This window comes from Nitrincola nitratireducens (assembly GCF_000585235.1).
Taxonomy (GTDB): domain Bacteria; phylum Pseudomonadota; class Gammaproteobacteria; order Pseudomonadales; family Balneatricaceae; genus Nitrincola; species Nitrincola alkalisediminis.
This window is the reverse complement of sequence record NZ_AONB01000007.1, coordinates 1-57671: the sequence shown is the minus strand read 5'-3', so window position 1 is coordinate 57671 and position 57671 is coordinate 1. Positions and strand designations below refer to the sequence as shown.

At 47.4% G+C, this 57671-nt stretch carries 65 protein-coding genes and 4 pseudogenes (1 of these 69 running past the window's edge); 13 read left to right on the top strand and 56 right to left on the bottom strand.

Annotated features, from left to right (window positions below; all coding sequences use genetic code 11):
- Positions 1-458: the 5' portion of a heavy metal translocating P-type ATPase gene (locus D791_RS08120; protein WP_051514344.1), read on the bottom strand. Its footprint begins 1477 nt before the window's first position; the window shows 458 of its 1935 coding nt (coding positions 1-458); its start codon is at positions 456-458; the stop codon falls past the left edge of the window.
- Between the two features lie 75 nt (positions 459-533).
- Here D791_RS08120 and cadR point away from each other — a divergent pair, with 75 nt between their 5' ends.
- Positions 534-1001: a Cd(II)/Pb(II)-responsive transcriptional regulator gene (gene cadR / locus D791_RS08115; RefSeq protein ID WP_036510070.1), complete on the top strand. Its 468-nt coding sequence runs from the start codon at positions 534-536 to the stop codon at positions 999-1001.
- Here the strand turns inward: cadR and D791_RS08110 are convergent.
- The gene (locus D791_RS08110; RefSeq protein WP_089503617.1) at positions 984-1451 is read right to left on the bottom strand and encodes an Lrp/AsnC family transcriptional regulator; all 468 of its coding nucleotides are present in this window, start codon (positions 1449-1451) and stop codon (positions 984-986) included. The genes cadR and D791_RS08110 overlap by 18 nt on opposite strands.
- A 159-nt stretch (positions 1452-1610) precedes the next feature.
- On the opposite strand from D791_RS08110, the gene D791_RS08105 reads away from it, so the two are divergent.
- A complete protein-coding gene (locus D791_RS08105; protein ID WP_051514343.1) occupies positions 1611-2543 on the top strand; it encodes a DMT family transporter in 933 nt (310 codons plus the stop codon).
- A gap of 108 nt (positions 2544-2651) precedes the next feature.
- Here D791_RS08105 and D791_RS08100 read toward each other — a convergent pair whose 3' ends face one another.
- From D791_RS08100 to D791_RS08040, 14 genes are all read right to left on the bottom strand, one after another.
- Positions 2652-3212, bottom strand: a complete 561-nt coding sequence (locus D791_RS08100) for a YbhB/YbcL family Raf kinase inhibitor-like protein (protein ID WP_036510065.1) — start codon at positions 3210-3212, stop codon at positions 2652-2654.
- Between the two features lie 89 nt (positions 3213-3301).
- Positions 3302-4108: a helix-turn-helix transcriptional regulator gene (locus D791_RS08095; protein WP_036510063.1), complete on the bottom strand. Its 807-nt coding sequence runs from the start codon at positions 4106-4108 to the stop codon at positions 3302-3304.
- 177 nt (positions 4109-4285) lie between these two features.
- Positions 4286-4975, bottom strand: a complete 690-nt coding sequence (locus D791_RS08090; protein WP_036510060.1) for an NYN domain-containing protein — start codon at positions 4973-4975, stop codon at positions 4286-4288.
- A gap of 353 nt (positions 4976-5328) precedes the next feature.
- Positions 5329-5955: a LysE family translocator gene (locus tag D791_RS08085; RefSeq protein ID WP_036510058.1), complete on the bottom strand. Its 627-nt coding sequence runs from the start codon at positions 5953-5955 to the stop codon at positions 5329-5331.
- 27 nt (positions 5956-5982) lie between these two features.
- The gene (locus D791_RS21395; protein WP_272944820.1) at positions 5983-6108 is read right to left on the bottom strand and encodes a hypothetical protein; all 126 of its coding nucleotides are present in this window, start codon (positions 6106-6108) and stop codon (positions 5983-5985) included.
- Between the two features lie 83 nt (positions 6109-6191).
- Positions 6192-6659 carry an OsmC family protein gene (locus D791_RS08080; RefSeq protein ID WP_036510057.1) on the bottom strand — a complete coding sequence of 156 codons (468 nt, stop codon included), beginning with the start codon at positions 6657-6659 and terminating at the stop codon, positions 6192-6194.
- A gap of 79 nt (positions 6660-6738) precedes the next feature.
- The gene (locus D791_RS08075) at positions 6739-7470 is read right to left on the bottom strand and encodes an SDR family oxidoreductase (RefSeq protein WP_036510054.1); all 732 of its coding nucleotides are present in this window, start codon (positions 7468-7470) and stop codon (positions 6739-6741) included.
- Positions 7471-7591: 121 nt separating this feature from the next.
- Positions 7592-7963 (bottom strand): VOC family protein, encoded by a 372-nt coding sequence (locus D791_RS08070; RefSeq protein WP_036510051.1) that lies wholly within the window; start codon positions 7961-7963, stop codon positions 7592-7594.
- Positions 7964-8069: 106 nt separating this feature from the next.
- A complete protein-coding gene (bla, locus tag D791_RS08065) occupies positions 8070-8954 on the bottom strand; it encodes a class A beta-lactamase (protein ID WP_036510048.1) in 885 nt (294 codons plus the stop codon).
- Between the two features lie 65 nt (positions 8955-9019).
- Positions 9020-9385 carry an MmcQ/YjbR family DNA-binding protein gene (locus D791_RS08060; RefSeq protein ID WP_036510045.1) on the bottom strand — a complete coding sequence of 122 codons (366 nt, stop codon included), beginning with the start codon at positions 9383-9385 and terminating at the stop codon, positions 9020-9022.
- 57 nt (positions 9386-9442) lie between these two features.
- A complete protein-coding gene (msrB, locus tag D791_RS08055) occupies positions 9443-10621 on the bottom strand; it encodes a peptide-methionine (R)-S-oxide reductase MsrB (RefSeq protein ID WP_036510044.1) in 1179 nt (392 codons plus the stop codon).
- Positions 10622-10809: 188 nt separating this feature from the next.
- Complete coding sequence (arfB, locus tag D791_RS08050; protein WP_036510041.1) at positions 10810-11223, bottom strand: alternative ribosome rescue aminoacyl-tRNA hydrolase ArfB; 414 nt, start codon at positions 11221-11223, stop codon at positions 10810-10812.
- Between the two features lie 128 nt (positions 11224-11351).
- Positions 11352-11879, bottom strand: a complete 528-nt coding sequence (locus tag D791_RS08045) for a M48 metallopeptidase family protein (RefSeq protein ID WP_036510038.1) — start codon at positions 11877-11879, stop codon at positions 11352-11354.
- A 38-nt stretch (positions 11880-11917) separates the two neighbouring features.
- Positions 11918-12892: a GlxA family transcriptional regulator gene (locus tag D791_RS08040; RefSeq protein ID WP_036510035.1), complete on the bottom strand. Its 975-nt coding sequence runs from the start codon at positions 12890-12892 to the stop codon at positions 11918-11920.
- Positions 12893-13005: 113 nt separating this feature from the next.
- Here D791_RS08040 and D791_RS08035 point away from each other — a divergent pair, with 113 nt between their 5' ends.
- Entirely contained in the window at positions 13006-13614 is a 609-nt protein-coding gene (locus D791_RS08035; protein WP_036510033.1) for a LysE family translocator, read from the top strand.
- Positions 13615-13627: 13 nt separating this feature from the next.
- Here D791_RS08035 and D791_RS08030 read toward each other — a convergent pair whose 3' ends face one another.
- A complete protein-coding gene (locus D791_RS08030; protein WP_036510030.1) occupies positions 13628-15112 on the bottom strand; it encodes an avidin/streptavidin family protein in 1485 nt (494 codons plus the stop codon).
- Between the two features lie 31 nt (positions 15113-15143).
- Positions 15144-16694 carry a sensor domain-containing diguanylate cyclase gene (locus tag D791_RS08025; RefSeq protein WP_051514342.1) on the bottom strand — a complete coding sequence of 517 codons (1551 nt, stop codon included), beginning with the start codon at positions 16692-16694 and terminating at the stop codon, positions 15144-15146.
- Positions 16695-16934: 240 nt separating this feature from the next.
- On the opposite strand from D791_RS08025, the pseudogene rlmF reads away from it, so the two are divergent.
- The 5 genes and pseudogenes from rlmF to D791_RS19605 all read left to right on the top strand — a co-directional run bounded on the left by rlmF (position 16935) and on the right by D791_RS19605 (position 20596).
- Positions 16935-17908 (top strand): annotated as a pseudogene (gene rlmF / locus D791_RS08020) (23S rRNA (adenine(1618)-N(6))-methyltransferase RlmF).
- A gap of 41 nt (positions 17909-17949) precedes the next feature.
- Entirely contained in the window at positions 17950-18588 is a 639-nt protein-coding gene (pdxH, locus tag D791_RS08015) for a pyridoxamine 5'-phosphate oxidase (protein ID WP_036510027.1), read from the top strand.
- A 24-nt stretch (positions 18589-18612) separates the two neighbouring features.
- The gene (gene earP / locus D791_RS08010) at positions 18613-19773 is read left to right on the top strand and encodes an elongation factor P maturation arginine rhamnosyltransferase EarP (protein WP_036510267.1); all 1161 of its coding nucleotides are present in this window, start codon (positions 18613-18615) and stop codon (positions 19771-19773) included.
- Positions 19774-19807: 34 nt separating this feature from the next.
- Positions 19808-20374 carry an elongation factor P gene (efp, locus tag D791_RS08005; protein ID WP_036510025.1) on the top strand — a complete coding sequence of 189 codons (567 nt, stop codon included), beginning with the start codon at positions 19808-19810 and terminating at the stop codon, positions 20372-20374.
- Positions 20375-20485: 111 nt separating this feature from the next.
- Positions 20486-20596 (top strand): SHOCT domain-containing protein, encoded by a 111-nt coding sequence (locus D791_RS19605; RefSeq protein WP_081763781.1) that lies wholly within the window; start codon positions 20486-20488, stop codon positions 20594-20596.
- Positions 20597-20755: 159 nt separating this feature from the next.
- Here D791_RS19605 and D791_RS07995 read toward each other — a convergent pair whose 3' ends face one another.
- The 13 genes from D791_RS07995 to D791_RS07935 all read right to left on the bottom strand — a co-directional run bounded on the left by D791_RS07995 (position 20756) and on the right by D791_RS07935 (position 30985).
- Positions 20756-21292, bottom strand: coding sequence for a DUF924 family protein (locus D791_RS07995; protein ID WP_036510020.1), 537 nt, complete (start codon positions 21290-21292; stop codon positions 20756-20758).
- A 49-nt stretch (positions 21293-21341) separates the two neighbouring features.
- A complete protein-coding gene (locus tag D791_RS07990) occupies positions 21342-21824 on the bottom strand; it encodes a GNAT family N-acetyltransferase (RefSeq protein WP_036510018.1) in 483 nt (160 codons plus the stop codon).
- A gap of 21 nt (positions 21825-21845) precedes the next feature.
- Complete coding sequence (locus D791_RS07985) at positions 21846-22439, bottom strand: 3'-5' exonuclease (RefSeq protein WP_036510017.1); 594 nt, start codon at positions 22437-22439, stop codon at positions 21846-21848.
- 180 nt (positions 22440-22619) lie between these two features.
- Positions 22620-23093 (bottom strand): GNAT family N-acetyltransferase, encoded by a 474-nt coding sequence (locus D791_RS07980; RefSeq protein ID WP_202806834.1) that lies wholly within the window; start codon positions 23091-23093, stop codon positions 22620-22622.
- Between the two features lie 117 nt (positions 23094-23210).
- Positions 23211-24077 (bottom strand): alpha/beta fold hydrolase, encoded by an 867-nt coding sequence (locus D791_RS07975; protein WP_036510015.1) that lies wholly within the window; start codon positions 24075-24077, stop codon positions 23211-23213.
- Between the two features lie 118 nt (positions 24078-24195).
- The gene (locus tag D791_RS07970; protein ID WP_157682279.1) at positions 24196-24777 is read right to left on the bottom strand and encodes a hypothetical protein; all 582 of its coding nucleotides are present in this window, start codon (positions 24775-24777) and stop codon (positions 24196-24198) included.
- 160 nt (positions 24778-24937) lie between these two features.
- Positions 24938-25453, bottom strand: coding sequence for a hypothetical protein (locus D791_RS07965; RefSeq protein ID WP_036510013.1), 516 nt, complete (start codon positions 25451-25453; stop codon positions 24938-24940).
- Positions 25454-25701: 248 nt separating this feature from the next.
- Positions 25702-26283, bottom strand: a complete 582-nt coding sequence (locus tag D791_RS07960; protein WP_036510012.1) for a hypothetical protein — start codon at positions 26281-26283, stop codon at positions 25702-25704.
- Positions 26280-27146, bottom strand: coding sequence for a hypothetical protein (locus D791_RS07955; RefSeq protein WP_036510002.1), 867 nt, complete (start codon positions 27144-27146; stop codon positions 26280-26282). The genes D791_RS07960 and D791_RS07955 overlap by 4 nt, the downstream gene beginning before the upstream one ends.
- Positions 27143-28435 (bottom strand): DUF4123 domain-containing protein, encoded by a 1293-nt coding sequence (locus D791_RS07950; RefSeq protein WP_036509999.1) that lies wholly within the window; start codon positions 28433-28435, stop codon positions 27143-27145. Before D791_RS07950 ends, D791_RS07955 begins: the two co-directional genes overlap by 4 nt.
- Positions 28436-28707: 272 nt before the next feature.
- Complete coding sequence (locus tag D791_RS07945; protein ID WP_237748574.1) at positions 28708-29067, bottom strand: DUF2306 domain-containing protein; 360 nt, start codon at positions 29065-29067, stop codon at positions 28708-28710.
- A gap of 63 nt (positions 29068-29130) precedes the next feature.
- Positions 29131-29541, bottom strand: a complete 411-nt coding sequence (locus tag D791_RS07940; protein WP_475095858.1) for a GFA family protein — start codon at positions 29539-29541, stop codon at positions 29131-29133.
- Positions 29542-29674: 133 nt separating this feature from the next.
- Positions 29675-30985, bottom strand: a complete 1311-nt coding sequence (locus D791_RS07935) for a D-serine ammonia-lyase (RefSeq protein WP_036509990.1) — start codon at positions 30983-30985, stop codon at positions 29675-29677.
- A 165-nt stretch (positions 30986-31150) separates the two neighbouring features.
- On the opposite strand from D791_RS07935, the gene D791_RS07930 reads away from it, so the two are divergent.
- Positions 31151-32065 carry a LysR substrate-binding domain-containing protein gene (locus tag D791_RS07930; RefSeq protein ID WP_036509988.1) on the top strand — a complete coding sequence of 305 codons (915 nt, stop codon included), beginning with the start codon at positions 31151-31153 and terminating at the stop codon, positions 32063-32065.
- A gap of 1 nt (position 32066) precedes the next feature.
- Here D791_RS07930 and D791_RS21390 read toward each other — a convergent pair whose 3' ends face one another.
- The 3 genes from D791_RS21390 to D791_RS07915 form a co-directional block, all read right to left on the bottom strand.
- Positions 32067-32333, bottom strand: a complete 267-nt coding sequence (locus tag D791_RS21390; protein WP_272944821.1) for a DUF924 family protein — start codon at positions 32331-32333, stop codon at positions 32067-32069.
- Between the two features lie 613 nt (positions 32334-32946).
- Entirely contained in the window at positions 32947-33312 is a 366-nt protein-coding gene (locus tag D791_RS07920; RefSeq protein ID WP_051514341.1) for a HigA family addiction module antitoxin, read from the bottom strand.
- Between the two features lie 9 nt (positions 33313-33321).
- On the bottom strand, positions 33322-33615 hold the full coding sequence (locus D791_RS07915) for a type II toxin-antitoxin system RelE/ParE family toxin (protein WP_036509984.1): 294 nt from the start codon (positions 33613-33615) through the stop codon (positions 33322-33324).
- Positions 33616-33907: 292 nt separating this feature from the next.
- On the opposite strand from D791_RS07915, the pseudogene D791_RS07905 reads away from it, so the two are divergent.
- Positions 33908-35033 (top strand): annotated as a pseudogene (locus D791_RS07905) (IS3 family transposase).
- A gap of 97 nt (positions 35034-35130) precedes the next feature.
- On the opposite strand, the gene D791_RS22010 reads toward D791_RS07905, so the two are convergent.
- From D791_RS22010 to D791_RS19990, 5 genes and pseudogenes are all read right to left on the bottom strand, one after another.
- On the bottom strand, positions 35131-35469 hold the full coding sequence (locus D791_RS22010; protein ID WP_420329341.1) for an HNH endonuclease: 339 nt from the start codon (positions 35467-35469) through the stop codon (positions 35131-35133).
- Positions 35470-36171: 702 nt separating this feature from the next.
- Positions 36172-36348 carry a group II intron maturase-specific domain-containing protein gene (locus D791_RS22005; RefSeq protein ID WP_420329340.1) on the bottom strand — a complete coding sequence of 59 codons (177 nt, stop codon included), beginning with the start codon at positions 36346-36348 and terminating at the stop codon, positions 36172-36174.
- Positions 36349-36370: 22 nt separating this feature from the next.
- Entirely contained in the window at positions 36371-37411 is a 1041-nt protein-coding gene (locus tag D791_RS19995) for a hypothetical protein (protein WP_051514339.1), read from the bottom strand.
- Positions 37412-37423: 12 nt separating this feature from the next.
- Positions 37424-37676 (bottom strand): annotated as a pseudogene (locus D791_RS22000) (transposase); the annotation flags it as partial.
- A 316-nt stretch (positions 37677-37992) separates the two neighbouring features.
- Positions 37993-38214, bottom strand: a complete 222-nt coding sequence (locus D791_RS19990) for a hypothetical protein (RefSeq protein WP_157682273.1) — start codon at positions 38212-38214, stop codon at positions 37993-37995.
- Between the two features lie 81 nt (positions 38215-38295).
- On the opposite strand from D791_RS19990, the gene trxC reads away from it, so the two are divergent.
- The gene (trxC, locus tag D791_RS07890; protein WP_036509976.1) at positions 38296-38730 is read left to right on the top strand and encodes a thioredoxin TrxC; all 435 of its coding nucleotides are present in this window, start codon (positions 38296-38298) and stop codon (positions 38728-38730) included.
- On the opposite strand, the gene D791_RS07885 is transcribed toward trxC, so the two are convergent.
- The 17 genes and pseudogenes from D791_RS07885 to D791_RS07810 all read right to left on the bottom strand — a co-directional run bounded on the left by D791_RS07885 (position 38723) and on the right by D791_RS07810 (position 55972).
- Positions 38723-39040 carry a hypothetical protein gene (locus D791_RS07885; RefSeq protein WP_051514338.1) on the bottom strand — a complete coding sequence of 106 codons (318 nt, stop codon included), beginning with the start codon at positions 39038-39040 and terminating at the stop codon, positions 38723-38725. The two genes, trxC and D791_RS07885, sit on opposite strands and share 8 nt — an antisense overlap.
- On the bottom strand, positions 39037-39942 hold the full coding sequence (gene ylqF, locus D791_RS07880; protein ID WP_036509973.1) for a ribosome biogenesis GTPase YlqF: 906 nt from the start codon (positions 39940-39942) through the stop codon (positions 39037-39039). Before ylqF ends, D791_RS07885 begins: the two co-directional genes overlap by 4 nt.
- A 133-nt stretch (positions 39943-40075) precedes the next feature.
- On the bottom strand, positions 40076-41317 hold the full coding sequence (locus tag D791_RS07875; RefSeq protein WP_036509971.1) for a saccharopine dehydrogenase family protein: 1242 nt from the start codon (positions 41315-41317) through the stop codon (positions 40076-40078).
- A 56-nt stretch (positions 41318-41373) separates the two neighbouring features.
- Positions 41374-42102 carry a type III PLP-dependent enzyme domain-containing protein gene (locus D791_RS07870; RefSeq protein ID WP_237748563.1) on the bottom strand — a complete coding sequence of 243 codons (729 nt, stop codon included), beginning with the start codon at positions 42100-42102 and terminating at the stop codon, positions 41374-41376.
- Positions 42056-42469, bottom strand: coding sequence for a type III PLP-dependent enzyme domain-containing protein (locus D791_RS20815; RefSeq protein WP_237748562.1), 414 nt, complete (start codon positions 42467-42469; stop codon positions 42056-42058). The genes D791_RS07870 and D791_RS20815 overlap by 47 nt, the downstream gene beginning before the upstream one ends.
- A gap of 175 nt (positions 42470-42644) precedes the next feature.
- Positions 42645-43634: a glycine betaine/L-proline ABC transporter substrate-binding protein ProX gene (proX, locus tag D791_RS07865; RefSeq protein WP_036509968.1), complete on the bottom strand. Its 990-nt coding sequence runs from the start codon at positions 43632-43634 to the stop codon at positions 42645-42647.
- Positions 43635-43662: 28 nt separating this feature from the next.
- Complete coding sequence (proW, locus tag D791_RS07860) at positions 43663-44748, bottom strand: glycine betaine/L-proline ABC transporter permease ProW (RefSeq protein WP_036509965.1); 1086 nt, start codon at positions 44746-44748, stop codon at positions 43663-43665.
- Positions 44745-45947, bottom strand: coding sequence for a glycine betaine/L-proline ABC transporter ATP-binding protein ProV (proV, locus tag D791_RS07855; RefSeq protein ID WP_036509962.1), 1203 nt, complete (start codon positions 45945-45947; stop codon positions 44745-44747). The genes proW and proV overlap by 4 nt, the downstream gene beginning before the upstream one ends.
- A 176-nt stretch (positions 45948-46123) precedes the next feature.
- Entirely contained in the window at positions 46124-46666 is a 543-nt protein-coding gene (locus tag D791_RS07850) for a PH domain-containing protein (protein WP_036509959.1), read from the bottom strand.
- Positions 46667-46824: 158 nt separating this feature from the next.
- Positions 46825-47538, bottom strand: coding sequence for a histidine utilization repressor (hutC, locus tag D791_RS07845; RefSeq protein WP_036509956.1), 714 nt, complete (start codon positions 47536-47538; stop codon positions 46825-46827).
- Positions 47539-47675: 137 nt separating this feature from the next.
- Positions 47676-49208 (bottom strand): histidine ammonia-lyase, encoded by a 1533-nt coding sequence (gene hutH, locus D791_RS07840; RefSeq protein ID WP_036509953.1) that lies wholly within the window; start codon positions 49206-49208, stop codon positions 47676-47678.
- A gap of 59 nt (positions 49209-49267) precedes the next feature.
- Positions 49268-50940, bottom strand: a pseudogene (hutU, locus tag D791_RS07835) (urocanate hydratase).
- Positions 50941-50945: 5 nt separating this feature from the next.
- Complete coding sequence (gene hutG, locus D791_RS07830; protein ID WP_036509951.1) at positions 50946-51911, bottom strand: formimidoylglutamase; 966 nt, start codon at positions 51909-51911, stop codon at positions 50946-50948.
- A complete protein-coding gene (gene hutI / locus D791_RS07825; RefSeq protein WP_036509948.1) occupies positions 51904-53142 on the bottom strand; it encodes an imidazolonepropionase in 1239 nt (412 codons plus the stop codon). Before hutI ends, hutG begins: the two co-directional genes overlap by 8 nt.
- Positions 53143-53335: 193 nt before the next feature.
- Positions 53336-53671 carry a hypothetical protein gene (locus D791_RS07820; RefSeq protein WP_036509945.1) on the bottom strand — a complete coding sequence of 112 codons (336 nt, stop codon included), beginning with the start codon at positions 53669-53671 and terminating at the stop codon, positions 53336-53338.
- A gap of 228 nt (positions 53672-53899) precedes the next feature.
- Positions 53900-55003 carry an FAD-dependent monooxygenase gene (locus D791_RS07815; protein ID WP_036509942.1) on the bottom strand — a complete coding sequence of 368 codons (1104 nt, stop codon included), beginning with the start codon at positions 55001-55003 and terminating at the stop codon, positions 53900-53902.
- Between the two features lie 330 nt (positions 55004-55333).
- On the bottom strand, positions 55334-55972 hold the full coding sequence (locus D791_RS07810) for a pyridoxamine 5'-phosphate oxidase family protein (RefSeq protein WP_036509939.1): 639 nt from the start codon (positions 55970-55972) through the stop codon (positions 55334-55336).
- 112 nt (positions 55973-56084) lie between these two features.
- Between D791_RS07810 and D791_RS07805 the strand changes: the two genes are divergently transcribed.
- Together D791_RS07805 and D791_RS07800 are read left to right on the top strand one after the other, a co-directional pair.
- Entirely contained in the window at positions 56085-56303 is a 219-nt protein-coding gene (locus tag D791_RS07805) for a GntR family transcriptional regulator (protein WP_036509937.1), read from the top strand.
- On the top strand, positions 56300-57535 hold the full coding sequence (locus tag D791_RS07800) for an aminotransferase-like domain-containing protein (RefSeq protein ID WP_036509934.1): 1236 nt from the start codon (positions 56300-56302) through the stop codon (positions 57533-57535). The genes D791_RS07805 and D791_RS07800 overlap by 4 nt, the downstream gene beginning before the upstream one ends.
- Positions 57536-57671: the final 136 nt, after the last annotated feature.

Here is a 57671-nt window from a genome sequence, read left to right as displayed (position 1 = left end):
AGGCTCTGCCAGTGTCCATCCTCCATCAAGACCCGAGCGGTATCCGGTGCCAGAGACAATACGCTCTGAATCGCATGGCGAGCACGTTCAACTGACTTTTCTTCAATCCACTCAGCCAAGGTAAACAGCACTAACACCATTGCGGCTTCCGCCCAATGGCCAATCAACAGTGCGCAAGTGACCGCTAAGCTCATTAAAGCATTAATGGTTAAGTCGAGTTTAAGGAGCGACAGCCAACCTCGCTTGAGTACCTCTGTTCCACACAACGCAATCGCCACCAACGCCAACATAAGACTGATCCAGCCCCATCCCGGCAATGTCCATTCAATCACTTCCGCTAGCAAAGCAGCACCACCCGCGAATGACAGTTTGACATAGGGTATGGGGCTGACTTGCGCAAGCGCATGGCTTGCTGTTTGATTACTAGAACAGGCTGATGAGCCGCAACAGTTCGACATTTCTGGATCTCCTTGGGTTTTATCACTATAGTAAAAACCCTAAAGTTACTTCAGGGTCAAGCCCGAGGAGAAAATATGCTCAGCATTGGTCAACTTGCTAAACGGATTGAGTGCCCAGTAGAAACTCTGCGTTATTGGGAGAAAGAAGGGCTGCTTCCCGCCCCCTATCGAGGTGACAATAATTACCGTTGGTATCAAGACAGTCATCTTGAGCGCGCTTTGTTTATTCGTAACTGTCGTAATCTTGATATGAGTTTAGCGGAAATCCGTCAACTCTTACGTTACAAGGATCAGCCTGACATGCGCTGCGATCAGGTCAACCGATTATTGGATGAACATATTTCGCATGTGACGGAGCGTATCGCCTCACTTACCTTGCTCAAAGACACGCTAGAGAGTTTAAGGCAACGTTGTGTGACCGAAAAAAATATAGATGCATGCGAGATCCTTGCCGGCTTGAGTTCAGACCAAACACAAGGCTCCACAGAGAAGTGCTCATCACACTTACGCGGGGTTCATCCTGGCTCAGGTCGGAGTATTTAAAGGTAAGGGAGACTCACCTTTTACCGCACGTATGACAAAGTTGCTGTGAATGTCTTTCACAAACGGCAGCATTTGTATTTGTCGAAGCAAAAGCTCGTAATGCTGTAGATCTTTAACCACGACCTCAAGCCGATAATCTGCGGTACCGGAGACTAAGTAGCAACTGATCACGTTTGGCATGGCCAGTACAGACGCTTCAAACTGGCTACTGGCTTGATCACCATGATGGCCTAAACGTAGGTCAACAAACACGGTCATGCCTAAATCCAGCGCAACGCGATTAAGTGATGCGCGATACCCTAGAATAACGCCCTCTTCTTCCAATTGCTTAACACGACGCAAACACGGCGAGGGGGATAAATTCACCTTGTCGGACAGCTCTACATTCGTTAGACGCCCATTCGCTTGTAACTGATCCAGAATTCGATAATCCAGCCCATCCAGTTTCATCAAAAAAGCCTCAGTTTTCAAAAATGGCATTTATCATTAAAAATAGAAAAATAATTGGCATTTTATGCCATAAAACTGAATTTCGATAGATCAATTCGCAAGGACATGCGCTGCATGTTAGCATCATAATACAGGCTCATTTTAGTAAGGTGTTATTCAATGAGCGCATCAACTCCATCCAAACCTTCCGCTGATTATCGCGTCCTGACACAAGGAAAAGACTTTTACATGGGCGTATTGGCTGCCCTGGTCACGGTGTCTATCTGGTCAGGCTGGTTGATTTCGGTGCGTTTATCCGCGTCGGGACAACTCACCTCGTTTGACTTAGCCGTGATGCGTTATTTAGTGCCAGCCTTGGTCTTGTTGCCCTTTGTTTGGCGTCATCGTGAAAAGATTCGCAATACGCGTTTCAGGTATCTGCTTGGCATGCTGGTTGGTGCTGGTGTACCTTTCTTTTACCTAAGTTCAACGGGGCTTCAATACGCACCTGCAGCTCATGCGGGTTTATTGATTCCCGGCACCTTTCCCTTGTTTGTCACGGCAATGGCGGTGTTAATTTATAAACAACCCTTACACCCCGCTCGCTTTTGGGGGCTGAGTTGGGTGGCCCTTGGAGTGGCCGTGTTAATGAGTCACTCGTTATATCAAGGCGACCTGCAAGTACTCAAAGGTGACCTACTCTTGTTGGGTGCAAGCTTTTGCTGGGCTTTATTTACAGTTAGTTTACGAGTTGCAGGACTTCCACCTCTTGCTGCAGCGGGTTTACTCTGTTGTTTATCCTGTGGTGTGCTCGCGTTTCTTGCACTTATGGGCTGGTATGAAACAGGTATTACCACCGCTTCCTCACAAGAAATTGCGACTCAGTTAGTCACACAGGCTCTTCTGGCAGGTTTACTGGCAGGTTTTTCATATGGTTTTGCAATCAACCGCATTGGGGCTGAAAACACCTCAGCCATTGGTGCTCTCACACCAGTCTTAACAGGTTTAGCTGCAATTCCTTTATTGGGCGAGTCACTGAGCCTTGCGGCGGTATTAGGAATGTTACTCATCGGATTAGGGGCTTACCGGGCAAGCCGAATCCGAGATGCGTAAACACTCGATGCAAATGTGTCACGCGATCAAGGCGAATAGTGCTAGACATGTCAATCGATTAGCACTATTGCCCAGAAGGAAAGCTAAATTAACGAGATGTATTAAATGTTAATCGCGCTTATATAAAGCCTCGATCGTGCTTGAGGCCAAAGAATGTGCATTGATCATATAACCCGTTAACGCACCCGACGCATTTTCAGGAAGTTCGAGCATTGTGGACAAGGCATGTATCGTAAATTGATAACGGTGTACCCCGTGCCCTTGTGGAGGGCACGCGCCGCCGAAGCCAGTGACACCATAGTCGTTGCTGATTTGGACACTGCCTTCAGGGAACAGGTTTTTACTCAAATCCCCCGCTCCAGCAGGTAACTCTGTCGTATTTTTAGGAATATTAATTATTTGCCAATGCCACCAACCACTTCCTGTCGGCGCGTCTGGATCGTAGGCTGTAATCGCAAAGGCCTCTGTGCCTTCAGGTGCACCAGACCAAGAAAGCTGTGGTGATAGATTGCCTCCTTCACAACCAAAACCCTGATACTCTTGGGCCTTGCTCATAAACTCGCCGTGCGTTATATCAGCACTGGACAGAGTAAATGAATCAGCCAATGCAGTACCTGACAATAACAAGGCTAAAAAGCAGATGGCCTGTTTGTTTTCGTTGCGTTTCATAAGAGTCTCCATAACTCGTGAAGTAAGAGCACTTATAGTATTGCCTACCCCCCTCATCGAAATAGCACGAAAACCGTCATTTATTCGCCCTAATCGTGCACCTTTGTTTTTCGCAGGTCTGTCGGAGTGATCCCAAAAAGGTGTTTAAACTTTTCAGTAAAACGCGATTGGGACTGATAGCCACATCTCTCTGCAATCCGTCCAATTGGATCAAGGCTGGTTTGAACCAAATGAAGACCATAGCCTAACTTAACTCTATCTTTAATGACCTGAAGACTGGTTCCTTCTGCATTTAGTTTTCTGCGTAAAGTTGATTCACTCATAGCGAGCTTTTCCGTCAGAGTTTCCACACTCAAATCACTAGAAACATGAGCACTAATAATATTATGTAGCTTATGACTAAGGCTCGGCGGTTCTATTATGGTACTTACCTGCTTATAACCCAGATGATAAATGACTTGAAGCATCTCCTTTTTTCGAAGCGCCCAAAAACTGGATGGCATAAAGGTGGACCACTCGATAAACTGCTGCAGAGTATTTTCTAAAGTTGAATCAATACGACCTTGAAAGTAGGTTTCTGTACTGGGTCCTTGGTAACTAAAACAATCAAAATCACTATAGTCAAATTCAATTACTAGAGCAAAATACTCATTGCCTTGAGAGATATTCCTCAAGTCAATGTTAGGACTATTTGATAAAAATATGAAGCTGCCTGTTGGACAGGTTATTTCCTGCTGACTCCCAAGCTTTTTACATCCATTCAGCACACAAATTAATAATGGCTTTATGATAGGAACATTGACGATCCGCTGCTCCTTGACGGATGAGTAAACCGAGAAAGGTAGCTGATCCCTCTCTTGCAGCGCGACTTTTGCTGCGTCTATTAATTTTTCCATAAGATGCAGGCCCTGAATGTGGTAAGCAGTTGCTTAGGCTTATCGTGTTGACTCCTTTGCTCCATGTAGGCAACCGTCCTCATTCTTATTTTTTGGAGACTCAACAGCATAACGAATCTTGTTATTAGAACACCAATCATACGCTTGATTAGCAGAGCCATCGAACCGCCCCTGTCGTTACCAATAAACAGGTTTTGTAGCGGGTTTTTTATTTGTGGGAACTCTAGTCGGAAACTGGTTATCTTGCAACTCAGAAAACTTGATATGACGTCGAAGCCAGTGTGCGTAGTTATTGAGCGACCCTGGAACACAACGCGGAATATTTTCACGATGAGGGAGAATAACTCCAATATGCATATCAGGAAAGTCTTCACGGATCGCTTTTAATGCAGGCTGCATATCCGTATCACCTGATACAAGAACCATGTGACGTATACGTTCTTCAATAGGAAGAACTGTTTGCTTTGCTGCCATTCGGTACATACTAATAGCAATATTGACATCCGTTTCTTTTTCTTCGAGTCTCCATATATCAACTTGATCCTGACGAGATGGAGGCGTATTTCTATCAACAAATCGTGGAGCTTTAGCTGGATCTAGTCGATGTCGTCCTAGGATTACCTCAACCCCCTTTGCTTTGAGCGCTCTGATGTACGTATCTTGGGCCTCTTTTGACTGGATTCCACGTGTCGAAAGTTTAGGCTGTACTGGCGAGGTAAAATAATGAAAAGATATGGGCTCAAATGCTGGATTTTCTATTCGTGCAACAGATGACAGCAGACTAGGAAGATCAAGCCACTTGTATCCCGTACCAGCTAAAAGACCATAGAAAAGGTTATAACCATCGATAAAAAATGCTGTTCGCACAAATTCTAATCCTTGAATGCGAAAAAACCGACACTAGGCCGGTTTTTTCACCCTAACAGCCAGAGAACTAAATCTCTGCGTACAGGGCTGAGTTGTGTTCTAATAATGATACACTTCCGCAAAGTTGTCAAGAACACCCTACAGCCAAACGATATTCCTCAGGTCAATGTTAGGACTATTTGATAAAAATATGAAGCTGCCTGTAGGACAGGTTATTTCCTAAGGTTAGTCACTTGTTAGTGTAGAAAAATCCGCATCAATTATCACTTTTAAACCTCTTAGAATGCGATACGAGCAGTAGCATTATGTGTCTGGAAGCCAGTGCTACATGCGTCTCTATCTCAAGTCGCACATTAAGTCTTCATTATAAGATAGACACCGGCACCTACCAGAACACCACCCGATGCGATCTTCATAGCAGGGTACGCCTTTTTCTGTCGTTTTAGGACACCCGGTAAGGATACGATTTTGCTAGCAGAATAGGCATAGAACAATTTTACACCACCCACTGCAAACACCGTTAAAAGGCTAATCACTATAACGTCTGAAGTATTCAGTGTGGTCAAATCAACAAAAGCAGGAAACAAACTTGCGTAGAAGAGAATGGCCTTTACATCGCCAAGTGTCAGAATTAAACCTGCCAGAAAACTTGTTGACAATGTCGAGGCTGAGTGACCGACAGAAACCTGCGCCCTAGCCTTCGACCGCAAAAGGCTGATGCCAAACCAGATTAGATATGCACCAGCCATATATCTTAGAATCAGGAAAAAACCACCCATCACTTCTGCCAGCGCCGTCATTCCGAAAATGGCCAGAAAAACGAAAATAAGATCTCCGAGTACGATGCCAACTGAAACAGCGGCACCATTTAAAAATCCAGCGGTTGAAGAACGAGCAATAACTAAGGCCACACTAGTGCTAGGAACCAGTGCTAACATTACCATCACGGCAAATAGAACAACTATTTCAAGTATATTCATCACGACCTCTTGGCCTAACTGATAATCCTACGTTAAAAAAGCGCCTGTATCTTTTTTACGTTCAGTATCAGAAAGCTCTGAACACACGGTATACATCCGCTGGTTCATCCAGCGATTATAGGCCGCCATATCTCTAGCCTGAACTGCAAGCATGTAATACTCTCCTTTTAATATGGGTCTAGCGTTCGTGAGCAGTCGATTGTCCCTAGAAACACCTTCTGACCATGGCTTATTAGTTAAGTGATAATTTCTGTGCTGACCTCTGTTTTTACCGAGTTAGCAATAAAGCATTGTTCATGAGAAAGATGGTGGATTTTTTCAAGATCATCTCTTGAGGGAATCCGATCCCCTGAAAACTCTACTTTCGGGCGGAGCGTAACCTTGGTCATGGATATCTTCCCTGATCCATCTTTTTCCATGATACCCTTAGCATCATCAGAATAGCTTTCCACCACATAGCCTTTTTTGGCTGCAATTGATAGAAAAAAAAGCATATGACAACTCGACAAGGAGGCAATAAACGCTTCCTCGGGATCAACATTTGCTTCAACCGAATAAGGTAAAGGCACTACATGGGGTGACGATGAAGCAGGTACAGTAACACCCCCATCAAACTCCCATACATGGCCACGGCTATATTTATTGTCGACGAAGGGTTCATCCTTACCACGACCCCATTTCACTAAAGCAAAATATTCGGACATTTCATCTCCAACTTAGTGTATCTCCAAAGCTAGAACACCCTATTAAGTTCTGGAGTGGGTTTGCTTGGTGTAACCCCAGCTATTTCCCTCCGGCCAGATCGATGAAGGATCCAGTAACATAGGATGCTTCATCTGATAATAACCAAGCAATAGCATTTGCCACTTCATCAGGTGTACCACCACGTTGCAATGGTATTTGAGGCGCTAAGCGGTCAACCCGATTGGGCTCACCGCCATCGGCATGCATATCGGTATAAATAAAACCGGGCCTTACTGAATTTACACGAATACCCTGAGCGGCAACTTCCAAGGACAACCCTTTGGTCAATGAATCCATCGCCCCTTTAGAGGCTGCATAATCAATATACTCAAAGGGCGAGCCTGTCCGTGAAGCAACAGATGATACATTCACGATAGCGCCTGTCGATTTATTTCGATTGATAAATTCACGTGAGCAAAGAAAACAGCTCGTTACATTAGATAACATAACTTTGTTAAATCGTTCAACATCCATGTCGGCAAGACACGACTGAGGATACAAAATGCCTGCGTTATTCACTAAATGTGTAGCATGGCCATAGGTTTTTTCGGTTACATCGAATAACGCTACAACGTCAGTTTCTTTGGAAACATCAGCTTGGTACGAAAACGCTTGACCACCAAGCGCCGTAATCTCAGCAACGACAGCCTCGGCACTTTTGGCATCTGAGCGGTAATTGACACAGACAGCATACCCTCTTGATGCTAACAACTTCGCAGTGGCCGCACCAATTCCTCGACCACCGCCAGTAACGATAACGACTTTATTCATCGTATTTCCCCTGATAACACGTGATTCGAAATCACCCACCACCTTGCAGTTACCTATCCGACACGACGAGTGACAGGTTGAACAGGGAAATGGATATATCGCCAGTAAAGTCTTCTTCTACTCAAAATGAGTCTATGTCTTCACCAAACATAATTCGATGACCTTCTGGTGTCGCGACACCAAACTCACGCATGCCCCAAGGCTTATTGGACAGGGCTTGAAAAATTTCGGCTCCGCGCTGCATATAATCACGGTAAATGTCGTCAATGCCCTCACAGTTCACATAAGCAAAGTACGAATGCTCATGTGTATCGCGCGCTGGGACTTCGTCTGGGCAGTGCCCAAGCATGACATGAAAGCTGCCAAGGCTAAGAAATGACCAGCCCTCTACGCGAAATCGTACAGAAAAGCCAAGCTTGTCGAGAAAGTATCTCTCGGTCATTTCGACATCATTAACGGCTAAAACATGCTGGGTTGCTTTCACTTCAAACATTGACGACTCCACTACAAACATGTGCAATTCTACAATAAAAGATAGGCTAACACTGTACCTGTAAGCAACCGATCAATACCGGACGTACCCGACCTCGTATCCAATATCATTTGGCCTCAACCACGTCTTTGATCACACGTCCCAATTCAGCAATCGCAGTGTTTCTGTCCTCAAAGGACGCTGTCGTTTCTGTTATGTAAAATGCCACCACTATCGGTAAGCGCTCTGGCGGCCAGATTACCGCCGTAATAGCTCTAGACCCAAATCCACCCGCTCCCGTTCTATCGGCTATAATCCATTCTGCGGGCATACTTGCTCTGAATAAGCCGTCAGCCACTTTATTTCCGACGAGCCACTCTCGCAATTGGCTTTTAGAGTTAGGGGACAAAACATCACCCAGCAGCAACCCTTTAAGATTAGCCACCATCGCATTGGGCGTAGTTGTATCTCGATCATCACCGGGAGTCGCCTGATTCAGCTCTGTTTCCCAGCGATCCAATCGCGTGACATTATCGCCGATTTCCCTCGCGAACTCAGTCACGACCCCTGGCCCACCCATGGCCTGTAAAATGAGATTTGCAGCCGTATTATCACTGGTCGTCATCGTCGCTTCGCATAACTCAAAAAGGGACATTTCCCGATTATCGGCATGCTGCTCTGTAATGGGTGAGTAAGTCACAAGATCGGATTTTGAAAAACTGACTGTTCTTTCAAGTTGCTCTTGATTGCTATCAACACGCTGAAGCAAGGCAGCACAGGCTAATGTTTTAAAAGTACTGGACATAGCAAACCGTTGGTCCGCATTGTATTCCCAACGCACTCCTGTCTCCGAATCATACGCAGAGAAACCGATCCGTGCATCAAGCACATTTTCTATGCGCTGGAGTTCAGTCATCAGGGCATCGTCCTGAGCCTGTACCAAAACCGAAGGGAGCATCAAACATACAGACAAAATACCGCTTAAAAAAAGCGGGCCACGGCGTTTACTCATTCCTTACACTCCTTTCAAAATAAGAGCCTTCCTGAATCCTTTTTCATAAGACAGATTCACGACGCTTACTCAGGGCTCAACCCTAATTCTTTTTGTTTACGCTTGCTCAGCCCGAGCGACACAATACGATAAGATTCTGACAAATAATATCTTAACTCTTCGTCCAACTCACTAGATGTGCCTATTTGCTGGATCCATTTCATACCACGATTGGCAAAGTAAGGCGCGGGTATGTACCCATCTAACTCGCTGAGAAGATCAAAATTCAAACTTGAGACTTTAAATGTAAACGCCGGTTGTTTGTTCTTTCCCCATCCACCAATAGCAAACACCTTGCCGCCGACTTTCCAAACCTGCGAGTTTCCCCATTGCACAACGTGGGTAGTCGCTGGAAACGAACCACAAAAGTGATTGAACTCATCATAATTCATGTTTGTATTTCCAAGCCTTAAAATTCCGTCATAACCCGCATGTGTTACTCATTGCGACTACTCCACCTCACTGATCAATGCACCATATCCCTGCATTTCCATCTCCTCAATTGGGATAAACCTCATCGCAGCGGAGTTCATGCAATAACGTAAACCCGTGGGGGCTGGGCCATCATTGAATACATGCCCCAAATGTGAATCGGCAAAGCGGCTACGCACTTCGGTCCGGACTGAGAAAAAGCTTCTATCCTCTTTTTCCACTACCCAATCGGCATGAATAGGTCGAGTGAAGCTGGGCCAGCCAGTGCCCGAGTCATATTTGTCACGAGATGAAAACAGAGGCTCTCCAGACACAACATCGACATAGATTCCGGCTCGTTTCTCATCATTGTATTGATTCCTGAACGGACGCTCCGTACCGTCTTTTTGAGTAACGTAATACTGCTCCTCAGTCAGACGCGCCTTGAGCTCACTGTCGCTCGGTTTTACAAATGTATCTGGATTAAACCCCTCCGCTTGGATTGATTGTGAGCGAGATGCCTGAGAATTGGCAGCGTCAGGTACGTCGATATTTTGTGGACGGTACAACGTGTAATCCACCGCTCTATCACTCCCCCAAACGGCATCGATGAACTGGTAACGCCCTGAGTTGCGTGTATAGAATGCATACCGTAGTGGATTCTTCTTGTAATAATCTTGGTGGTATTCTTCAGCTTCATAGAAAACTTTGAAAGGGACGATTTCAATGACTACGGGGTTGTCGTATCGACCTGATGCTTCCAGTGCCATCACCGCAGCATCTGCCGCGTGTTTTTGGGCTTCATTATGATAAAAAATGGCTGGGCGATATTGCTGACCTCGATCAACATACTGACCTTCAGCATCCGTCGGGTTAGCGGTACGCCACAGCGTCTGCAAAAGCCCTTCATAGGTGATCACTGTGGGATCATAAAAGACCTGCACGGCCTCCGTATGACCCGTCAGCCCACCTGCCACTTGCTGATAGGTTGGATTAACCTCATCCCCTCCGCTGTAACCGGATACCGCCTCTACTACTCCAGGTACCTTTTCAAAGGCTTCCTCCACGCACCAAAAGCACCCACCTGCAAAGGTAGCAATGGCCAACGTAGGATCATCGGGTGCGTATTTAGAAGTGGCAGCGTTGGATGCGTTGAGGTGGAATCCTGCCAGCAACATGACCATTGCCGTGAACATGAATAGCGCATAGCGTTTCATAAACTTACCCTCTTATCCTGTGAATACTGGAATCAATTTAAATGAAGCGCATCACAGGCCGTTCTCAAGTTTGATGTGTTTTTATCACATCGGTTCAATTTGATACGTATACGGGTAAACCCATGCAGAAAGATGCTCTTCTCTCTGCTTATTTTTCTACTCGAATGTCTTAGGCTCTGGCAACACAATCAGAAATCCACTTTATTACGCAGTGTCTTCGTTTTACCACGCTGAGTTTTTTCATCTACTCGGCGGCGCTGAGAGCCCTTGGTGGGTTTGGTGGCTCGGCGTAATTTAACCGGTTTAGTGGCCTCCTGAATCAATTCTTTCAGCCGCTGCAGAGCATCCTCCTTGTTCATTTCCAAAGTACGAAAGCGCTGAGCTTTGATCACAACCACCCCATCTTGGGTAATCCGCTGATCCGAATAGCTCAGCAACCGTTCTTTATAAATAGGCAGCAAAGACGATCGCTGAATATCAAAGCGTAAATGCACGGCAGACGCGACCTTGTTAACGTTTTGCCCACCCGCTCCTTGGGCACGAATCGCTTGGAATTCAATTTCCCAGTCAGCTAAGTGAATATTTTCAGTAATTTCGAGCAAAAGAGCCTCTTCGTTAAGCTATTATCTGCTGATCAGTATAACCGAAATGATCGATGTAGTTGCAAGGTGCAATTTAGCTGGACTTTATTGCCAATTAAAGCGATGACGATAGCTCAAAGTGTGTGTAATTAATCCGTTGATCTTCCCCATAAATCACCAAAACGATCTCGGTGACACAGGTACAAACGAAGATCAAATTCAAGTTGATGGTAGTCGGGCTCCATATAACAACAGAGCTTGTAAAACGCCTTGTCATGCTCTTTTTCACGCAAGTGCGCAAGTTCATGGACCAGAATCATCCGCAAAAATGGCTCCGGAACTTTACGAAATAAAGAAGAAATCCGAATCTCGTTTTTCGACTTCAATTTAGCGCCCTGCACTCGTGATACGTAGGTATGTAGACCTAAGGCATTATTAATAATATGAATTTTATCATCATATACCACCTTGCTGATCGGCGTTGAACTGCGCATAAACTGATTTTTAATGGCCTGAGCATAGTCATACAACGCCCTTTCTGACACCAGCTCATGCACTTTTGGATACTTGTTCTGCAACCAAACACCGGATGTATTGTTATCCAACAACGCCAGTGCCTGCTGCTGAACTTGTGGGCTGTAGCCACTGAGGTAATTCAGTATTTTTGTCTGACTCATAAAACTATGTATCACCCTACTAAAAAGGATAGGCCTTTTTAGTGGAGACCTCCTCTATACTGTTTTGGGGTTACGCCAAAGTGGTTTTTGAACACTTTGCTCATGTAACCCACATCTGTCATGCCCACTTCCTCTGCCAAACGAGACAAAGAGTGATGGCTGTGGCGTAACCGCCAAGCGAGATGTTTCAAGCGCATTTCTTGCCAATAGCTGCGTGCCGTCACATCAAAATGCTCCATAAACAGCCGATCCAATTGTCGCCTGCCCACTCCAACCTGAGCCGCTAAAGCTTCAATACGCATAGGCTCCCCAAGAAACTGCCGCATCAGTGCCAAGGCTCGACTCAAGTGCCGCCCGATATCCGGTTCAGAATGCAGAGACTTAAGACGATGGCTCGTTTCGCGTGTTTCGTCGACCAGCATATCGGCCAACCCCTTCAGGGCTTTTTCGCGGCCACAATGTCGACTCAAGAGTTCGGTCGCCAGATCAATTGCAGCACTGCCACCTGCACAACTGATCCGCTTACCATCCAGCAGATAGAGCTGCTCCGTGCTCATTGAAATATTGGGGAACAAGATAGCAAATTCACGTGCATGTCGCCAATGCACCGCCACTCGATGGTTCTTCAAAAAACCCGCCTGAGCCAATAAAAAGCAAGCATTATCAATACTCACCAAACTCAATCCATGCTGGTTGGCTTGGCGTAATATCGCACGGTAATGCGTCGCTAGCGCCGCACTTGCACCTGTTTCTCGCGCACCAAAGATTACCAAATACTGATAAGCAGACCAATCCAAATGCTCTGGAGTGGTCTGAATTTTGACTTCAACCCCACAGCTTGCGGCGACACTGGTACCTGTTTCATAGCCAAGTACTTGCCAACGACAATAACGCTGCTGACTTAAGTCTTCATCATCAGCCGAAAAACGCAGCTTATCAAGAAATCCACCGAATGGAAGCAAGGCAAAACCTGGCAGCGGTAACAATAGAAAACCAACATCTGCGCGCTTCATGCAGCACCTGTCCAAAAAACACTAAACAATGTCTAATTTTTACACATATAAAGCTGAATGTCGCCTGCATACTGAGCGCCATATTGGACAGTCATCTCGCTCAGGAGTTTTGCATGACACTGGAAACCTGGTTAATCTATCTTGTCGCCACACTGGGTCTATCGTTGACCCCAGGACCCAACAGCTTGCTGGCACTAACACATGGCGCAATCCATGGACCGACACGCACACTGAAAACCATTGCAGGAGGTGCTGTTGGCTTTGCATGCGTGATCGCACTCTCAATGTTTGGCATCGCGTCTCTGCTAACGCTGGCTGAGGAGCTGCTGCTGGTCATGAAAATTGTAGGCGGGTTATATCTTGTCTGGCTGGGTATTCAAGTCTGGCGCTCACCCGCGCCCGGGCAGCCCGGCATGACCAGTGACGGTGTCTGCGGTTGGAACATGGCACGCCAAGGCTTTTTAGCGGCGCTCTCAAACCCTAAAGTCATCCTATTTTTTGGCGCATTTCTCCCCCAGTTTATCAATCCAAACAACGATCTCTGGGTACAGTTTTTAATTATGATGCTGACCTTTGTGTTAATTGAATGCCTTGTCGAACTCTTTATTGCAGGATTCGCCAAAGGTGTTTCCAACTGGCTAGGGCGCTGCGGAAAGCGCTTCAATCAAGTGTGTGGCAGTCTGTTCGTGTTAATTGGCGTGGGGCTCCCGCTCAGCAGCTAGAGCCCTACTCAAACTAAGGACGACGCTTGAACGTCGAGGAGTAAATGGCTGTCGCTTGCCAAGGTTGCACGGACTCAGTGGCGTTCTGTTGAAGCATATACAGTGTATTAATGACTTCCACACCATCCTGAATTTGCATTAAACCTGAAAAAGCGGACACCCAATGCCAAGAGGGATCGGGCGGTCCTTCAAGGCTTCGCCAATTGACCGTAAATGCGATGGCTATGCTATTGCCAACTGGATCGGGATCGGCTACCCCCATAACGGGGTATACACCTGTCGCCCCTGTATCCGACCGATACTGTCCACGAAAAGTACCATCCGCCTCCAGTGGACCTATCTCCATCACAGAACCAAACTCATTGACCCAAACGCCACTGATACTGACCTGAGATTGGATGGAGGTGGCCAGTAATACCGAGGGTTCAACGTGATCCCCATCGCCCAGCATAAAGGCTGAATATACCGTATCCAGAAAAACCGACCCGACCACTAACAATTCATCTGGTAGACCTTCTAAATATTGCACACCTAGATCCCATTGAGCCGGGCCCACCTGCATAAAATACTGTCTTGGCGTCAAACGATACGAAACACCGCCAAGTGTCAGATCCAGCATTGGGTAACTCGAAAGATCCGCCTCACTTGTAACCGTCGTTGGACGACGACCCTCATCGGTGATCGCTTCTATCATCCGATGAATAATCGCATGCCCACCTTTAAATACAGACGAGCCGGTATCTAACACAAAGTCAATCTCTTTGCCGATAGAACAACGCCCAATCTGCAGCTGATCTAAGCAGACACTCCACAAATAGCCTAGCTCACCCTCCAAGGGTTTAAGCGCTAAACAATTGACACTGGTAGGCTCATATAAGGTTTGGTCTAAGGCGCCGAGAAGACAGCGCCCTTCACCACGAACGGGATCAAACCAAAATGAAGCAATTGCATGGCGAATCAAGCCCTGATTTTTCAACTCTTCCAGCAACGCACTGGGTTGTTGGCAAGGGATCGATGGAATCGCAAAACCACCATCACAATCCAATTCACTAAACTGCTGACCTTCATAACTCACAGCTAAATAGAGACTCATGGGTTCTGTAAACGGAACCAAGCTGCGCTGACCGGCATGTTCATAATTGAGGTGACACACATCATTACCCATCACAACTCCCATACTGCCCCAAGGGCCAAAGGAAACACTGGTAGGCGCTTGCCGTCCTGGAACAAAGGTCGTGGACGCCTCAGGATTGAAGGCCGTATGCAATCGACAAGCCTCGGTTGTACAGGAGCTGGCTGTCACCCAGGTATTGACCGTACCTGTATCCAACATGATTCGTAAAGGCTGAGGAGGTGTTCCTACACCAATCGTGGTCGTCCATGGCGTTGCGCCATTATCCGTTAACACCCCGCGAGTCAGTGTGAATTCAACAAAGGGAGTGTCCGTAACATCGGGTCGCTCAGACTTGTGAGCATCCATCGGGTTTGGTTGATTCATTCGAACGCCTTCGTGTTTTTATGAGTAAGAGTTATGCCGCAATACACACCTGATTACGGCCACTATGCTTGGCACGATAAAGCGCTAGATCCGCAGCAAATATCAACTCCTCTACAGACCCAGTGACATCGGGATAGGCCACAACACCCACGCTGATGGTAATCGTACCTAAATTACCGCCAGCATCCGTCCAGCACTCAGATTCGATACAACGACGCAGCCGCTCTGCGATTTCGATTCCCTCCTGCAGGCGAGTCTGAGGCAGCACAGCAACAAATTCTTCTCCTCCGTAACGACCCGCATAATCAACCGTTCGAATCGTATCGTTAAGGATGGTACCAAAGCGAGACAACACCTCATCCCCCGCTTGATGGCCAAACTGATCATTCACCTGTTTGAAATTATCAATATCAATTAACAAGACACACAAAGCGCACTCATAACGCTCCGCACGCGCCACATCCTCATATAAGCGCCTCATGAGCTCATGGCGATTGTACAGCCCTGACAGAGAATCGTGCGTAGCCAAGCGCTGCAACTCCAACTCCATGCTCTTACGATCTGTAATATCAAAAATAAGCCCCTCGATACAATCGACCCCATCAACCATGACATTGCGACCTTGCTCCCACACCCAACGCTCCGTTCCATCTTGGCGAAGAATGCGATACTCCAGTGCAAATGGCCGTTCTTCTTTACGCGCGGCTTGCACTTCAGCCCACAAACGTTGGCGGTCTTCAGGATGGGTAATATCAGTGAAGTTCATTTTCGCAGATCCAACAAACACAGAAGGCGAGTAACCCGTTAATGACGAACAACCATCACTCACAAATGTCATCGTCCATGTCTTATCATTCCTGCAACGATAGGCCATACCCGGAAGATTCGACATGAGCGTTGCCAACTGACGTTCACGCTCAACAAGGGCATGTTCTGCTCGCTTACGTGCGGTAATATCTTGGCCGATTGCAATAGAGCCCATCATTTCGCCATCATCATTGAAGAATCGACGGGAATTCCAAGCGATGATTTTCTCTTCGCCAGACTTGGTACGAATACGAGTTTCAAACCCTTGCACCTCAGTGCCATGCTCAAGAATTTCGGTGACTTTAGCACCGATTTCTGCACGATAATCAGGTTCAGGGTAGAGCCATTCCCATATTGCTGGGTCGCCTTGCACCTCTTCACGGCCGTACCCACTTATCTGCTCAGCCGCTTTATTCCAAACAGTTATGCGCCATTGCGGATCAAGAACATTGATCCACACCAAGGCATTATCGATCACGTTTTCACGAAATTGATCCAATGCTCGTAACTGCTTACGCTGTTGGATATCGCGTTGCTTCGCGGCTTTGGATTCCCGCTGCCAATGACGCAACGAAAAATACATAATGAGTGACATAGCCAAGACAAAAAAAGCACCCTTGACTAAGCTAATAGAAATGTAAAGATTGGGATAGCGCGCAGTCAAATACATACCCAACCACTCAGCACCCACATATAAAACGCTTACCACTATTAAATGGATACCCAAAAGAACGGGGGTTTGAAACGCTGTTTTAGTGGATTTGTCTCGTTTCATCTCAGGCTATTCATAAAAAGTTCTCTTATTATCCTATCGTATAGATGTTACAAACATCCTTTCAGGAACCTGCGCAAGCAATTCGAGTATAAACAGCCTTTAAGATTAATCAAAGCCCCCAACGTGATTAGGCTCTTCCCCAAAAGGACACATTGATTATGCGAACAAAAGGCAATTTAAAATACCCCCTATTTAGTAAAATCCGTTAAAATATATACTTTTTTACAGAACGATCTCTTAATGGCCAAATCAGGTTCCACGACAACATCCAAAGCCCCCCAATTGCATCCACGCAATGTGCATCAAGGGCGTTACAACCTGCAAGCTCTTACGAGCAGCCACCCCGCTCTTGCCCCATTTATACGTGACAATCCGAAGGGTGATGCCACTATCGATTTTACAGATGACAAAGCTGTTCTCTGTTTAAATGCAGCACTCTTAGCCCATTATTATCAGATTAAATATTGGCAGATACCCTATGGCTATCTCTGCCTCCCATTCCAGGGCGGGTAGACTACATCCACTATGCAGCAGACTTGCTCGCGCGCTCCAACCAACAGATACCTCCTCAGGGGCGACGTGTTAAGGTTCTGGACATTGGTTGTGGTGCAAATTGTATCTACCCCATCATTGGCGCACGTACATACGGCTGGCAGTTTATTGGCACCGACATTGATGTGATCGCTGCGCGCTCAGCAGAGTTGATTGTTCAATCAAATAGATCGATCAGCAAGCATATCCAGATCCGTTTTAACGCTTCAGCTGACGACATTTTTACCAATGTCATTCAGCCTTCAGATCGCTTTAGCCTAACCCTGTGCAACCCTCCGTTTCATGCATCTCAACAGGAGGCCGAATCAGGTAGTCAGCGCAAATGGCGAAATCTAAATATAAAACCAAAGGGCACACATAAAGCTCATCTTAACTTTGGTGGCCAAGCGACAGAACTCTGGTGCGAAGGCGGTGAACTGGCATTTTTAATGCGCATGATCCAACAAAGCGCCCGCTTCGAATCACAGGTATGCTGGTTTACCAGCTTAGTCTCAAAAGACAAAAACATACCGCTATTAAAAAAACAGCTACAACGTGTCGGTGCCGTTCAGACACAGGTTATTTCAATGTCTCAAGGACAAAAAATCAGCCGACTATTGGCCTGGAGCTTCATGGATAAGAGGGCACAAGAAGAATGGGCACTAACACATTGGAAAGATTAAATAAAATATCTATTTTATTACACACTTATTGGAGTTAAAGCATGGACATCGGTGATCTAAGAAACGAATACTGCCGCGCAGGACTAACCCGGGAAAGCCTTGCTTCAGACCCGTTTACGCAATTTGAACAATGGTTTATGCAAGCCAATGATGCAAAGATACACGAAGTAAATGCCATGCAGCTTGCCACCGTATCCCTTGAAGGAAAACCCAGCTTACGCACCGTACTGCTCAAGTCATTTGATGAGAAGGGCTTTGTCTTTTTTACCAACTACCAAAGCCAAAAAGCCCAACAGATCGATGCAAACCCAGAAGTGACAACACTTTTTTTCTGGAAAGAACTTGAGCGTCAAGTCGAAATCAGCGGCCGGGCCGAAAAAATCTCAACGTTAGAATCGCTGAAATACTTCACCAGTCGTCCGCGTGGAAGTCAGCTGGGCGCTTGGGTATCGGCACAAAGCTCTATCATCAGCTCGCGCAGCCTTTTAGAAATTAAACTGGATGAAATGAAGCGTAAATTCAGTGCAGGTCAGATTCCTCTGCCCGATTTTTGGGGTGGGTATCGTATAGTACCGCATACCATTGAGTTTTGGCAGGGGCGGCCTGATCGATTGCACGACCGCTTTGAATACCGCCGTACACCTTCTGAAGAATGGAAAATAGAGCGACTCGCGCCTTAAGATAGCCAGACGAGCATGACACACATGAGCAATCCGCCCACCAGCGAGCGTTGGGACATCTTCTGCCGAGTCATCGATAATTTTGGTGATATCGGCGTGTGCTGGCGCTTTGCACGCCAACTCTCTGCGGAGCACGGCATACACGTGCGTCTTTGGCTGGACGACCTAAGCGCCCTTAAAAAAATATGGCCAGACGCCTGTTTGGATGACGAGCAGCATCTTGCGGGCGTATACGTGCGCGTCTGGCCAGACGCTTTTCCTTTGATAACAACAGACGATATCCCTGACGTGGTAATCGAAGCGTTTGCTTGCGATATTCCCGACACCTATGTTGTCGCCATGAGCCAACGGCCCTGCCCACCTCGATGGTTCAACCTTGAATATCTAAGTGCTGAAGACTGGACTCAGGACTATCACACCTTGAACTCCATGCACCCACAATTTGCACTCAACAAAATATTCTTTTTTCCGGGGTTTCGTCAAAATACGGGGGGGCTTCTGCGAGAAAAAGGGCTCTTATCCAAACGTGATCAACTTCAATCGCACGCTGACAGACGCACACAAGCCCTGAGCCAATGGGGTGTCCATCCTCATGAAAACAGCTTGATTGTTTCGTTGTTTTCATACGAAAACAGCGCACTGCACGATCTTCTTGACTCAATGAAACAGGGTGATCGAACGGTTCTCTGCCTGATCCCCGATGGCAAAATACGCCCAGCGGTTGAGCGTTGGTTGAAGATCGATACTATGCATGAAGGAGAAGTCTACAGATCGGGTCAACTTCGTTTCCAACGGCTTCCTTTCTTGCCTCAAGATAGTTACGACACCCTGCTGTTTTGTTGCGATATTAATTTTGTGCGCGGTGAGGATTCATTTGTGCGGGCACAATGGGCCGCTCGCCCTTTTATATGGCATATCTACCCTCAGGAGGACGATGTGCATTTGGAAAAACTGGACGCATTTCTTGACCTCTATACAAAACGCCTGAAAGATAAAGAAAAACAAACAATTAAATCGATTTTTTTTGCCTGGAACCAAAACTTAGGCGCTTCTCATTTATGGCAAGAAATACTAGACTTACTGCCTATCTGGAATGAACACTCACACACTTGGTGCCAACAACTCAATTCACAAGCTGATTTAGTTGAAAATTTGGTGCATTTTTCCAGAAAACCGCTATATTAACCCGCAATTTTATCCATTACGTTGAGAGTCAACCATGAAAACAGCTCAAGAACTGCGCGCTGGAAACGTTATCAGCATCAGCGGCTCACCCTGGGTCATCCTAAAAGCCGAATTCAGTAAATCTGGCCGCAACTCAGCAGTTGTTAAAATGAAACTGAAAAACCTACTGTCCGGTATTGCGACAGAGTCTGTGTACAAAGCCGATGAGAAGTTTGATGACATCATTCTTGAGCGCAAAGAAGTCACCTACTCTTACTTTGCAGACCCTCGCTATGTGTTTATGGATACAGACTACGAGCAGTACGAAATTGATAAAGAAGACCTTGAAGGCGTGATGGATTACATCATCGACGGCATGGAAGATGTCTGCGAAGCTGTATTCTACGAAGGCAAAGTTATCTCTGTAACCCTGCCTAACACGATTGTTCGTGAAATCGTCTACACTGAGCCTGCTGTTCGTGGCGACACCTCAGGTAAAGTGATGAAAACTGCAAAACTTGCCAACGGCACTGAGATTCAAGTATCTGCTTTCTGTGAAATCGGCGACTCTGTCTCGATTGATACCCGTACAGGTGAGTACAAGGCACGCGTTAAGGCGTAACGAATCCCCACAGTCTTATTTGCCCAAGAACAAAGCATGCACTTTACTTGGGCAAATACTCATGGTTGGCGATAGCCTAAAAATGCCCCGAACAGCTCGTCTTTTTCCTCAGTGGATGACATCCTGCAACTGATTGAAAAACTGGCCAAGCTCAGAGACGCAGGTGCCATTTCCGAAGATGAATATCATTCTAAAAAAACGGAACTGCTGAATCGGATCTAGATGATAGGCCTTGGCTGCGCAAAGCGAAGACAAGGCCATAGATGCCGGACGCCCCACTTGATCAGATAAAAACGAGCCTTTCCGCATGATAAGACAGTCTGTTGCAGAAAGGGTATTAGGGACTGTGCTGCTGCCTCATGCTGTCGGCAATCACTAGGCTCAAAAACTCGAGCCCGGCTGTTTCAAAAACTCAATTTCTTCGGACGTAGATTCCCGGCCCAGGATCTGATTACGATGCGGATAGCGTCCAAAACGATCGATGATCACCTTATGCTTAAGTTCGAATTGATAGTTTTCAGCCGGTGCATACTCGCGGTACAAACGCTCCGCCTCGACATGAATAAGCGCCGACTCACTGTGCATGTACGGAAGCAACAAAAAGGCCCGTTCTGTTTCCGAAAGCTGCTCATGCAAACCCGCAGCCACTGCCTCCTGAGCTAGAACCAATGCCATCGCATCTTGTGAAAACGCAGCCGGAGTATTACGGTAAATGTTTCTTGAAAACTGATCTAACACAATAATTTCCGCTAGACGCCCTTTCACCTCTTTCCGCCATGTGTACAGCTCACCTTGCGATGCTTGCGTCAGAAGCGCGCCAAACCGCGTTTTGATCTGCTCATCAAAGTCCGAGTCAGCAACCCACCACATCTTTGGATCAATGTCTTCAAACCAGAACTCAAGAACACTGTTGTACATGACAAACTCCTCTTTTAACCGCAGATGGCTTTATTACCTGCTGATTACCTTAAACACCCAAAAAAGTCTCTAAATCCAATCCCAAGAACTCTGTCCCAGGAACTGGATTACTTGTCACAGGTGGATGTTGCACGAACCCATACGACTTATATAATCTCAAGGCAGTCTTGAACTCAGGCAGCACATCAAGGCATATTTTCTTATAGCCGCTACTGATCGCTTCATGCAATATTCTCTCAACCAACTTAGCACCTAACTGCCTGCCACGAGCACTTGGCCTAATATACACCCGCTTCATTTCACATGTAGCATCATCCAACTTTCGAAATGCAGCGCAGCCAACAGGATGCCCACCTATTCTCAACAAAAATATTTTGGACTCGTCAGCACTGTACTTCTCAGTCAACTGGCCAAACTCCTCGTCATTACCCTGAAAAGAAAGATCAACTGAAGTGCTATCAATATATTCATGATACAAATCAAGCACATCTTTTAAGTCGGCAGGAAAAATTGCCCTTGCTAACGTATACAAACCCCTCTCCTAACAAAACAGTTATAATTGTTCATGCTGCTTTTCCATTTCCAGCTCCACCCTTAACGCTGAATGTGCATCATTCGCTGCGTATTTTATCTGATGCTCATTCAGCGGATATATTGCCCAGTTTGATTTTTGTGCGCTCTTAGTGAGCCGTTGATTAAACAACATCGCAACCGCTACTCTAGCACCAACGTGTTGTTTTACGTTCACATATCGCATCACTTTTGAAGACAACTCTTCTGAGTTGATTAATGTTATTCCATACTTTCGGAAAAGAAGCTTTTTGTCTTCTTTTAACCCAAAGCCCACCTTCTTTATTTCAGGGTCGGATAACACCCCTTCGAGAACAGTAATATTTTCATGAAATTTAGTAGGGAATAAATACGCTGTAGTTTCTGTGGCGAGCTGGATCAAATGAGGCCCATCACTCACCTCCCCTTTTTTAAAACAGGGTTTACTCTCTGTGTCGAACCCTACACAAGCGTGCTTTTTTAACTCTGCTACTGCACGTTCAGCATCTATCTTGTTTGCCACAACGATGATGTTGTCCTGCCCAAGACCGTCATAAATAGGTAAGTCTCGGATCTGCTCCTTTGTCGGCCTTTCCATTGCGTTCCTTATTTTAAGAGAAAATGCCCTATAACATCGACGTTCAGAGGGTCCCTGCTTGCATCACACCCATTGACATTAAAGCACAGTATTTTAGGGTTCGGCACCATATATAAACAAATCATGTCAGGATTATTGTAGCCACAGACTCCCTACCCGCTTTGCTAAATTTAATCCCACTCAAGCCCGTAACGCTTTGTACATGATGTAACTATCAACATGCCCCAATTTTCCATGGCGATAAGCTCTTGGAATTGTTCCGATAATCTTAAAACCCAATTTTTGCCAGAGCTGTACCGCCACTTCATTGCTCGAAACAACTGCGTTGAATTGCATAGCTTCAAAGCCTAACGTCATCGCTTGGTCTTGAGAATGCTCACAGAGCCGTTTGGCAATCCCTTTGCCACGCGCGGCTTCGGTTACCATATAGCCACAATTGCACACATGATTACCCGGCCCCATCGCGTTCGGCTTAATATAGTAAGAGCCCAGTATCTGTTGATTTTCTTCAAACACAAATGTCTTCATTGGCATTATGCACCAAAGCTCATAAGCCTCCTCGAAACTCATTTTTGGATCGAAGGCATAGGTTTCTTGCGCTTGAATAACGGTCTCAAAACAAGGCCAGAATGCCTCGAAATCCGATTTGGTCATTTCTCTTATCACGTAAATGCTCTCCTAAACCTCAAACCTTGCCCTTGTGAACGATTGATTGGTAATTGCACCATCACCAATCCGGTGAATCACTATACGCCGACGAACTCAAGCCGCCTACAAAACACCTTCCAAAAACGCCAAGAAACCCTCTGGCTGATCCCACATAATAAAGTGATAGGCATCATCAATTTGCATTAGATTGGCTGTACTGGCTTGGGCGTAAGCCGATTGATAAAGACTCGCCAGTTTCTCTGCCGTTATTGGCATGGTCTGGTCATAGGCAAACAGAACATAGACAGGAGCTGTAATTTGACCCAATAGATTTCTAGCATCATAGGCGATTACCTCTCGGGACAATTGAGCATAAATAGCACGATTCGTGGTGTTGGCCCAAGTCACAATTTTTTCAACTCCCTCCGTGGACTTAACCATTACCCCTGCAGCCTGACGGACATAGGCTTCATACTCCGTTGCACTCATTGCCAGAAACTGCTGCTCTAAACTCATCGCAAATGGAGCCACTTGTGCCGACGTCGCTTGGGCATTGAATAGCAAACTAAAAAAAGGCAACGCATCCACCACCACAACCTTACTCACGGCATCTGGATTGACACTGCCAACCATTAAAGCCAAAAGCCCGCCCATTGAGTGCCCGATCAGCGACGGTGAATCCAATCGAGCATGCTCAATATAGCCAAGGAGGTCATCACGTAAAGCGTCTAAATAATGTTCAGGCACTGAAGACGGTGCTTTGCTTACGGCAAAGCCTTTGATCGTCACAATATGAACTCTATAACGGGACTGAAGCTGATCGACAGTGGTATCCCACACCTCAGGTGCAGAGGCCAGCCCATTGACTAAAATAATATCATGCCCCGAACCTACAACCCTCACTGACACAGTGTTCGAGTCAAACTCGGTCGCATGAAGTCCGGTACTGCAGAGAAGTAAAATCCATAAACACACTAATCTTTTGACCATTTTTAACTCCCAGATATGAATAACATCTTTCGCCTTACGTAACTATACCTGTTAATGTTTGATAGGGTTCGCTTCTAAAATCGTGAGTTAAACGATAGCGAACGGCTCGCGCCTTTTATCACCGCCCTCTGAAGAGATCCGTCAAATCGTTATCACCTTCGCGGATCGTTTGCGGGAAAGCAGGATGCTCCCACATGCGTTGCAATACACGCCGCACCGCTGGGCGATGTGAATGATCAAAGATACTGCCATCTGGGAGCATGCCTGGGAGAATACCCTGCGCTCCTCGGAGGCTGTTAAATGCAACTGAACTAGCGATACGCATTATATTTTGATCGGAATATGCCAATGTCAGCAGAAACTCCAAAAATTCCGCCAGTTGATCAGGCGGCAAGTCAAGCATGGCAGCAGAGGCCCCTGCTTTTACGCCAAGTGCAACCGATGGGTCAGCGACAAGCTGTCGAACCAGAAAGCTCCACCCTGAAGGGTTTTGCCTGATCTCCTGAAAAAAATCGGTGCTTGGTGGACTGAACCAAATATCCGAGTATATTGTATCAAAATGCTGCTCCGCCAAGACCTTAAACTCTTCATATTCCATCTCTACCTTCCTGATACTGTGATCTCGTGTTATGTTCCATAGCATGCCAGACAGGACAATCAACAATCCCATCACAAGCACGATAAGTATCTTTTTATTCACTTGCCCTCCTCAATTTTCACAACTGCTTCACTATCAACTAATAGATGGCCGTAGCGTAGACAAGGCAGAACAGTATCAGCTTCGAGCCAACTAGAGTTCCGCATTGGAGCGCAGAGGCATGTATTTCATGCCCTCTGCAATCTATCAATCCAAAATATTTTTAAAGCCTAGTCAGACGCACGGCCGTCTCCATTTCATCGTATTCCCGTACATAAGTTGTGGGGAGAATCTCGAGTATAAATGCAGCCCCCTCCGGCGTCTGCGCCAGATCAATACTTTCTGGGTTCTCGAAAACACAAGCCTTCATCTCGGAGCGCCGCAACAACACTACTCTCAAATACACTAATTGATGTGATGAGCTAGGTTTTATAGGTGCGTGAAGCTTCAACAATTGATTGCCAGGGTCAGGGCCTTCGTAAAGAAAATGGCTGCGACCCGTAATTTGTACAATATCGTCCGGACGTGTTTTGAAAGGAAATTTGAGCCGCACGTGGATAGTGCGTGACGTTTCTTCGGGCCAGATGTTGGCACGCATTTCAGCATCTCCAGCATCCCCCCACCCCCAACTCTCCGGACTATAAACCCGACAATACTCGTGCATGCGCATCTCCTGTATGAATGTATAAATACCGGCCGCTAGAACAACACAGGCTCCCGCGACCCAAAGCCATTTCATGCATTATTCCTCTTGCGATTGAAGTTCAATGAAGCCCCAAGGTTGCTCAGCTGGAGTATTGCCAGTAATCGGCAGACTAATGAGACCGCTCTTTCTCCAAAGAGCGAAGATTCAATGCAATTCCATAAGCCGCCTTACTCGCCCTAGTGCAACCGCAAAGCCACAAGATAGGAACATAGATTTCAGCCAAAATCCGGCCTGTGCGTAAGACGATAGCGAACCTATTCAGGCTAGGCTCGCGCCTTTTATCACCGCCCTCTGAAGAGATCCGTCAAATCGTCATCGCCTTCACGGCTCGTTTGCGGATAGGCGGGATGCTCCCACAAGCGTTGCAATACACGCCGCACCGCTGGGCGATGTGAATGATCAAAGATACTGCCATCTGGGAGCATGCCTGGAAGAATGTGCAACGCACCTCGATAAGAGTTAAATGCAACCCCCTCAGCAATCTTTATATAGTTTGGGTCAGAATATGCCAATGTCAGCAGAAACTCTAAAAACTCCGCCAATTGATCAGGCGGCAAGTCAAGCAAGGCAGCAGAAGCTCCATCTTTAACCCCGATTGCAACCGTTGGGTCAGCGACAAGCTGTCTAACCAGAAAACTCCACCCTGAGGGGTTTTGCCTGATCTCCTGAAAAAAATCGGTACTTGCCGGCTGGAAGTCAATATCCATAAAGCGCGTTGAAAAATGCTCCTCTACCAAGGCCTTAAACTCTTCATATTCCATTTCTACCTTCCTGATACTGTGATCTCGTGTTATGTTCCATAGCATGCCAGACAAGAAAATCAACAATCCCATCAAAAGCACGATAAGTATCTTTTTTTTCACTCGTCCTCCTCAATCTTTACTTCAATTCCTGCCGATGGATAATTTATGCTGTGTCGACCCTCATTTTCACTCGTACGGAAGCCCCAATGATTATTGACTACCTCATCTCTATTAGCCGAAATCGTCCTGCCCTGCATAATCACAATCGCGTGATGACAAGCGTTGGTCACCTGCGCAAGACCCTGACCGTTCTCTGGATATGCGATAATGCCAACATGACCGGATGCCAAAGCACTTTCCGATTCAATCGCCAGAATTGATCCTGGCGATACAGGATTGCGCCCGTTCCGAAATTGGATGTTGTGCCACTCAGGTGTTGGATCGGATTCGGAGTTATCCTCTTCAGCCCAATGACGCGCCAATGCCGGGACCGTATTATCCCCCCTAAGCCAACTCAACCGACGCGCATAAGTATAGGCTGGGGAGCTGCCATACACTTGCTCAATCATATCGTAGACAAAAAAATTGCACTTGTTGGTTCCACTCCTCATCGACATTTTACCGTCAAAGGATTTCACCTTCTTGCGAAAAGCCCACCTCCTACTACCGACCTCTAGCAAAGCTCTCTCCACCAGCGCATCCGTTCCCGTAAACAGAGTTTCGATCATGTAGTGTCCACACGGGATATTGGAAAACGTAACTTCTCCGGTGTTTGTAGTCTCCTCTCGCCGAATCGGGCCAGAAATTTTCACAGTAACTTCACCCCCGATCAGCACTTTGCTGTCGCGCATATATGGCAGCAGGGTATCCACATCGTTGCCATAATGGAGTGAAACCGTGAGCTCGCCCGAACAGGGTGCGACCACCGCATCAAAATCCTGTCGAGAAGCATCGTTGGGAGGAAGTATCTCTTGAGTCGTCATAGGCTTGACCTTATTTGTGTCTGGACCATCCGTAAAAAGTCCTCTGCACGTCTAGCATCATCGCGGTCGCTTTGTTCAAGTGTTTTCCGCATTTGCTCATCAAAGGGTTCGTATCGAGCTCCAAGCAAAACAAAACCGGCCAGAGCGTAACGCATAGCATAGGCAGACCGTATGGCATGGCTCTCAAGGTACGGCAATTCGCACCTAAACGACGCCATTATTTCGTCATCTGCCGGAAGATCAGCATAGTGAGATTTCATCCAAGCCAGAGTTTCGCATAGGAAAGCCTCTGCACGTGCTTGACGCAGGTCTTGTAGCAAAGCTCCAGACAACACGAACGGTCGAGCCTCCGCCAAAGACTTCAGACTTAATCTGTAAACACTCTGGCGCAGTGCAGCTAGGATGATTATTGGGCTGCCATTTAGCGATAACATATTGCTGGCCATTTGATGATCAAGCCTTTCACAAAAGCCACGCAGGCACGCCCCCTCCCAAAACCTGAAATAAAACCACTTCCCATCTTCATCCTGCACCTTTGTAAATTTACGCAGATGCTTACGTACCGCATCAAACCCAGCCCTCGAACGCAGAAAAACACCCAGTTCCTTGTCCCAAAGCCCGCACACGCCATCAGGGCCAGTAAACAGACGACGAGTAAAATCGTTGTCCTCGGCTAGCTCGACTAAGTAGGGTGCGTACTCGGCCAGATCTTCTTGTGCTTTACCCTGAAACAAAGACTGATGCCGAAGACCCGAGTCTTCCAGCAAACTGGTTAGCAAATAAGGCATTTTGGCGGCATCTAGCACTGCATAAGTGACCAGCGGCGGGACTTCATCACCAAACTCGACAGAATCGGCCTCAGTCGGATCACTGTGACCGAACAGCGCCTCGCGCAGTGCATCAGGGACATTTTTCTTCGGATGAACACCGAATTGCGCATCCAAGGGAGTGATGGAGCCGAGCTCTTCGATCTGAAGCCAGTTTTTATCTTGCTCTGCCGCATCACCCGAACCCGCCAGCCTTGTCATCACACCCAGCGCAACACGCTGCTGCCCATCACTTAGTGAGCGCACCAATGCCGCAGCATATGCAGCTTGATCTGGATATTGCTTTACCCAAGAGGCTGCCGGCAACACCGAATCGGACCAGAAAAACTGACACCCCTTCGTACTCAGGGCATCTATGACCAGCACCTCATAATCCTTTCGCTCCAAGCAAAGCGCTACGGCAATCAGGCCCACCTGTTCCGCCCCTCGCGAGGCATAGCAATGGCTAACAAAGGGGGTCATAACATGACCTCATTGGATGAGGGAGTATTAACGCATGAATATTTTTGTGAAAACATCAATGTAACCTACTGTTTAGCAGGACTGATGCTCATAGAAGAACAAGGCTGATGGCCGTTTGGCTCAGCGAAATGTGACGTTCATCCATGAAGCAACGACGGCTTCCTTGTTGTAAAGCGGAAATTTTAACAATTAACAGTCAGGAAGTTCAACCAAAGTTTACAAAAGCAGCGACATCGCCCTACTCTTGCAAACAATCAAAACACAGCGCCACTCTAGAATAACCAAGTATGCAAAAGCCGACCCGGCGCGAACGCAAACCCACCCGCAATCAGAATACCGCCGACATAGACACCAATCATATTGTATTGATGCGTTGTGTAATCCTTCTTACGCGCCGCAAAAAATGCCGCAGGTACCGAATAGAGCACCACAAAACTGAATAAATGTATGAAACCAAAATGATTCAACAGTGTTGGGCCTATTTGTGCGGTCATAAACAGCGTAATGAACGCAGTTGACAGCATGAGCAACATATATACCTTTCCTAGCGCTCTATGCTTCGACGTGCCTTTTCTGTTTAACAATAGAAACGTCCCTATCAAAAATGCAGGCACAACCGTGACAAGGTGCATATATGCCAGAAAAACATAGCTCATCCTAGACCCCAATCCGTTTATAAAAACGCCCTTCGCTTCTCACTCTGCATTTAACTCATGAATAAAGGTTTTTATATCGGGTAGATCCGCATACTGCACCGCGTTATCCGCAATCGAATCCCAAGTCGCTTTTGAGCTTGTACAAAGATGCGCAATAACCTCGACAGAAGCGGCATCGATGAGCGCACCAACCGGAACCCAGTAATAAGGCATTCCTCGAAGCATATTGGGAACCGGTGAGCCACAATTGCTACAGAAATCGGATGTAAAACCTGACTCCTTGACCCAACTCTTAATGTGACTGCGACCTGATACCCACGAGAATTTTGCTTCCGGGACTATCGTACCCAAATTTGAAGAGGTTCCACTCTGGGCTCGGCACAAAGTGCAATGACATTGATAAGCCCTAACTTTTGGCAAATCCAATTCAAATACGGTTTGACCACACAAGCATTTCCCTAGGATTAAACACCCCTGTCAAAAGCCAACATTAGCGAAATATTCAAAAAGCCCATATACCACCCAGCATTAAGATGACACAACACCTAGCGCTACCCTAGGATAAGGGATGGCTCTGCAAGCATCAAACACAACGGATCGCTTTATCAATAAACGCCTGATATTCCTCCTTCGGAACAAAAGATCCACCCGTTGTCCAAATCAAATGCGTACTCTTGTCCATTACATCATTCAATTGATGGTCCCGAATCCATGTCCTACCCTCTGGCGTATTCAGCATCTGAGGCCCTAAGCATCCAATCGCCGCTGACGGCTCCACCTCGATGTTTTCCAGCTTTTTCAATTGCAGTAAATGCTGGTACAAAGCGGCATCCTCCGCTGTATAGACCCCTGCCAACTGGTCTCGAATCGCATCACAAACCCACTGAGACGCCTGACCTACAGCTAAGCCATCCGCTTCAGTATCAATCGTTAAATCAAACTCGTACACGCTCACTGGCTCCGCTCCTGGCCTACCCGCCATACCCAGTAACATGCAAGGAGCCTGAACGGGTTCAGCAAAAAAGCAATGCACATGCTCACCAAACATCGCTTTCAAACCAAAGGTAATTCCACCTGGCGCGCCACCCACACCCGCTGGAAGATAGACGAATAAAGGATGATCCGAGTCAACCGCAATCTGTTGCTCCTCCAGCTGTGCCTTTAAGCGTAATGCGGCCACTGCGTATCCCATAAATAATCGTGGCGAGTTCTCATCATCCACAAAATAACTGCGCGGGTTCGCCTCCGCCTCCGCTCGTCCCGCTGCAACTGCAGCGCCGTAGTCCGCATCGTGCTCAACCACTTTCACACCCCGCTTACGCAAACGGTCTTTTTTCCACTCTTTTGCATCTACCGACATATGCACGGTGGCCTGAAAACCAAGCGCCGCCCCAATAATGCCAATACTAAGCCCAAGATTTCCCGTGCTACCCACCGCTATTTCATACTGACCAAAAAGCGACCGAACCTCTGGCTGCAGTACTTTTTGATAATCGTCATGGATATCTTTTAGAACTTGATGATCTAGCGCCAACTGTTCAGCAAAACACAGCACCTCATGAATACCGCCTCGCGCTTTTATCGAGCCTGCGACTGGCAAACCATGATCGGCTTTAATCAAAGTGCGTGCCCCCATGGGCGTTATTGCCTGATGTAAATGAGGCGCCAATAACAATGGAGACTCAATAATCCCACTGCTAACAGCAAGCTCAGGAAACAACTGACATAATACAGGCACAAAACGCGCTAAACGTGCTTGCGCTTCATACATCTCTAGAACATCGGGCTTTGCAGGTGCAGACGAAGGCTCTTGATACTTTGGGTTTAGCCAGAGTAATGGTTGTCCTTGCCTGACCTGGCTTTGTTGTTCTTGGGTTATTGAGAGGTGAATCATGAATACTGACCTGTATTTAGATAGTTAATACGCCAAGTATTGCTTGATTTAACGCGACCATCAAACGATAGTTATTAAACCTATCTTTAGTTTTTCTAAACACAAGGATATTGTAAGAAGAACTCAACACACACTGATGACTCTCGAACTTTTGGAGCCAATTGAATGTTAAGCGCCAGAACCCTAACCGCATTAAGAATTTTTGAGGTGGTGGGACGTTTAATGAGCTTTTCGCGCGCAGCTGACGAGCTTTGTGTGACCACAGGGGCCATCAGTCAACAAATTCGTAAGCTGGAAGAAGAAATAGGTTCGCCTTTGTTTGTTCGCAATGCTCGCTCGCTCAAAATGACAGCAACCGGAGAAACCCTATTCGCAAACATTGTTCAACCGCTTAACACACTCGCTCTTGCGGTCGACTCTGTTAAGACTCGGGACACCGAACGTATCATTCGCCTTAAAGCCACGCCCTCCTTTGCACTTCATTGGCTGATACCTCGCTTAACCGAGTTTCATCGAACTAACCCTTTCATTAGGGTCGAAGTGCTCGCGGCGCTCAGTGTCTTAGACGATGCACCCTTAAACTACGATATCGCCATCGACTACAGCCCAAGTCATCGAGCGAGTGAACATAACGTAAGGTTTATGATGAATGAATATTTACTTCCCGTTATGTCACCCCATTATCGCGGCAACCGGGATTGGACAGCAGCAGAGGCTTGGCAAGACATTGCCTTCCTCCATGATACCGAAGCTTGGGCGAATGCTGATCGACATAGCGAATGGAACGTTTGGCTTACGCAAATGCAAATCCAGCCACTTCAAAATGCGGATCATTACTACTTTAACCGTGTTGATATGGCCATTGAAGCCGCCGCCGCAGGCCTCGGCGTTGCAATGGCTCGCCTCTCACTTGTACAGGATAACTTGAAATCGGGTCGACTCATCGCCCCCTGCGAAAGGGTAATGTCACCTGCCAGTTACTGGTTAAGAATTTCTGAAACTCGAATGGAAGATCCTCATATACTTGCCTTGGTTCAATGGATTGGGGTGCAATGTGAGGTGTCGAAGGTACTAGAGTAGTTTAAACGTTTGAGTTTGGATGGTTTTGAAATTCGATTTCTTCAGGAGGAGGCCTCCGGCCCAATATGTCATTTCGGTGCGGGTAGTATCCAAAACGATTCGATAATAATATTAGGGTCGCTTTGGAATTACTGATAAGTGAAGCTATCGAGAAAAACGATATGCAAATGCAAACAAAGACAAACCGATTACTGACCAGATAAGACCAACAATATAATTGCCTATTTGGAGGCCAAAGAAATGAGAGAAAAGTAAGGTTAAACCACAAATACTCATGCAACTCAAATCAGATGTGACAGATAATGTTTTAAAGCCAAGAATGTAACTAGTACCTAAGATCAAGCAAAACACACAAAGCACTGTAATTAGCAAAAATGGTTTTGATTTCATTTAATATTAGCCCTCCATGATCAGTTAAACAAAAATAATCGGTATTATGTGTTTAGTGGAGTGCAAATCTCTAGTCGAGCACTTCATTTTAATTTATTAAACCGGTGGCAACTCAGGTCTGACATCTGGTCTGGATGACAGTAAGACCAGTCGGACGCAGGTTCATTTCGTGCAGGGGGTAGGTACCTGCCCTCGACCGGGAAGCTTATGGGTCAAGAGCGTGCAGAGCTAAAGCGCCACTCCCGCTTCCTGTACCTTTTGGTTCAAGCGCCATAGCCACTTCCGCTTGTTCACCTTAACGCCCTTTACCACAGATTCAGATATCTACACCATACCCGCTCTCTATCATTCATCCAGCTTGTGGCTACCAAAAGGGCGTGCCTCTCACGATTTTCGCCCCGCGCCCGAAGACGCTTCATTACATTGTCCGAGCCGCTAGTTTATTCAGGCTCGTAGATTCACCCGGTGACACGGGCGGTTCCGTCTAGTCTTTAGCGGAAAACTTCATTGCACAACTTCGTATCGCACGGGCCATAGTTGTTAAGCCATCTGCGCCAATGAGTGACATCTTGAATCTCAGCCAAATCGTCCTGCTCTGCTTGCTGTGTCTTGTAAAGATCCCATCTAATTTGTAGGTTGAGCCAGAAATCGGCCGAAACATCAAAGAACAGGCCCAAACGAAGTGCAGTACTTGGCGTGATACCACGCTTCTGATTAACCAGCTCATTAACCCTTTGGTAAGGAACATGAATGGCATCTGCCAGCTCGCGCTGTGTAATCTGCATCGGATGCAAAAACTCTTCTAGCAGCATTTCGCCGGGATGGATCGGCTGTCTATGTGTGGGAATACGGATCATATTTTACCTCTAGTGGTAATCAGTTAACTCTACTTCGTCGGGCCCAGCTTCAGTCCACTTAAAGCAGATCCTGTATTGATCGTTCACTCGAATGCTGTGCTGCCCTTTTCTATCACCAGACAAAGCCTCCAACCTGTTACCCGGAGGAACTTTCAGCTCATCACGATCAATAACAGAGTCCAATAACTCGAGCTTTCTTACAGCAACTCGCCACAAAGACTGTGGGCATAACTTTCGGGCTGCCTTGGAAGCCACTCCATTGTAGATGTCTTCGGTGCCCTTATCTTTGAAATGAATAATCATGATAGAACGGTAGCACGGCTTCCATGCTACGTCAATTTGGATTGTGAACGAACAGGCTTAACGCCCACCACAAACGGCACAAGGAACGAGTGTCCGGCAACCGCAGGGAGCGAATTTAATGGCTTTGTTAGGTTTATTCATAACCTTCTGCCTTCCACCTAAGAGAAGTCATGACTGAATGATGAATATTGAAGATAAACGACTTCAACTGCATGACAAGAAAATTGAACTGGTCTAATAGAACTGGACACTTTAATTAGCGACAATATCAGTCAGCTATTGAGGTGTCATTATGAGTCAGAAACGAACTTACAAACAGTACTCAACTGAGTTTAAAGAAGAGGCTGTATCGTTAGTGAATGATCAGGGTTATTCAGTACCCGAAGCGGCTAAAGCACTAGGTATCAATCCCAATATGCTCTACCGCTGGAAAGAGAAGTTTGAGGCTAAGCAAGCAGGTAGTCAACTTTCCGAATCTGAAAGAGATGAGCTTATTAGACTACGCAAAGAAAATCGTAAGCTGCTGATGGAAAAGGAGATATTAAAAAAGGCTTCAGCCTTCTTCGCGAAAGAAATGAAGTAAAGTTTGATTTCATCTTGGCCGAGTCAGCTGATTACCCAGTCACGATGCTTTGCAAAGGCATGGGTGTCAGCCAATCCGCTTATTACGACTGGCTCAAGCGCCCTGGCAAGCTAATTGCTGCGGAGGAGTTAACACTCAGACGGCGAATGAAAGAGCTATTCAAACGTAGCCGATCAAGCTTAGGTAGTCGAGAGATGATGAAAAAACTTCGTGAAGAAGGCTTTGAAATTGGTCGCTATCGAGTGCGACAGCGTGTGGCTTATAAGGTCACTACAAAGCGTAACTTCAGTGATTCAGTTGCAGACAACCTGTTGAACCAAAACTTTAATCCTACGGGGCCAAATCAAGTATGGGCAGGTGATGTAACCTATTGCCGCACTGGTGAAGGCTGGATGTATTTAGCGGTGGTCATGGACTTATATTCACGCCGAATCGTTGGATGGCATATTGATAAACGCATGACAGCAGATCTTGTTAGCAAGGCATTGATGAAAGCCTATAATCTGAGAAACCCGCCATCAGGGCTTGTGTTTCAGAGTGATAGAGGCTCCCAGTATACGAGTCGACGTTACCGCAAATACTGGACAGCTACCAGATGCGAGCCAGTATGGGTGACGTAGGTGCCTGTTGGGATAATGCTGTCGTGGAACGTTTCTTTGGAAGCCTTAAGCATGATTGGCTCCTTAAAATCCCGCAGCCAACACGTGAACATATGAAAAAAGATGTCGCTGAATATATGCGATATTACAACTTGGAAAGACTGCACACAGCCAATGGCGACAAAACGCCGGTGGATTATGAAAACGAGCTAAAAAAAGTGTCCGGTTTTAGTTGACCAGTACAGTATGCTTCACCTATCTTGTTCGCCTATAAAAACTCAGAAACTCGCGCCGCTTTTACGAGTCGCTTGGAGCCGATAGTTAAGCGCACACTCAGACCCCGAAATGCAACTCTCTGTGACAATTAGGACATACAGCGATTGCATTATCTAACGTGTCTTCTCCGTCATCCGCAAGCCGGACTTTATGATGAACCTCCAAGTAAGGCGAACCGTCCGTACGACGACTGAACGGTGCCTTTTCCCCGCATTTCTCACATACACCACGTGCCCGATATAGCACCTCAGCGACGACATCAGGGTTTCTCAAGAAGACCTTCGTTGAGACCCTTACACTGCAGGGCAATCGATTTGCTTGAGAAAGCCTTTTAAGTCGTTCAGTAGAGGAGCTCAGGATAGCCTTATCTACTTCTTCACTGAATTTGGCCTCCATCTCTGCCAACTCCACAATAGTGCCGAAAGCACTTTCAGAATATTGGCAAATCAGCTCGTCTAATACGGCTACGACCTGTGACTTAAGAGGGCTCTGCAAAGACACGCCCTGGCGGCAAAAGTGCCGCTGGAAATTGCTCCATCTCTCGTCTCCATCCAGCAACGGTAGGCGACGACTGCACTCTGCTTCGTCTATTACTATTCGCTGGGATATTGGATTCACTTCTATGAGCCGAACCCTGTATGGTCGCTTACTCATTTCTTGGTGATAATGTCCAACGACCTTATATGTCCCACACAACTCATAATAATTTCTTTCGCGCCTTTTCTGAATAACATAAACTAAGTCCCCCACCTTAGTTTGCTTTTGCTTATATTCCTGAGACACGCCATACCCACCAGATGGGTCGAAATCAGTATTATTGCTTGGGCCATGGTACGCGTAGAAATGCTGCCTCATTCGTGTCTCCGGAATATATTTGCTTTGTCGCGAAAAGCGCTTAATCTGAATAGGAGGTATTTCATAAGTCCCCCTACTCACACACCACCGGGCATACGGATCACGTACCACGGCCGTCCATTTATTCATACTCATTTATGCCGTGAATGATGGCAGCCCCCAAGCGAGCAAAATATCTGTTCGTCAATAAAGTGCAGGGCTTTTACTTAAACGCCAAGATCCATGATCCGATTTAGCCGTGTTCTAGGCCGTCCAGCGATCTACCCCTAAACGACGTAGTTTACGATACCCACTTCGGCCCCATTGTTGCCAGATATAGCAACGCAATTTTCGCTTGATCAATTTATCTATCTCACGCAGCGGGTTCAGTACCTCAGCTATGCCAAAGTACGCTTTCGAATCAAGCAGGTAACTCTTCAAATCTGCGATAACCTGCAACAGGTTATCGCCTCTTGTTAGTTTCTTCGTTTTCTGCGATGTAGACAATTAGGCCAGAAAAAGAAACCACTATCGTCACGTAAATTGAGAAAAGAATAAACGTTGGAGCAGTATAGAATACCCCTGCGATTTTGATGAACCATTCGGGTTTGATGGCACCAACACCTCCAACAATCGTTGCAAGCAGTGTAATGCCCGTAGCTGTCACACCAACTCGGAAAGTTGGCTTCTGGAATATGATGAACAGGGCACCAATCACGACTAAAAGAACAGCAGCGATAACTATTCCATCATTAGATATTTCAGGGTTCCCCATTCCCCCATGCCAATCCGAATACATTCTCATTGGGATCCAAGTAGCAAGAGCCCCATATGCGAGTAAAAGCTTATCGATAAACCCGGCTTCTATTCTGTTTCTTATCCCACCGGAAATAGCAACACTACCGAGAAGCATGCATGCCCCGAACAAACCCAAGACACTTAAAAAATCAGCATATTTTTTACGGAAACTAGATAACTCCCAGTATTCGGAGAAGCTTTTGTCTTTGCTTCCGAAATAATTCAATAGTGCAGCATCATACTTTTTGTACTCGACGTCCGACTGTGCGTGTCCAGCAACAATATTTTTGGCTATCGTTTCGAGTGAGGCAACTCTTATATTCATTAGTTCTTTCGCCAGAGTTTGGTCTGAAAAATCCCAAGGCATTGGAGCAGCATGATAGAACTGCTTAAGAGTATCTTGATAGCCATAGATAGGTGGCACCATTGATAACAAGACAATTATCAATATATTTAGCCTCTTCTTTAGTGGCATTTGAAATGCTTGTGAAATGTCTATTTCTTGTAGGTATCGCAATAAAAGATAGATAGCTGACGGCAACACGATCACGTGAAAAAGCGATTTCCCTGGGTCTTGTGCTGCTTCCAGAAGGCCTAGTGTCCATGAGTGTGGAGCGGGTATGTAAATACACCTAAGAACCACCTCGAATAGCCCTAGCAGGCTAAGAGTTATCGCGACTGCTACGGGAAAACTACTCTTCGACATTGCATTATTCCGTTAATCATTTTGAAAGCAAGCGAGCCTGTTGAAAAACCTAATCTCGACAAGCTTTAACTTCTCTACATTATGCACCAAACAGTACAATCGCCACTGCCCCTTATTTTTACCTCGTAAGATAAAACGACTGAGTGCTTTATTGGTCAATATTACCGAACACAGGATCGACAACAGACATTCGATGGCTATAAATTTGCTTACCTTTTGGACTATTTATTCGGTGTCTTATCCAGTCAGTGCAGGTCGGCGCACGCTGAAATACCCTGCTAGAAGCGCTTGCTGTATCCATTTCGTCAGGATCTTTCAGGCACACTTTAAACAATTGGTGTCTGCTAATCCCCGTATTACTAAAACCTATATCTTCGTGGGTTGCTTTATAAAAACCCACGCTACCGCCCTACCCGTGATCCATCACAGCATCCAAATATCCCAACAAAATATCAAACACCCATCCCTAAAAAAACGCTATCAATCACTTGATCCTAATACAGTTAATCAAAAATAACCATACAAAATATATGATCAATACCAAAGGCCAAGCATCTACCCCCAATGCATTTAAGCACACCCTAATCAAAAATCCAGAAAACACCGATGCGCTCAACGGAAGAGGTGTGTTGTCGCCACTCAAGACCATCGGTCGCCATGGATGGCGACAGTGAGGCTCCAGGGATGGATTCACGCCGTGTCTGGAGTGGTGATGACACACCTCGGACCCCTGCTCCAAAACCTCCCAACATCCATCCCACCAATGAGCAAGACTTTCCACCCCCACCCTTGTAATTTCCCACATCACCCCTATATCAGAGCACATGAATACACCCAACGCACCATTCAAGGGTGAGTCTTAACCACAAATTTTGAGAAACATTATGTCTGAAGCCTACGTGGTCACCTGCCCCCACTGCCATCGAAAAAACAAACTGCCCGCCTCACGTCTTAACGACGCACCCAACTGCGGCGCCTGCAAACAAGCACTCTTCGAAGGCAAGCCCTTAAATCTCAACAGCCAGAATTTTGATGCACACATCAGTGCAGACTTACCCGTACTCGTCGACTTCTGGGCACCTTGGTGTGGCCCCTGTCGTCAATTTGCACCGATCTTTGAACAAGCCGCCAAACATGAAGAACCGGGATTACGCTGTGTGAAAGTCGATACCGAAGCCGAACCCATGCTGGGATCTCGTTTTGGGATACGCAGCATTCCGACATTAGTGATGTTTAAGCAGGGAAAAGAAATCGCGCGCCTATCAGGGGCTTTACCGCCCTCTGAATTGGCACGCTGGATACAGCAGGTACTTAGCTAGCAGACTCATCCGAAGCCGCTTGCGCATCGCGCTCAGCGGCTTTACGTTTTTGCTGATTCAAACGACGAATCTTATCCGCCAATGGCCCCGTATTATGCGCCCCACGGCGACCCGCCGCTGCCGCCTTCCCCTCTTTCTCAGCCTCTAAACGTGCCTTCTCATACACTGAAGCCTGCTTCTTACGCTCTTTAATCGCTTTGCTGCGACGACTCTCGTAACTTTCTGGATCAGCCAAGCGCTCCTGCTTGCGAGGGGTAAAAACCAACTCGTCTTGATGTACTGCGCTGCGTCGTTTCTTTTCGCGTGTCATAGTTTACCTTCTGTGTTTTCTTCAGCGGCCTCAAGTGCAGCCAATCGTGCCGCTTCTTCTTTCTCTTGCCACTCAGCGGGGGTTTCAAAACTGATACGACCCAGTTTTCCGCCACGCATTTCGTTAATTAAAATTTCGGAGGCTTTATGGCGATCCACCACCCCTCCTGGTCGCAAACAACCACGCTTTCGACCGATCTCATCCAAAATTTGATCCGCCGTATCAGGCAAATCAGTGATCTTATAACGCCCCATCAAACGACCCGCATAATGGTTCGCCATAAACTCAGCTGCAAACGCCGCCACCAACTCATGCTCAATGGCCGTGTCCTTAATAGCACCACTCACCGCCAAACGATAACCCGAATCGATATCCTCAATCTTAGGCCAAAGAATGCCCGGCGTATCCGACAACGCCATACCATCCTGCACCGTATAACGCTTCTGATGACGCGTAATCGCCGGCTCATTGCCAACCTTCGCCAATTTACGCCCCATCATCGCATTCAACAACGTGGACTTCCCCACATTCGGAATCCCCATGATCATCGCACGTACTGGCCGATCCGCCTTCGCACGCGCAGGCACCAACGACTTACACAAACTGCTAATGCGCTTAATTAACGCATGATCACCCTGATCAAGACTAATCGCCTTGATGCCCTCTTGCTCATTAAAATACGCCAACCAATCATCAGTGACCATCGGGTCCGCTAAATCTTGCTTATTCAACAACTTAAGGACTGGCTTACCCTTGCGCAGCGTTTCCACCAAGGGGTTTTCGCTCGAACGCGGCAAACGCGCATCCAACACTTCAATTACAACATCGACCTCATCCATCACCTCCGCAATCTCTTTGCGGGCTTTATGCATGTGGCCAGGAAACCAGTTAATTCGACTCATGACGCTCTATGGATACTCTTCATTCAAGATAACGCCATTATACACGCCCTTGAAAAAGAACCTTGCTTAATTGCTCAAAAAACAAAAAAACCAGCTTCGATTAAAAAGCTGGTTTTTTTATCAAACACAAAACTTAATTAAACGTTAAATCACGATCACCCTGCTCATCACGGATACGCGTGGGCAAGCCCATCTCGTTCAGCAACTGCAAGAAAGGCTGCGGAGGCAACTCCTCAACGTTCACCATGGTGCTCACATCCCAATCACCCTTGGCAACCAAAATTGCAGCCGCAACAGCAGGAACACCCGCCGTGTACGAAATCCCTTGGCTACCCACTTCATCGTAGGCAACTTTATGATCGGCCACGTTATAGATAAAGACCTCTTTATCCTGACCGTCCTTTTTACCCTTCACCAAATCACCAATACAGGTTTTACCTGTGTAATCCGGCGCCAAGGAAGAAGGATCCGGCAACACCGCTTTAACCACCTTTAAAGGCACAACCTCTAAGCCCTCAGCCGTCACAACCGGTTGCTCCGACAAAAGACCTAAATTGTTCAATACGGTAAAAACATTAATGTAATGCTCACCAAAGCCCATCCAAAAGCGCACATTCGGCACCTTCAAATTCGCGGACAAAGAATGCACTTCATCATGCCCAGTCATGTAAGAGGTTTGCACCCCTACCACCGGAAGATCATCCGTACGCTTCACTTCAAACATTTTATTTGAAGTCCACTCGTTGTTCTGCCAAGACCAAACCTGACCTGTAAACTCGCGGAAGTTTATTTCAGGATCAAAGTTGGTCGCAAAATAACGCCCATGACTGCCCGCATTGATATCGATGATATCGATGGAATCAATCGAGTCGAAATATTCACGATCCGCCAATGCCGCATAGGCATTGACAACACCCGGATCAAAACCCACACCCAAAATAGCCGTAACGCCCTTCTCTTTACACAGATCACGACGCTTCCATTCGTAGTTGGCATACCAAGGGGGTGTTTCACAGATTTTTGCAGGATCTTCATGAATCGCCGTGTCCAGGTACGCAGCCCCTGTATCAATACAGGCACTCAGCACAGACATGTTGATGAAAGCCGATCCGACATTGATGACCAGTTGAGACTCAGTCTCTACAATCAGCGCCTTAGTCGCTTCAATATCCAATGCGTTTAAAGCATAGGCGTTAAGACTACCCTGCACTTTCATGCTGCCCTTTTCTAACACACTGGCAATAATATGCTCACATTTTTCAATGTTTCGGGAAGCAATCGCTATATTTCCCAAAATATCGTTATGTTGCGCACATTTATGAGCCACTACTTGGGCCACACCTCCAGCACCAATAATCAGAACATTTTTTTTCATTTCTTTCCTCAACTCCACTTTTTAACATGGGCCGAACAATTTACCCCTCTTAATAATTAAGAGAGGTTCTGGACAAAGTCGTCGAAGGTAAACTCCCTGATCAGCTCAACGCGGCCATCCAACTGGCGTACTGCGATTGATGGCATTTGCACGCCATTAAACCAATTCTTTTTCACCATTGTGTAACCAGCGGCATCGATAAAAGATAAACGATCACCCGCTTTCAGCGGCGCATCAAATCTAAACGTACCAAAAATATCACCCGCCAAGCAGGACTTACCGCACACCATGTACTCGTGCTCACCTTCACAGGGGGCCATCTTAGCGCTTTGCTGGTAAATCAATAAATCTAACATATGTGCTTCGATGGAGCTGTCCACCACCGCCAGGTTCTTACCATTAAACAACGTATCAAGCACCGTGACTTCCAAAGTGGTCGATAAAGTAATGGCCGCTTCACCCGGCTCTAAATACACCTGCACACCGAAGGTTTGTGCAAACTGCTTTAAGCGTGCGCAAAAGGCATCAACAGGATAGCCCTCACCCGTAAAGTGAATGCCACCGCCCAAGCTCACCCACTCAACTTGATGCAAAAGATGACCAAACGTTGTTTCAATTTGCGTCAGCATTTCATCAAAGCGATTAAAGTCGTCATTTTCGCAGTTATTGTGGAACATGAAGCCAGAGATCTGATCGATCACGCCTTCGATTTTGACAGGATCCCACTCACCCAAACGGCTAAATGGCCGTGCCGTCAGCAATAATAAATTCAGACGTGCTGACACGCGGATTCACCCGCAGGCCACGCACATGATTAGAAGACGCTTCAGAAAAGCGCTGTAACTGACTGATAGAATTAAAAATAATCTTGTCAGAGCACGCCAAAACCTGCTCTATTTCATCATCAGAATAAGCCACACTGTAGGCATGCGTTTCTTTACCAAACTTTTCTTTGCCTAAGCGCACTTCAAACAGTGACGACGAGGTCGTGCCGTCCATGTACTCGCGCATCAGATCAAAAACCGACCAAGTCGCGAAACATTTCAACGCCAACAGCGCCTTTGCACCGGAATGCTCACGCACATACGCGATCTTTTCCAGATTGCGCAATAAACTTGCCTTATCGATAAGGTAATAGGGGGTTTTGATCATGTCAGCTCCTCGTACCCTGTAATCTGGTCAGTAGACGGATAGCCCTACAGCCAATAAAACGCGCGATTATAGTGGAAAGCTTTCTATTCTTCGAGGAAAACTCTCAATTCATGCATAAAAAACCCTAGCACTAGGCTAGGTTTTTATATGACATTAACATGACAACCGAAATGAATTAGTTTGCAGCCGCACGCGCGGCATCAACCCAGGCATCAAACGTCGATTGATGTGCTGCAATCCATGACTGCGCATGACGCTCAATTTGTGCAGGGCTGTCTTCGCCATTACGAACCAGCATATTCTGTGCGCTGACATCATTCACAGGCAGACTCATCACCTCAAACAGCTTCGCAGCGGCAGGGTTGGCTTCGGCCCAGGCTTTGTTCGCAACGATACGCATCGAGTTAATATCAAAGCCGTAGTTACGACCATTCGGCAATTCAGTGTCAGTATCATTTGGGTTTGCCGAGAAAGGCACCTCTAACCAGACAACATCGGTACCCGGAACAAGAATGCCCGATACCCAGTAAGGCGTCCAGGTGTAATATAAAATCGGCTCGCCTTGCTCATAACGCGTGATCGTATCGGAGATAATCGCCGCATAGGAGCCTTGATTATGGTTGATTTTGTCTCGGAGATCATACGCATCTAAATGATGCTCGATCACCCCTTCACATCCCCAACCCGCCTGACAGCCCGTTAAGTCGGCTTTTCCATCGCCATTGTTGTCAAACAAGGCTCTAATTTCTGGCTTGGCAAAATCGGCGATATTGGTGATGTTGTGCGCATCGGCGGTTTTCTTATCGATCAAATAGCCTTGTGCCGCACCTTCTACATAATGCCCTGCACGGTAAAATGCATCATCACTGCCAGCATTTTCATACATCGTATTGTGCAAAGGAAACCAGTTGACGGCGGTGTAGGTCGCGTCACCATTTGCAATGGCTGTATAGCCGGCGCTGTAGTCGACTTTTTGAATCGGCTTAACATCATAGCCTAAGGCTTTTAGCGCTTCGTTCACGATGACCGTTTGAAAGGCTTCTTCCGCAATGGGACTGTGAACAGCTTGAACACTGACGCCACTGCCCGGCTGAGCCATTGCAAAGCCAGAAACGCTCAACAGACTGGTGAATAACAAGGTATGTTGGGTTCGTTTACTTAGCATTCTATTCTCCTTGGGAGTTTGATAATACCTAGTTTTTAGACTGGGTTTTGAATTGGCGATAAATCCAACCGATAGGGCCTGATTCATACCAGTGTCGTGTTCCGCGCTCACGCGCGTCTCGTCCGAGAGACTGTGTCATGCGATCCAGCAGGATGGCCAACATAACGATTCCGAGTCCACCCACCGTCGCAAGACCAACATCCAGTCGACCTATGCCCCGCAATACCATTAAGCCCAAACCCGGCACGGCAATCATCGACGCAATAACCACCATCGATAACGACAGCATCAGGGTTTGATTCACCCCCGCCATGATTGTGGGCACGGCCAAAGGCAATTGCACACGGTAAAGAATTTGACGACGACTGGCGCCAAATGCCCGCGAGGCCTCAATCAAGTCGGCCGGCACCTGCTTAATACCTAAATGGGTTAAGCGAATAAGCGGCGGCATGGCAAAGATAATGGTGACGATGACGCCCGGCACGCGCCCAATACCAAACAGCATGACAATGGGCACCAAATACACAAAAGCAGGCGTGGTCTGCATCGCATCCAAAATCGGCCGCAACGCACGCGCGAAACCTTCACTGCGTGACATTAAGATTCCTGTAGGAATCCCAATCAAAAGACAGAAGAAAACGGAGGTCAGCACCAAGGCCAGGGTGATCATGGACTCATCCCAGACACTCATGGCACCCAAAAACACCAAGGACACAATGCCGCCCAGCGCCAAGCGCCAGCCAGACACCTGCCAACACACCAGTGCAAAGAGCGCAATCACCACAAATGGATGGGCACTGGTCAGCGCGAGCGTGAAAATTTCAAGCATCCAATCAACAGGCTGCTTTGCAACATCAAAAAACCCTCGAAAATTTTCGACGAGGTGCTTCACACCCGTGTTCACGATGCCGCGCAAATCAAACCATTCCACCTGGAAGGGATCAAGCCATGTATTGGTGATGGGTGCCTGCTCGCTGGATGCAGTCAACCAGCTTGACCCAGACGCTTGCGCATCCGCACTGGGGGCATTCCCCCAAGGGTCTGAGGCCATGGATCTGTCTGCCGGAGGTGCTGAGCTTGACCAAGGATCTGCAGTTTCGGTAGTGGTGGTCATGGATTCGTGCCCTCTTCTCTATCCAGCGCCTGCAATAACTGCGCTCGGGTAATCAGACCTAGGTATTGTTGGTGATCATCGACAACTGGCACGGCACAGGGTGCTTGCGCAATAACGGAAATAATTTCACTTAATGACGCGTCGGCGTTAACAGTGGGCAAATCCAATAAACACGCAGCCATGAGTGACTTACCTGATTTTTCAGCCGACCAAAGGGAGGCAAGGCTGACAATACCTTCAAAACGCCCCTCTTTATCCACGACATAACCGAAGTCTCGATCTGCTTCTTGTAATTGTGCAATCGCCGCCGCGACACCGCCTTCGAGGGTTTTGCGGATAATGGTCGATTGCTTGCGACGGCAAATGTCTTTGGCGGTAAACACCTGCGACACATTCACCCCTTGGAAAAAGGATCGAACATAATCATTCGCAGGATTATGCAAGATATCATCAGGGGTTCCGACCTGAACCACCTCGCCACCCTGCATAATGGCGATTCGATCCCCTATGCGCATGGCTTCATCCAAATCATGCGAAATAAAGACAATGGTGCGCTGATACTTGGCTTGCAGTTGAACCAACTCATCCTGCATACCTGTGCGAATCAGTGGGTCCAGTGCCGAAAAGGCTTCGTCCATCAATAGTACTTCCGGGTCGATTGCCAACGCACGTGCCAACCCTACGCGCTGCTGCATTCCACCCGACAACTCATCAGGATACGCATGCTGATGCGCCTCGAGCCCGACCTGCTGCAAAGCCTGCAGGGCTTTTTCATGGCGCTCGCTAACCGGAATACCTGCAAGCTCCAAACCAAACGCTGTGTTTTCCAAGACAGACAAATGCGGCATCAGTGCAAAGGACTGAAACACCATGCTGATTTTTTTGAGTCGAACGTTACGCAACGCCTCGTCAGACATGGCGGCAATATCGTCACCATCAAGCAGCACTTGGCCCGCGCTGGGCTCTATCAGACGGTTAAGCAAACGTACCAGAGTGGATTTTCCTGAACCAGACAAGCCCATAATGACGAAAATTTCGCCCGTATGTATTTGGAGAGAGACATCCTTTACGCCGAGCGCCATGCCCGTTTTGGTGAAAATCTCGTCTTTACCCATGCCTTGTTTTGCCATTTCGATGGCTTTTGCTGGCTCATCACCAAAGACTTTGTATAGATGTTTAACTTCGAGTTTTATGCTCACTCGCCAACCTTAGGTTTCGTTAATATCAAGCCTCACAATACATTGCATTGCAAAACACTTATTTAACTTACCTAATTTTTAACGAAAAAGCAAAAAAGCCCAGGAGAATCTGGGCTTTGATAGGATTATTTCATAGAGATCAAATAGAAGTGAGCCAGAACAGGCCCAGAAGAGGATTAAATCGGCGCTTCCTTGAGCAGCAAATGATCAAAAGCGTCTTTTGTTTCATCGCAATACAACACATACGTCAAGGTAATTGAACTATCACCGCGACCTATCACCTTCAGTGTTCCCGTATTCATTAGCTTTCCTATTAAGCTTTGCTCCAACAAAACGCCATCAACTGCGCGCAGATACAACTCCTGCTTACGTTGAAACAGCAACCCCGAACGGCTCGTCAACCGATGGCTTGTCACCTCATCCCTTAGGGTCAGCGGGTGCAACAACTTGGCAATGGCTTTTATAAAAAACCAAACAGCGACGGCCAAGATCGCAAGACTCACCCAGAGCGCGGGTATGCCAAAGCCAGCACCAAAGTACTCACTCACGGTATCACGGTACCACTCAATGACCGCCCATTTATCCCAAAAAGGCTGTGCACTGTTGGCGTTTTGCGACAACAAATAGAGCCCTATCGCAATAAACAGACGCACTAAACCCGCTAAGTAAATGAACGGATGACGCTTAATGACTAGGCGCGTGACTTCATTTTCTAACATAATGGCGATCTCCCTGACGCATTGAAAATAAATGGGGTTATACGGATGTATGTGACTGTGACACAGCACAAGGATTAAAGTTTAACATGTAAGCATGGCAATTTATCGTTCATTGAACAGATTCACCACCCTAGCCGTGACTGAACGGTTAGACGAGCTCAGTCCTTGCCCAACCGAACCACTGAGCGCAATTTATAACTGGAGCCTGGGTGCGTCAACAGTGCAAAGCTGATCAAACGCTCGCCCGACCAAGTCCGACGGCTCACTTGCAGGCATGGCATTGTTGCGTCCACCTGCAGATACGCCCGCACCTTTTCATCTGGCAAGACCGCTTCAACGATATGCTCAATATCGGTTGCTGGACAGGTGGCCGACAGATACTGATTGGGGGTTTGCGCTAAAAAATCTTGCGCTAAATAATGGGGCACAAGATCGGCCGACACATAGCGGTCTTCAAGCTGGATCGGGACTGAGTTTTCTTTATGAAGTATTAAGGAATGGTAAACGCGGCTCCCTGCCATAACACCCAAGCGCATGGCCACCCACTCAGAGGCCAACACTGCCTCAAGTTTTATCACGTCACAGGAGTAGACATGTCCCCTTAGTTGAACCTCCTCGGCAATGTTGCGTATGTCGGTTAAAGGCGACTCGGCCTTAGCATCTGACACAAAGGTCCCCAGCCCTGGATAACGCACCAACAGCCCTTCTTGCACCAAATCCCTTAATGCCTTGTTGACAGTCATACGACTGACAGAGAACTGAGCCTGCAACGCGGCCTCTGTGGGGATTCGATCACCGGACACAAACTGCTTAGCTCGAATAGCATCCGATATGTATTGTCTAATCTGCTGATAACGCGGCTGTCTATCCACTCAAGTTCATCCCACTTAACGAAGGGCTCAAATTGTAAAGACAATACCCCTCTTAAACAATTGCGACAGACGTCTCAGACATACAGAAAGGCGGGCATGCCATAGCACACCCACCTCGCTTGGATATAAGCGCTGACTTAAAAGCTTGGCAGCAAACCGGGGGTTGCGTAGCCATTAAATGCACCCTGCTTGACCAATTGCTTGGCTTTTTCAATATCAGGGGCAAAGTAGCGATCTTTATCGTAGAAGCTCACCTGATCACGCAGCACGGCTTTTGCAGACTCAATGAGCTCGCTCGATTTTAAGGGGGCACGGAAATCCAACCCTTGAGCTGCCGACAGCATTTCAATGGCCAGTATTCCGCTGGTGTTGTCGGCCATTTCAATCAAGCGACGTCCGGCAAAGGTTGCCATTGACACATGGTCTTCCTGATTCGCCGAGGTCGGCATGCTATCAACAGAAGCCGGATGCGCCATGCTCTTGTTTTCGGATGCCAGTGCGGCTGCCGTAACCTGCGCAATCATAAAACCTGAGTTAACACCGCCATTGTTGACCAAAAACGGCGGCAACTTGCTTAAATGCGTGTCAATCAAAAGCGCCATGCGTCGCTCGGATAACGCACCGATTTCAGCCAAGGCCAGTGCCAAGTTATCCGCCGCCATCGCCACGGGCTCGGCGTGGAAATTACCGCCAGAGATAAATTCATTCTGATCAGCAAACACCAGCGGATTATCAGAGACAGCGTTCGCTTCGGTCAACAATACCCGAGCTGAGTGACGAATTTGCTGCAAACAGGCACCCATGACTTGCGGCTGGCAACGCAATGAATACGGGTCTTGCACTTTTTCACACTGGGTATGGGAGTTGCCCACATCTGACGACTCACCCAACAAATAACGGTAGGCAGCGGCCGTATCAATTTGTTCTTGATGGCCTCTGACCTCGTGGATGCGGGCATCGAAAGGACGGCGACTGCCCAATGCCGCCTCAACTGAGAAGGCTCCCGCCACAATAGCGGCGGCAAACAAATCCTCTCCCGCAAACAGGCCTTGCAAGGCAAAAGCGGTCGAGGCTTGTGTGCCATTTAACAGCGCCAACCCTTCTTTGGGCGCAAGGGTGATTGGACTTAACCCTGCAATTGCCAAGCCTTCCGCGCCACTCATGCGGCGACCTTGATAATGCACTTCCCCCTCACCCAATAAAACAGTGCTCATGTGTGCCAAGGGTGCTAAATCCCCCGACGCGCCCACCGATCCTTTTTGTGGAACACAGGGGTAGACTTCAGCATTGACCAACTGAATCAACGCATCAATCACCTCATTGCGAATGCCAGAGAAACCTCTTGCCAAGGAGTTGATTTTGAGGACCATCATCAGACGCACCGTAGAGTCGTCCATCATGTTACCGGTGCCAGCCGCATGGGATAAAACGATACTGCGCTGCAAAAGCTCCAAGTCTTTGGGTTCGATGCGGGTGTTGGCCAGCAAACCAAACCCCGTATTGATACCATAAACCACACGATCCTCAGCGATGACCCGCTGAACAGCGGCATGGCTTTGATCAATCAGCTCGCGACAGCTGGGGTCAAGTGACAGTTTTACAGGCTCAAGGTTAACGCGGCGCAAATCGGCCAACGTCATTTTTCCAGGTTGAATCATTAAGTTAAACATGGTGTCTCTATCCTATTCGGTTATCTAAGAGAGGGAAAACCACCCTCTCTGCCTTAGACTTAATCGTTCAACATGGGCAGATCGAGCCCTTGTTCCCGCGCGCACTGTTTAGCAATGTCGTAGCCAGCATCGGCATGACGCATCACGCCCGTGCCTGGGTCGTTGCGTAAAACCCGAGCTAAACGGCGATGCGCAGCATCTGTTCCGTCCGCCACGATCACAACACCCGAATGCTGACTGAAGCCCATCCCAACACCACCACCATGGTGCAACGAAACCCAGGTGGCACCACCAGCCGTATTCAACAGCGCATTTAGCAACGGCCAATCGGATACAGCATCTGACCCATCAAGCATTGATTCGGTTTCACGGTTTGGACTGGCAACCGATCCTGAGTCCAGATGGTCACGACCGATCACGATGGGCGCCTTTAACTCGCCTGTTTTGACCATTTCATTAAAGGCCAGTGCCAAGCGTGCACGGTCTTTTAACCCTACCCAGCAAATACGTGCAGGAACGCCCTGAAAAGAAATGCGCTCGCGTGCCATATCCAACCAATTGTGCAAGTGTGGATCGTCTGGGATCAACTCCTTCACTTTTTGGTCGGTTTTATAAATATCTTCAGGATCGCCAGACAAAGCAGCCCAACGGAAAGGCCCTATTCCTTGACAGAACAAAGGACGAATATACGCAGGCACAAACCCTGGGAAATCAAATGCATTCTCCACGCCTTTTTCAAAGGCCATTTGACGGATGTTGTTGCCATAGTCAGTGGTGGGTGCACCTTTTGCTTGCAAGGCCAGCATGGCTCTGACTTGAATCGCCATCGACTCTTTGGCCGCATCGACAACCGCTTTTGGATCGGTTTCTCTCAACGCCTTTGCTTGCTCCAAGGTCCAACCTTTTGGCAAATAGCCATTCAGCGGATCATGGGCACTGGTCTGATCGGTCACAACATCAGGGATGAGGTTACGCTCAACAATTTCGGGATAGATATCCGCGCAGTTACCTAAAAGCCCGATAGAGGTAGGAACACCGGATTGTTTGGCTTCCTCAAGTTGCTGCAAGGCTTCATCAAGTGAATAGGCTTTTTTATCGACATAGCCTGTTCTGATTCTAAAGTCGATTCGGGTTTCATCACACTCAACTGCAATGCAATGGAAACCCGCCATGGTCGCCGCCAAAGGTTGAGCGCCGCCCATGCCTCCGAGTCCACCTGTTAACACCCAACGACCTTGTGTGTCGCCTTGATAATGCTGCTTAGCCATGGCGACAAAGGTCTCGTAAGTGCCTTGCACTATCCTTGTGAGCCTATGTAGATCCAGGAGCCGGCCGTCATCTGACCGTACATCATCAGCCCCTTGCGATCCAACTCGTTGAAGTGCTCCCAAGTGGCCCAATGTGGCACAAGGTTAGAGTTGGCAATCAAGACACGCGGTGCATCTGCGTGAGTTTGGAACACGCCAACGGGTTTGCCCGATTGCACCAACAGCGTTTGATCGTCTTCCAAGCGCTTTAGCACCTCGACAATTTTATCAAAGCATTCCCAATCACGTGCGGCACGGCCAATACCACCATACACAACCAAGTCCTCAGGACGCTCTGCGACATCTGGATGCAAGTTATTCATTAACATGCGCAACGCGGCTTCAGTTAACCAACTTTTACATTGACGCTCTGTCCCAACAGGCGCTTTGATGACACGGGAGGGGTCATGTCGATTTGCGTTCATTAGCCTTATCCTCTTGTTATAGTGTAAAACAGACGTGCCGCAACACGCGCTGTGTGGTTGTCGATATCATAGGTAGGGTTGTATTCAGCGATGTCTGCCACGGCAAGCTTGCCTGTTGCTTTAATCTCGTCGATTAACGACTCGATAACCTCAAGACTCACACCGCGTGGTGCAGGCGCACTCACCCCTGGTGCGACGGCTGCCGGAAAGACATCCAAATCAATGGTTAAATAAATCAGATCGCAAGCCTCCATGAAGCTTGCCAATTGCGCACGAGCGGAGGGCAGATCCAGCAGCGTCAGGGCTTTATCCTTACGCACGCATACGTTTAATGCCTCCGCCCGTTCGAAGAGCGCTAGCGTATTGGCCGTTTCACTCACACCAAAACAGGCATAATGAAAATCGATATTCCGTGCGTTACAGGCCTCGGCGATTTGATAAAAAGGCGTGCCCGAACTGCTCTGCTCGGCTTTTCGCAAGTCAAAATGCGCATCAAAATTGATAATGCCGATTGTAGGTCGCACAGAATGATCGGCGATTGAACGCTCAAGATGGGTCACTAAACCTAGCCAAGAACCATAGGCCACTTCATGCCCGCCCCCTAGAATAAACGGAAAGCCTCGATGCGCTAACACAAGAGCGACCTGCTCGGCCAAGGCCAGGTGTGCCGCTTCCAATTGCCCATCCTGGCAGTCGATGTTACCTGCATCGTATACAGGCAGGTTGGTTTGCCAAGGCAATTGACTCAAAAAACGACGCAACTGATTTGGCGCGTGCGCGGCTCCAACGCGCCCTTGGTTTCGCTTCACGCCCTCATCTGAACAAAAGCCGATGACGACAACGCCTTCAGAGGAAGTCTGCCCTGAGGGTGCAAATGGCTGAACACATTGATGCAAGCGCAGTGACAGCTCAGGCACTTCTTCACGATCGATACGCCCAGACCATGCATCTTTCATAAAGGACTCATGCATGGCTAATCTCCCCATTAAAAATACGCTGATACACGGCTCTTACCCCACATTGATAGGCCAAATCGGCGGGATGCTGCACATCCCAAACCACAAAGTCAGCTAAGAAACCGGGCCGTAATTGGCCTAAACTCTCCCCCATTCCCAGTGCCGACGCTGCGTGGCGTGTAACCCCCGCCAAGGCTTCTTCTGGCGTCAAACGAAACAGAGTACAGGCCATATTCATCGCCAAACGCAAGGAAGCAAAGGGAGATGTACCGGGGTTTAGATCCGTTGCCACCACCATGGGCACTTGATGCGTGCGCAACAGATCAATCGGCGGCAGGCGTGTTTCTCGCAGGAAGTAAAAGGCGCCTGGCAGCAGCGTCGCTTGGGTCTTGGCCGCTTTCATGGCCTCAACACCCTCTTCGTCAAGCCACTCTAAATGATCAGCCGACCAAGCCCCATACCGCGCAGCAAGTGCGGCTCCGTGCTGCTGGGATAGCTGCTCTGCATGAATATGAATACCCAAACCATAACGGTTGGCGGCTTGAAACAGGCGCTCACTCTGTGCCGCACTAAAACCAATGGATTCACAGAACACGTCAACCGCATCAACGAGACCTTCGGCAACGGCTAGAGGTAACAGCTCATCACAGATAAAATCGATGTACGCATCTGAGCGATCTTTGTATTCAGGTGGCAGCGCATGGGCGGCTAACAGTGTTGTTGATATACGTACAGGGAAGAGTTGAGCCAAGTGCCGTGCCACTCTCAAAAGCTTGAGCTCTGTTTCTAAATCCAGACCATAACCTGACTTAATTTCAACACAGGTCACGCCTTCGGCCATTAATGCCTGCAAACGCGGCACTGACTCGGTCAGCAACTGCTCAAAACTGGCCGCACGCGTGTGCTGGACACTTGAAAGAATTCCACCACCCGCCTTGGCAATTTCTTCATAAGTAGCCCCTTGCAAGCGCATTTCAAACTCTTTAGCACGGCTGCCTGAATAGACGAGATGCGTGTGCGCATCAATCAAACCCGGTGTAATCCAGCGACCTTGCACATCCTGAACATCCAGTCCTTGCAATGCTTCGACATCAAGGTTGGACATGGACTCAATATGGGTAATTCGACCCTCTCGCACACCAATTAAAGCGTCATTCAGAACACCATAGGGCTCTGTCGAGTCAATGCTTTGGGTTGCAAGAGTGGCGTTAATCCAAACCCTGTCGCAGGCGCTGAGGTCAACCATGTTTTATCTCTCTGTAAGTCGTTATAAAACTCGAAATACATAATGTATATATTTGTATATACATTAATAGATAAATGACGATTGATCAAGGCTTCGCGTTAAAATTTTATCGATCAAATGTGAGAGCGATAAAAAGCTCGCTGAGCACCTTCAGGAAGACGTACACAGAAAATGGGTCAGTAAAACAGACGGCCTAGGCCCGCATTGCAGAAACAGGAGGATTCGTTTTCGATTGTGCAGCATCAAATGGATAGTATTGAATCTCGACCTCAACATGACGCACTTGATTTTGATAGGCTTGCTCCATGCGCAACTGAAAGCGACGACGCAGTGGCTCGACATGACGCTCAAACTCCAACTCTTCAAGACTGGGCAGTTGATCTGTCACTTCTATACGAAGGGAATGCAGTTCCGCACTTACACCCGCTCTGAGGTGCGCGCGTAAAAAAATACGATAGCTCGATTGGCGTTGAGATACACAGCCCTGCCCTGAATAGGCCTGAAAGTAAACGTGATTGAGACTTTCCATCGGTTTCCTCCTAGTCACATAAGCACCGCACACGACTAAAAATATAAACACGCTAGGAGGTATAATTGACGAGCAAGCGGTAAACGAAGCGGAACGCGCTTTAGCTCATTTATATACCGCCAGCAAGTTGCAATTAAATCAGCGGTTAAGATTTGACCAGAACAATACCAGAAATTGAAATTTGTTCAAGGAATCCAACGGTTTTTTTGTATCAATACGCCTTTCGACTTAAATCCGGTACATCCCCTGACTAAACCCCTCGGCAAAGCGCAGCTGAGTTTTAGCAATCATCTGTTCAGGAACGCAGCGCAGAGTGATATCCCGAAGCTTGACTGCAACAGGATTTTCAAGATGGGCAAATTTACCCGCCCACCAAGAAAGTCGACGCACAGACTTAACGCGAGCATGACGCATGCGCTTCAAGGCCTCTGCACTCGCTTGTTTTTGAGTCAATAACCGATACAAACACCACGCATCTTCCATTCCCAACGCAGCGCCCTGCCCTAAGTTAGGAGTCACGGGGTGTGCAGCATCACCAATTAAAATCACCTTTTTCTTCCCCCAACGAACAGCACGATCACACAAAGGATGACAGAGCCAGAGCAAATCAGGGGTCAGATGTGAAGCCAACTGCTCTCCTTTTTCACCAAACAAGCATAGCCTTGTTTGGTCTGGAACAAACTGCTCAACGGGGTCTTGTTCTAAATGACTGCTTACCCAATAGACATAGGTCTGTTGACATCCAATCGGAATAGCCCCTAAACGATAGCTGCCTTTAAACAACTCAATGGCCTGATCATCAAAGGGTTTGGCGTTAATAACCGTTCGCCAGCACCATTGGCCGCTGTATCGATATTCTTGTGAGGAATAACAGGTATGACGAATGGAAGAGCGCAATCCGTCTGCGCCAATTAAGTGAGTTGCGACCAATCGCTGATGATCACTGAGTTTAACCTCGACACCCAAGGGGTGCTCTTTCCAATCGACGATGGAGGTCGATAGAAAAATTTTAGATGCTGGAATCAAACTCAACAGCAAACTGTGCAAATCACCACGATGAACACCTAAGGCAAAGTCATTTCCCCACCGAATCACAGCGGGTCGATGACAAGCCCCTAAGCTCATTGATTCAACACATGTGCTGAGCTGTAGCATTTCACGCAATAAGCCCAGTTCTGACAAGACAGCTTGCGCATTGGGTTGCAGCAGCAAGCCCGTACCAATGGTATTGAGAACTTCAGCACGTTCAACAACGCAATATTCTTGGCCTGCTTTTTCGAGAAGCGCAGCTAAGGTAAGCCCTGCGATCCCCGCTCCTTGTATTACAATCATATCCAATGATCCAGTTTATCCATAACGCACGCGGTGCATTCCTTAAGCCCAACCCCCTTATCTGCAACACATTATCCAGATAAAGCCCTGATTGAGTTCGTGCGACGTTAATTCACAGTCGCACTTTGTAATATGAATTACGCCACAAATCAAGAACAAATGTTTGTTTAGTACGATTGTATGACTTATTGAGCCATAACCTACCTACTGCTATTCGCCGCATAAATTTTCCTCAGAAAATACAGGACGGGAAAGTCAGAATAAGCGCATCCGCAGCCAGCCATGCAACGGATGCACATTGTTGATTTAACTCCAAGCTTTCAACAGCAATTAAAAGGCATCAGACAACTTCGGTTCTGGATAGTCAACCGATTGCACCGGGTCTTGCTCCATGCTTCCCCAACGTTTTTCTAACGGAATGACGCCCGCCCAAACAGGCCATTCATAATCGTCAGCATCGTCAACGGGTGGCGCAGCCCTGACTTTACAGGATGCCTCTTGGATTTTAAGTCGAACAATCCCTGTAGCTTTTAATTCTGTTTCAGTCATTGGTCTTAACTGTGCCCAACGCTCGGGAGATATTTTATCAACAAACCAGCGCAGGGACTCTGTTTGCTCTTGTTTGTCGGTCACAAGCTCAGGAATGCCAAACAGTGTAACCGAGCGATAATTAATCGAATGATGAAAGGCCGACCTCGCCATCACCAACCCATCGAGTTGGCAGATATTAACGGCAACAGGCTGTCCTACGGACAGATTTCGGGCGTGACTATGCCCGTGCCAATATAGATAATCCCCCTGACGCCAGTGGCAAGTCGGTGTAATAAACGGCTGACCCTCTACACACTGAGACACATGGCACAGCAGAGACGCATCTATAATCTGATGTATGCGCTCAATCGAATAATCGGCACGCTTTGGCCCCCGCTTTACGCGTGTTTTATCTGTTACGGCTAGATTTGATTGCATTGCATGAACTCCATCCACTCAAAAAAGATAGTGCTATCCTAGGGCGATCTGGCTAGTATAAAAATATCCAGTTTTTACTTTTTTATACAGGCCAGATTAATGGACACCTCATATGGACACTTCACTTAGCAGCTTAACGCTTTCAATCAATCCAGATGAGGGTAAGCTCTACCTGCAGTTGATCCATCAAATCAAATCCGCCGTGCAGTCTCAACGCTTGACCACTGGCAGCCGACTGCCCTCTTCTCGTGCGTTAGCCTCGGCATTAGGCATCTCTCGTAGCACGGTGAGCCAAGCTACGATCAATTGCTGGCTGAAGGGATTTTGGTGAGCGAGCCCAAAAAAGGCGTGTTCATTGCGCAAACGGCGAATTCACAGCTGCACAGCCCAGAACGCCCGTGCCCAACGCCCAGCCCAGCCTTAAAAACAAAACGCTTTGACTCAGGCATCGACATTGAGGTTTTTCCTGTCAAGGAGTGGGCAAAAAGCATGCGCAGAAGCTGGCTTAACCCCGATCCATCGGTTCTAAAGGGTGAGTACTGGCAGGGCTTACCCAGACTAAAACACGCGATTGCGGACTATCTTTATCAACTCCGAGGTCTCACTATCTGTGCAGACCAAGTTTTTTTAACCGCTGGTAGCCGTGACTCTTTGCACTTACTGCAGCAAACTCTCAGGCACCTAGCCCCGAAAGCGACCTTTTGGCTGGAAAATCCAACCTATCCTCCGCTCATCAATGCTTTTCAAGGCTTAAAAGCCCCTGTGCGTTTCTTACCCATTGATGCCGATGGAACACGCCCTCCACCCAGATCCGAGCAAACCTCCGTGTGTGTATTGACACCCAATCGCCAATATCCACTGGGCACGTCGATGTCGTCGCAAAGACGTGATGAGTGGTTTAAACAGATGGAACAATACCCCTTGTGGATTATTGAGGACGACTACGACAATGAGTTTGTCTATCAAGGACACTCCGGCGTTCCACTGATGCAGATGGATAGGATGAATCGCATATTTTTTATGGGAAGCTTTTCTAAAGTGCTATTCAGAGGCTTGCGCTTAAGCTTTGTCATTGCCCCTCTACCCCATTGTCGCGTCATCAGCCAAGTGCAAACCTCTATCGCTGGCACGGTTTCGCTTTCAACTCAACCCGCCCTCGAGGACTTTATGCTCAGCCGAGCGTTTGGTCGTCATTTGAATCGAATGCGGCGTCATTATCGACATAAACGTGATCATCTAGTATCACTTGTAGAAGACAACCTAACCATTTGGTTTAATTGGACCAATCCATTAGGTGGAATGCATCTTACGCTTCATTTCAAGACAGACTGGTTGGAAAAAAAACGACCAATATTCTGGGATCAACACATTGCGGTTGAACTATTCAAGCAACAGATTATGCTCTCATCTTTATCTTCACATTATGCACCCAATGCACGATGCATCCCCTCAAAGGTTTTACAAGGCTTTGTCTTGGGTTTCACTGGCACGTCATTTGAAGACATGGCACTGATGATCAAACACCTAAAACAGTGTCTTTTAACGATTGATGCACTGAGCTAAAAATTCCGCCACGGATAGAACCCGTGACGGACAAACGGCATCTTCATGGTTTACAGGGCCATAAGTCACTTAGATGCCGGGCAGATAATAGACTTGCAAATCACTTAACTTATAGCACTCTCTAACTCGGGAACAG

Excerpts from the sequence above, each read along its gene's own strand:
- D791_RS22010 (WP_420329341.1), bottom strand. The coding sequence starts at position 35,469 with ATGGAGGCCAAATTCAGTGAAGAAGTAGATAAGGCTATCCTGAGCTCC.
- D791_RS08105 (WP_051514343.1), top strand. The coding sequence starts at position 1,611 with ATGAGCGCATCAACTCCATCCAAACCTTCCGCTGATTATCGCGTCCTG.
- D791_RS08035 (WP_036510033.1), top strand. The coding sequence starts at position 13,006 with ATGACACTGGAAACCTGGTTAATCTATCTTGTCGCCACACTGGGTCTA.
- earP (WP_036510267.1), top strand. The coding sequence starts at position 18,613 with ATGAGCAATCCGCCCACCAGCGAGCGTTGGGACATCTTCTGCCGAGTC.
- D791_RS07920 (WP_051514341.1), bottom strand. The coding sequence starts at position 33,312 with ATGATCCGTATTCCCACACATAGACAGCCGATCCATCCCGGCGAAATG.
- D791_RS08030 (WP_036510030.1), bottom strand. The coding sequence starts at position 15,112 with ATGAATCAACCAAACCCGATGGATGCTCACAAGTCTGAGCGACCCGAT.
- proX (WP_036509968.1), bottom strand. The coding sequence starts at position 43,634 with ATGCTAAGTAAACGAACCCAACATACCTTGTTATTCACCAGTCTGTTG.
- D791_RS08040 (WP_036510035.1), bottom strand. The coding sequence starts at position 12,892 with ATGAAGCGCGCAGATGTTGGTTTTCTATTGTTACCGCTGCCAGGTTTT.
- D791_RS07935 (WP_036509990.1), bottom strand. The coding sequence starts at position 30,985 with ATGATTCACCTCTCAATAACCCAAGAACAACAAAGCCAGGTCAGGCAA.
- D791_RS08070 (WP_036510051.1), bottom strand. The coding sequence starts at position 7,963 with ATGTTTGAAGTGAAAGCAACCCAGCATGTTTTAGCCGTTAATGATGTC.
- D791_RS08110 (WP_089503617.1), bottom strand. The coding sequence starts at position 1,451 with ATGAAACTGGATGGGCTGGATTATCGAATTCTGGATCAGTTACAAGCG.
- D791_RS07930 (WP_036509988.1), top strand. The coding sequence starts at position 31,151 with ATGTTAAGCGCCAGAACCCTAACCGCATTAAGAATTTTTGAGGTGGTG.
- trxC (WP_036509976.1), top strand. The coding sequence starts at position 38,296 with ATGTCTGAAGCCTACGTGGTCACCTGCCCCCACTGCCATCGAAAAAAC.
- hutI (WP_036509948.1), bottom strand. The coding sequence starts at position 53,142 with ATGGTTGACCTCAGCGCCTGCGACAGGGTTTGGATTAACGCCACTCTT.
- D791_RS08045 (WP_036510038.1), bottom strand. The coding sequence starts at position 11,879 with ATGAGTCAGACAAAAATACTGAATTACCTCAGTGGCTACAGCCCACAA.
- D791_RS20815 (WP_237748562.1), bottom strand. The coding sequence starts at position 42,469 with ATGATCAAAACCCCCTATTACCTTATCGATAAGGCAAGTTTATTGCGC.
- pdxH (WP_036510027.1), top strand. The coding sequence starts at position 17,950 with ATGGACATCGGTGATCTAAGAAACGAATACTGCCGCGCAGGACTAACC.
- efp (WP_036510025.1), top strand. The coding sequence starts at position 19,808 with ATGAAAACAGCTCAAGAACTGCGCGCTGGAAACGTTATCAGCATCAGC.
- D791_RS08100 (WP_036510065.1), bottom strand. The coding sequence starts at position 3,212 with ATGAAACGCAACGAAAACAAACAGGCCATCTGCTTTTTAGCCTTGTTA.
- D791_RS07815 (WP_036509942.1), bottom strand. The coding sequence starts at position 55,003 with ATGATTGTAATACAAGGAGCGGGGATCGCAGGGCTTACCTTAGCTGCG.
- D791_RS07945 (WP_237748574.1), bottom strand. The coding sequence starts at position 29,067 with ATGCACCTTGTCACGGTTGTGCCTGCATTTTTGATAGGGACGTTTCTA.
- D791_RS07915 (WP_036509984.1), bottom strand. The coding sequence starts at position 33,615 with ATGATTATTCATTTCAAAGATAAGGGCACCGAAGACATCTACAATGGA.
- msrB (WP_036510044.1), bottom strand. The coding sequence starts at position 10,621 with ATGAAACGCTATGCGCTATTCATGTTCACGGCAATGGTCATGTTGCTG.
- ylqF (WP_036509973.1), bottom strand. The coding sequence starts at position 39,942 with ATGAGTCGAATTAACTGGTTTCCTGGCCACATGCATAAAGCCCGCAAA.
- D791_RS07805 (WP_036509937.1), top strand. The coding sequence starts at position 56,085 with ATGGACACTTCACTTAGCAGCTTAACGCTTTCAATCAATCCAGATGAG.
- D791_RS08060 (WP_036510045.1), bottom strand. The coding sequence starts at position 9,385 with ATGAATTATGATGAGTTCAATCACTTTTGTGGTTCGTTTCCAGCGACT.
- D791_RS07980 (WP_202806834.1), bottom strand. The coding sequence starts at position 23,093 with ATGACCAAATCGGATTTCGAGGCATTCTGGCCTTGTTTTGAGACCGTT.
- D791_RS07875 (WP_036509971.1), bottom strand. The coding sequence starts at position 41,317 with ATGAAAAAAAATGTTCTGATTATTGGTGCTGGAGGTGTGGCCCAAGTA.
- hutH (WP_036509953.1), bottom strand. The coding sequence starts at position 49,208 with ATGTTTAACTTAATGATTCAACCTGGAAAAATGACGTTGGCCGATTTG.
- D791_RS08095 (WP_036510063.1), bottom strand. The coding sequence starts at position 4,108 with ATGGAAAAATTAATAGACGCAGCAAAAGTCGCGCTGCAAGAGAGGGAT.
- D791_RS07965 (WP_036510013.1), bottom strand. The coding sequence starts at position 25,453 with ATGAAATGGCTTTGGGTCGCGGGAGCCTGTGTTGTTCTAGCGGCCGGT.
- D791_RS07885 (WP_051514338.1), bottom strand. The coding sequence starts at position 39,040 with ATGACACGCGAAAAGAAACGACGCAGCGCAGTACATCAAGACGAGTTG.
- bla (WP_036510048.1), bottom strand. The coding sequence starts at position 8,954 with ATGAGTAAACGCCGTGGCCCGCTTTTTTTAAGCGGTATTTTGTCTGTA.
- D791_RS07985 (WP_036510017.1), bottom strand. The coding sequence starts at position 22,439 with ATGGAAAGGCCGACAAAGGAGCAGATCCGAGACTTACCTATTTATGAC.
- D791_RS08080 (WP_036510057.1), bottom strand. The coding sequence starts at position 6,659 with ATGTCCGAATATTTTGCTTTAGTGAAATGGGGTCGTGGTAAGGATGAA.
- D791_RS07850 (WP_036509959.1), bottom strand. The coding sequence starts at position 46,666 with ATGTTAGAAAATGAAGTCACGCGCCTAGTCATTAAGCGTCATCCGTTC.
- D791_RS07995 (WP_036510020.1), bottom strand. The coding sequence starts at position 21,292 with ATGTACAACAGTGTTCTTGAGTTCTGGTTTGAAGACATTGATCCAAAG.
- D791_RS07955 (WP_036510002.1), bottom strand. The coding sequence starts at position 27,146 with ATGACGACTCAAGAGATACTTCCTCCCAACGATGCTTCTCGACAGGAT.
- D791_RS07820 (WP_036509945.1), bottom strand. The coding sequence starts at position 53,671 with ATGGAAAGTCTCAATCACGTTTACTTTCAGGCCTATTCAGGGCAGGGC.
- D791_RS08075 (WP_036510054.1), bottom strand. The coding sequence starts at position 7,470 with ATGAATAAAGTCGTTATCGTTACTGGCGGTGGTCGAGGAATTGGTGCG.
- hutG (WP_036509951.1), bottom strand. The coding sequence starts at position 51,911 with ATGCATGAGTCCTTTATGAAAGATGCATGGTCTGGGCGTATCGATCGT.
- cadR (WP_036510070.1), top strand. The coding sequence starts at position 534 with ATGCTCAGCATTGGTCAACTTGCTAAACGGATTGAGTGCCCAGTAGAA.
- D791_RS07975 (WP_036510015.1), bottom strand. The coding sequence starts at position 24,077 with ATGGTCAAAAGATTAGTGTGTTTATGGATTTTACTTCTCTGCAGTACC.
- D791_RS08085 (WP_036510058.1), bottom strand. The coding sequence starts at position 5,955 with ATGAATATACTTGAAATAGTTGTTCTATTTGCCGTGATGGTAATGTTA.
- D791_RS07810 (WP_036509939.1), bottom strand. The coding sequence starts at position 55,972 with ATGCAATCAAATCTAGCCGTAACAGATAAAACACGCGTAAAGCGGGGG.
- proW (WP_036509965.1), bottom strand. The coding sequence starts at position 44,748 with ATGACCACCACTACCGAAACTGCAGATCCTTGGTCAAGCTCAGCACCT.
- D791_RS07950 (WP_036509999.1), bottom strand. The coding sequence starts at position 28,435 with ATGACCCCCTTTGTTAGCCATTGCTATGCCTCGCGAGGGGCGGAACAG.
- D791_RS21395 (WP_272944820.1), bottom strand. The coding sequence starts at position 6,108 with ATGCTTGCAGTTCAGGCTAGAGATATGGCGGCCTATAATCGCTGGATG.
- D791_RS19995 (WP_051514339.1), bottom strand. The coding sequence starts at position 37,411 with ATGTCGAAGAGTAGTTTTCCCGTAGCAGTCGCGATAACTCTTAGCCTG.
- D791_RS08025 (WP_051514342.1), bottom strand. The coding sequence starts at position 16,694 with ATGAAACGAGACAAATCCACTAAAACAGCGTTTCAAACCCCCGTTCTT.